We start from the raw sequence: 56207 nt of genomic DNA on the forward strand, positions 1-56207 counted from the left end.
TCGCGCCGCCTCTACGTGCGAAGACGCACGATGACCGGACCGGAGAGCGAGGGATCACAAGTGCGCCGCGCCGTCTGTCCCGGGTCGTTCGACCCGATCACCAACGGACACCTCGACATCATCGCCCGCGCTTCCCGTCTGTATGACGAGGTCTATGTCGCGGTGATGATCAACAAGTCCAAGAAGGGCCTGTTCGAGATCGACGAGCGGATCGAGCTGATCCGCGAGGTCACCGCCGAGTACGGCAACGTGATCGTCGAGTCCTTCCACGGTCTCCTCGTCGACTACTGCAAGCAGCGCGACATCCCGGCCATCGTGAAGGGCCTGCGCGCGGTCAGCGACTTCGACTACGAGCTCCAGATGGCCCAGATGAACATCGGCCTCACAGGAGTCGAGACGCTGTTCGTACCGACCAACCCGACCTACAGCTTCCTGTCCTCCTCGCTCGTCAAGGAGGTCGCGGCCTGGGGCGGCGACGTCTCCCACCTGGTGCCGCCTTCCGTCCTCGAGGCCCTCAACGCGCGTCTGCGCAAGGACTGAACGGGCTACAGTCGTCCCGTCCGTCTCCAACACAGCTGTAGAGAGTGGCGAGCACAGGTGGACGTCCAGAAGAAGCTCGACGAGATCGTCTCCGCGGTCTCCGGCGCCCGGTCCATGCCCATGTCGGCGTCGTGCGTGGTCAACCGCGCCGAGCTGCTCGCGATGCTCGAACAGGTGCGCCAGGCCCTGCCCGGCTCCCTCGCGCAGGCGCAGGAGCTGATCGGCGACCGTGAGCAGATGGTCGAGCAGGCCCGGCAGGAGGCCGAGCGGATCATCGGGAACGCGCACGCCGAACGCGGCTCGCTGATCTCCGACACCGAGATCGCCCGGCGCTCCCAGGCCGAGGCCGATCGGATCCTCGCCGAGGCCCGCACGGAGGCCGAGGAGGTCCGCGCCGAGGCCGACGACTACGTCGACTCCAAGCTCGCCAACTTCGAGGTCGTCCTCACCAAGACTCTCGGCTCGGTCGGCCGGGGCCGCGAGAAGCTGCTCGGCACCGGGCCCGGCCTGGACGAGAACGGCTACGAGGACGAGGACGCCCCCGAGCGCAGCCAGGACCCCGAGACCCTGCGCCACAACGCGGACGCCTACGTCGACGCCAAACTGGGCGCCTTCGAGGCGGTCCTCGCCAAGACCCTGGAGGCCGTCGGCCGCGGCCGGCAGAAGCTGCACGGCCGGATCGCCACGGACGACCTCGGCGCGCTCGCCGACGACACCACGACGTTCCAGCACTCCAGCGACGCCGACTACCTCGCCGACCTGGCGGCCCTCGCCGAGACCCCGGCCGAGCGCCCGGCCCAGTCCCAGCCTGCCCAGCCACCGCAGCCGTCGTACGAGCCGCAGCCGGCCTACGGCTACCAGCAGCAGCCGGACCCGTACGCGGGCTTCCCGCAGCAGCCCGACTACGCCCAGCAGGACCCGTACGGCTACCAGCAGGCCGATCCCTACGCCTTCCAGGGCTACGAGGTCCAGCAGGCCGCCTACGAGCCCCAGCAGCCTCAGCAGCAGCCCCAGTCCCAGCAGGGCTACGCTCTCGACGAGACGAGCCTCTTCGACACGAGCATGATCAGTGCGGAGCAGCTGCGCGCCTACGAGCAGGGCCGGGGCCTGTAGGGCCGGTCCGACAGGTCGTAAGGCCGGGTACCGGATTGGGTCCTGAGCGAAAGGTCCAGTATCCTGGCTCTTCGGTCGCGCGTACGTCCGCGATCAACGCTGCCCGGGAACACCGACGGGTGACGTCCCTCCGAGTTTGAAGATCGAAAGCAGGAATGGCTCCCAACGCCCGCCTCGACCACCGCAACCCCCTCGTGTTCGACACGCACGAGCTGGGTCGGCGTCCTGGCGCGCTGCAGCGCCTGACCCGCGAGATCGACGCTCCCGCGGATCTCGGTATCCAGGGAGTCATCGGAGTGCCGGAAGGCGCCCCGCTGGAGCTCGAACTCCGACTCGAGTCGGTCATGGAAGGGGTGCTCGTCACAGGCACCGCCCGTGCACAGGCCGAGGGGGAGTGCGTAAGGTGTCTGGAGCCGGTCGGGCTGGAGCTCGAAGCGGACTTCCAGGAACTGTTCTCGTACCCTGACGCCGACGACCGGGGCCGCGTGATCGCGGAACCGGGCGACGACGCCGAGGACGACGAGGACAGGTTCTTCCTCGAGGACGGACTTTTCGACCTCGAACCTCTGCTGCGCGATGCGGTGGTGCTCGCACTGCCGATGCAGCCGGTGTGCCAGGACGACTGCCCCGGTCTGTGCTCCGAGTGTGGAGCGCGGCTCGTGGACGACCCGGACCACCACCACGACGCCGTCGACATCCGTTGGGCGGCTTTGCAGGGACTCGCCGGTTCACTCGAAGACGGCGAGAAGGACGAGATGAGCGGCGCCGAAGCGGGCGTCGACGAGAAGCAGGAGAAGTAGCCGTGGCTGTTCCGAAGCGGAAGATGTCGCGCAGCAACACGCGCCACCGCCGGTCGCAGTGGAAGGCTGCGGTCCCCACCCTGGTTGCGTGCGAGCGCTGCCACGAGCCCAAGCAGCAGCACATTGCGTGCCCGTCTTGCGGCACCTACAACAAGCGCCAGGTCCTCGAAGTCTGAGCGGGCTGGTGAGAGGCACTGTGTCCAGTCCCAAGAAGGCGGAAGACGCCAAGGCGGACGCACCCGCCAAGAAGAAGGCGGACAACACGGCCTCGTCCCACACGCTTCTGGAAGGGCGGCTCGGCTACCAGGTCGAGTCCGCCCTTCTGGTGCGTGCGCTGACCCACCGTTCCTACGCGTACGAGAACGGCGGTCTGCCGACGAACGAGCGGCTGGAGTTCCTCGGGGACTCCGTGCTCGGCCTCGTCGTCACGGACACGCTGTACCGCATCCACCCCGACCTGCCCGAGGGCCAGCTGGCCAAGCTGCGGGCCGCGGTGGTCAACTCGCGTGCGCTGGCGGAAGTGGGCCGCGGCCTCGACCTGGGCGCCTTCATCCGGCTCGGCCGGGGTGAAGAGGGCACGGGCGGCCGGGACAAGGCGTCCATCCTTGCCGACACCCTTGAAGCGGTGATCGGCGCGGTCTATCTCGATCGGGGCCTCGATGCGGCGTCCGAGCTGGTGCACCGGCTCTTCGACCCGCTGATCGAGAAGTCCTCGAACCTCGGAGCCGGCCTGGACTGGAAGACCAGTCTCCAGGAGCTCACCGCGATCGAGGGGCTCGGCGTGCCCGAGTACCTGGTCACGGAGACCGGCCCCGACCACGAGAAGACCTTCACTGCTGCCGCCCGCGTCGGAGGCGTCTCGTACGGCACCGGCACCGGCCGCAGCAAGAAGGAGGCGGAGCAGCAGGCCGCCGAGTCCGCCTGGCGGTCCATCCGGGCCGCGGCGGACGAGCGCGCCAAGGAGGCCACGAAGGACGACACGTCGTCCGCCACCGCCTGACCTACAAGAGCACAACACCGAGCGCCCGTCCGAAGCCTGTCTCCGGGCGGGCGCTCGGTTCATCCACCGGTCCGTACGGGGGGTCCAGATGCCAGAGTTGCCCGAGGTCGAGGTCGTCCGGCGGGGTCTTGCGCGGTGGGTCGCCCATCGCACCGTCGCCGACGTCGAGGTGCTGCACCCGCGCGCCGTGCGCCGGCACATCGCGGGCGCCGACGACTTCGCGCACCGCCTCAAGGGCCACCACATCGGCACCCCCAGCCGGCGCGGCAAGTACCTGTGGCTGCCGCTGGAGGAGACGAACCAGTCCGTCCTGGCCCACCTCGGCATGAGCGGCCAGCTGCTGGTGCAGCCGCACGAGACGCCGGACGAGAAGCATCTGCGCATCCGCGTCCGCTTCGCCGACTCCCTGGGCACCGAGCTGCGCTTCGTGGACCAGCGCACCTTCGGCGGCCTCTCGCTGCACGACAACACCCCCGAGGGCCTGCCCGACGTCATCGCGCACATCGCCCGCGACCCCCTCGACCCGCTGTTCGACGACGAGGCCTTCCATCTGGCCCTGCGGCGCAAGCGGACCACCATCAAGCGGGCCCTGCTGGACCAGTCGCTGATCAGCGGGGTCGGGAACATCTACGCGGACGAGGCCCTGTGGCGCGCCCGCATCCACTACGAGCGCCCCACGGCCAACTTCACCCGCCCGGTCACGACGGAACTGCTGGGCCACGTCCGCGACGTGATGAATGCGGCCCTCTCCGTCGGCGGCACCAGCTTCGACAGCCTGTACGTCAACGTCAACGGCGAGTCGGGCTACTTCGACCGGTCCCTGGACGCGTACGGCCGTGAGGGCCTGCCCTGCAAACGGTGCGGCACCCCCATGCGCCGCCGCCCCTGGATGAACCGGTCCAGCTACTTCTGCCCGAAGTGCCAGCGGCCACCGCGGAAGGGCTGACCCGAGCCCCCGTGGCGCTGCCCGGGGACGGCGACGAGGACTGAATTCCCGGTCGGGCTACGACGGCTGCCGGGTGTCGTACGCCTCGCGGGCCGCGAGGACGTCGTCCATCGAGCCCTCCACACAGTGGATGAGGGCGAGCAGCCGCTCGGCGACCCGGCGGCCCAGGGGCGTGAGGTAGTAGTCCACGCGGGGCGGGTTGGTCGGCTGGGCCTCGCGGTGCACCAGGCCGTCGCGCTCCAGCGCATGCAGGGTCTGGGACAGCATCTTCTCGCTCACGCCGTCGACGCGGCGGCGCAGCTCGTTGAAGCGCAGCGAGCCCTCGTACAGCGCGCCGAGCGTCAGGCCGCCCCAACGGCCCGTGACGTGCTCCAGCGTGCCGCGCGACGGGCACGCCTTGGCGAACACGTTGTACGCGAGGTCGTCCTGATCCTGGGTCATGCCGGTCATGCCGCAAGGGTACGCGAGCGCAGCGCTAACCACCAGGTTGCACTATCCAGAAGTTAGTGCTTTCCTATGGTCACTGCTTATGAGCTGCCCGTTCGGGCTGTTCGAGTGCTTGGCTTGCCTAAGAGGAGCAATCATCGTGACCACCCCCGTTGTGTCCATCGCTTACCACTCCGGCTACGGCCACACCGCTGTGCTCGCCGAGGCCGTCCGCGCCGGCGCCGCGGAAGCCGGTGCCGAGGTGCACCTGATCAAGGTGGACGAGATCACCGACGAGCAGTGGGAGACCCTGGACCGTTCCGACGCGATCGTCTTCGGTTCGCCCACCTACATGGGCACCGCCTCCGGCGCCTTCCACGTCTTCGCCGAGGCGTCCTCCAAGCGCTGGTTCGGCCAGGACTGGAAGGACAAGCTGGGGGCCGGCTTCACCAACTCCGGCTCCAAGAGCGGGGACAAGCTGCACACCCTGCAGTTCTTCCAGATCCTCGCCGCCCAGCACGGCATGAACTGGGTCAACCTCGGTCTGCACCCCGGCTGGAACAACAGCGAGGGCTCCGAGCACGACCTCAACCGCCTCGGCGTCTTCGCGGGCGCGGCCGCCCAGACCAACGTGGACGAGGGCCCGGAGGGCGTGCACAAGGCAGACGTGGCCACGGCGGAGCACCTGGGCCGCCGGGTGGCGGAGACGGCGAAGGTGTTCGCACTGGGCCGCGCCGCCGCGTAAGGCGCTCAGCGCCCGACGGGCTGTCTCGGCAACCGAAGAAGTGAAGGGCCGGGTCCGTGACCTGCGGCCGTGTCATCTGCCTGCCTCACCGCGCGGTTTGCTGAACGTGGGGGTGCGGTACCCGGGCAACGACCGTACGGTGTGACACGTGGCCGGAGGGCCGAAGACCGCAAGAAACGGTATTCGGCCCTCCGGCTGGGTGCAGCGGCTGTGCCGGTCATGACGACGGGTGGCGGAGGGTGCGAGCCTCCGCGTCGCAGCACAGCCTCCAGGGTGGATTAGCGGTGGCCGAGCGGGCGGTCGTAATCCCGGTCCCAGCCGTGGTGCCAGCCACGGTCCCGGTCCCGGTCGTGGCCCCAGCCGCGGTCGCGGTCCCAACCGTGGTGCCAGCCACGGTCGCGGTCCCAGCCGTGGTGCCAGCCACGGTCCCGGTCCCGGTCGTGGCCCCAGCCACGGTCACGGTCCCAGCCCCGGTCGCCGAAGTGGCCGTCGTGGTCACCCCTGTGGCTGTCCGAGTAGACCCTCCCGTTGTCGCGGTCATGGCCGACTCCGGCGGCCAGGGCCGGCATGGCGGCCGCGCCGACGAGCGCGCCCGAAGCCACACAGGTGGCGATCAGGCGGGCCGCCGTACGAGAAACAGACATGAATCTGTCACCTCACGTTCGTGCACACCGACCCTGGTCGGGCCGGGCGTGCTTTCCGAAGTTCCCGGCTCGGTGCCGAGGCCCCACACTGTGGCCCTCCACGGCGACACCGAGCCAGGGACAGGATTCGCGTTACAAAGTGCAGATATATCCGTAACTCTCCCTTGTATGGGCCATTGACACCGGGGAGGGGCCTGGGCGCCACCTCTGTCCCGGCTTGGAATCACGCCGAGAGCAGGAAAAAGAGCAACTGACGGCCCGTGACACCCTTGGCTGTCTTCGCTGCCCCAACTCCTTCGAACGGCCCAATGGCTTCGGTAACGACGGGGGACCTCTGTTCGGGGGACCCGCTGCGAGGCGGGCCGTGTCGATCCGGTCGAGCGGTGGCAGGGCGTGGTCGTGACAGCGCGGACCCGCCGGTGCGCCGGTGCTCGTCGCACGGGACGCTCGCACCCGGACCGGTTGATCAGGCGTCGAAGTCGCACTCCGACACGTGGGCGGCAGAGGCGAGGATCATCTCGTCGCCCTCGTCGCCCTCGTCGCCCTCGTCGCCCTCGTCGCCCTCGTCGCCCTCGTCGCCCTCGTCGCCCTCGTCGCCCTCGTCGCCCTCGTCGCCCTCGACGCCCTCGACGCCCTCGACGCCCTCGACGGGGCGCCCCTCATCCGCGCTCAGGCCTGTGACCTGGGAATCTCTCAGTAGCCGAAGTCCTGCGTCCACCAAGGGCCGTCCGACCCGATGTGCACGCCGACTCCGAGGGTCTTGAAGTCGCAGTTCAGGATGTTGGCCCGGTGGCCGGGGCTGTTCATCCAGGCCTGCATCACGGCCGCCGCGTCCGCCTGGCCGCGGGCTATGTTCTCGCCGCCGAGGCCGGTGATGCCTGCCTTCGCTGCCCGGTCCCACGGGGTCGCCCCGTCCGGGTCGGTGTGGTCGAAGAAGTTGCGCGCGGCCATGTCGTCGCTGAACGCCTCGGCCAGCCTGGTCAGCGAGGAGTTCGCCGCCAGCGCGCTGCAGCCGACCTTCGCCCGCTCCTCGTTGACGAGCTTCAGCACCTCCGCCTCGGCGGCGGCCTGGGCCGACACCGTCACCGGCGCGGAGGACGCGGTCGGTGCCTTGGGCGCCTTGGGTGCCTTGGGCGACGGGGTGTGCTTCGGCTTGGCGGCCGGCTTCGGCTTCTTCGTCGGGGTGGCCGAGGCCGAGGCGGACTCGGAGGCGGAGGCCGACGCCGACGGGGTCGGCGACGACGAGGGCTCCGTGTCACGGCTCGAGGGCGAGCCACCGACCGGGCTGTCCGCGCTGCCCGAGGTGCCACCCTGCTCGGTGGTGGTGTTGCTGGGGGAGTCCGCGGCCTGCACCCGGTCGCCGCCGGTGGTGTGCGAGCCGCCGCCGAGCTGGTAGTGCTGCAGGCCCGGCACCGCACCGGTGGTCACCGCGACCGTACCGAGGGCAACGGCGGCGGAGATCCCGAGCAGACCCGTGCGCACCGGCTTCGCGACCTTCTTGCGGTGCCGGTGGCCATGGGACGGACCGCCGGCCGGGCTGAACCCACTGCTGCCGGAGGCGTCCCACGACGGCTCGCCGTCCATCGCGTACAGGTAGGCCGTGCTCCTGGCGTTGGCCTCGGCGTACGCCTCCGGGTTCAGGTACGGCGCGATGCCCATGGGGGCGCGGTGGCCCGCGTACGAGTTCAGCGGGTCTTCGTCGCCCGTGACGGGGCGGGTCGTGTGGGTGACCCCCGTGGCGCGGCCCGGGGCGGCGCGGCCGGCGGCGGAGCGTCGGTGGCGTCCCATGTCCTTGCCCTCTCTCGTCTCGCGGGGTCGACCCGGCGCGCGGCGCCTCGGTGGCGATTGACCTCCGGTCAACCCAACTCACTCGATCCAGTGAGTTTCATATGAGATGCATTGGGTCGGGACGGTACCCCATACGGGTGAGGGGGGAAGTGTTCCGAGTGACTTTGGTCCATTAGGTTGCACGCATGAGCGAGGATGTTCGACTGGTTGCCTGGGTCCGTGGGCGCGTCCAAGGTGTGGGTTTTCGCTGGTTCACGCGGGCCAAGGCGCTGGAGATCGGCGGTCTGAGTGGTTTTGCTCTCAATTTGGGCGACGGCCGCGTCCAGGTGGTTGCGGAAGGGCCGCGCTCGGGTTGCGAGGGTCTGCTGGACTGGCTGGGGGGCGGCGACACGCCCGGGTATGTGGACGGTGTCACCGAGATCTGGGACACACCCCGCGGGGGCTACGACGGCTTCGCCATCCGCTGACCCGATTCTGTAAAGCCCCGCAGGCCGACCCGCGGCGATCTGCCCCGGGCACATGCCCGGAGCAGAAATGGGCTGGTGGTTGCCAAGAAGGGCGAGGCATGGCAGGCTCCACCGATACAGCTGATCGTCACGCCCTGAGGGCCCCGCAGGAGCAGCAGCGCCGCCGTTCGTAGGCCGCGCGCCCCGGGTTTGCCCGCCAATACAGGGTGTGATCGTGTTGACCGTCAAACTTTTTGGTGAGACGCTGAAAGCCCCGCGCACCTTAGCTGTTTGGCATGTAAGAACGGCAGAGCAACACTCGAGTGTGTCAAGCACCGCGGGTGCGATCCCTCACGACCCACACCGCATCGGTCGGTCACTCAGTGTGGAGGACCATCCATCATGGCAAAGGCGCTTCTCGGTTACGTCGGCGGCTCCGACCCTCGACTCCTCGCCGAGATGCGACGGCTGCAGCAGCGTGTCCAGGACCTGGAGTCCGAGCTCGTACGGATCCAGGCGGAGAACGACGCGCTGACGGCTGCCGCCTCTCAGGACAGGATCATGGAGAGCATCGACGCACACCAGGCGGAGCCTGCGCTCACCTGATCGCTGCATCAGCTCCACAACAGCAGTCGCAGCGGTTGGGCTGCCCGTAATCAACCGCACAGTTGTCAGACGACTGAGACCCAGCCGTCAGAGTTGCAAGGGACGCTTCGGCGTCCCTTCTTTCTTTCCCCCGCATCCTTTCACTGTCTTTAACGTCTGGTGTGCCCTGCATGTTCAACGGCGAAACCGTGGGGTTGCGAGTGTTCGTGGAGTGAGATAGCGGCGGAAGGTAGAGTCCAGCGGCGTGCACCTCAAGGCCCTGACCCTCCGCGGGTTCAAGTCGTTCGCCTCGGCGACCACGCTCCGGTTCGAACCGGGTATCACGTGTGTCGTCGGCCCGAACGGCTCGGGCAAGTCCAACGTCGTGGACGCGCTCAGCTGGGTCATGGGCGAGCAGGGCGCCAAGTCGCTGCGCGGCGGCAAGATGGAGGACGTCATCTTCGCCGGCACCACCGGCCGCCCGCCGCTGGGCCGCGCCGAGGTGTCCCTGACCATCGACAACTCCGACGGGGCGCTGCCCATCGAGTACGCAGAGGTCACCATCACGCGGATCATGTTCCGCAACGGCGGCAGCGAGTACCAGATCAACGGCGACACCTGCCGTCTCCTGGACATCCAGGATCTGCTGTCCGACTCCGGCATCGGCCGCGAGATGCACGTCATCGTCGGCCAGGGCCAGCTCGACTCCGTCCTGCACGCGGACCCGATGGGCCGCCGCGCCTTCATCGAGGAGGCCGCGGGTGTGCTGAAGCACCGCAAGCGCAAGGAGAAGGCGCTGCGGAAGCTGGACGCGATGCAGGCCAACCTCGCGCGCGTGCAGGACCTCACCGACGAGCTGCGCCGCCAGCTCAAGCCGCTCGGCCGCCAGGCCGCGGTCGCCCGCCGGGCCGCCGTCATCCAGGCCGACCTGCGCGATGCGCGCCTGCGCCTGCTCGCCGACGACCTCGTACGACTGCGCGAGGCCCTCAAGACCGAGATCGCCGACGAGGCGGCCCTCAAGGAGCGCAGGGAAGCCGCCGAGCAGGAGCTGAAGAAGGCGCTCCAGCGGGAGGCCCTGCTGGAGGACGAGGTGCGGCAGCTCGCGCCGCGCCTCCAGGGCGCCCAGCAGACCTGGTACGAACTGTCCCAGCTGGCCGAGCGGGTGCGCGGCACGATCTCGCTGGCCGACGCCCGGGTGAAGAGCGCCACCTCCGCACCTCCTGAGGAGCGGCGCGGCCGCGACCCCGAGGACATGGAGCGCGAGGCCGCCCGCATCCGTGAGCAGGAGGCCGAGCTGGAGGCGGCCCTGGAGGCGGCCGAGCGGGCCCTGGAGGACACGGTCGCGCACCGCGCCGAGCTGGAGCGTGAACTGGCCGTCGAGGAGCGGCGCCTGAAGGACGTGGCCCGCGCGATCGCCGACCGCCGCGAGGGTCTGGCCCGGCTCAACGGCCAGGTCAACGCTGCCCGTTCGCGAGCCGCCGCCGCCCAGTCAGAGATCGACCGCCTGGCCGCCGCCCGCGACGAGGCACAGGAACGTGCCGTCGCCGCCCAGGAGGAGTACGAGGCCCTCAGGGCCGAGGTCGACGGCCTCGACGCCGGCGACGCGGACCTGGCCGAGCAGCACGAGGCGGCGAAGCGGCAGCTCGCCGAGGCCGAGTCCGCGTTGAGCGCGGCCCGCGAGGCGGCGACCGCGGCCGAACGCAGGCGCGCCGCGACCCAGGCCCGTCACGAGGCGCTGGCGCTGGGACTCCGGCGCAAGGACGGCACCGGCATACTGCTGGGAGCCCGGGACCGCCTCACCGGACTCCTGGGCCCGGCCGCGGAACTGCTGACGGTGACCCCGGGCCACGAGATTCCCCTGGCCGCAGCCTTCGGTGCGGCGGCCGACGCCATCGCCGTGACGACACCGGCATCCGCGGCCGAGGCGATCCGGCTCCTGCGCAAGCAGGACGGCGGCCGTGCGGCGCTGCTGCTGGCGGGGGCGCCGGAGGAAACCGGCGGCGGGACAGCGCCCCAGAGGGGCGCGGCGGACTACGCGACCAGCCACGACGAACCCGCGGCCGACCAACTGCCCACCACGGCGCCTCCTGCGGCGGATCTCGTCCGAGGCCCCGCCGAACTCATGCCCGCCGTGCGCCGCCTGCTGCGCGGCATCGTCGTCGTGGGCACGCTCGAAGACGCCGAGGACCTTGTTTACGCCCACCCCGAGCTGACCGCCGTCACCGCCGAGGGCGACCTGCTCGGCGCGCACTTCGCGCACGGCGGGTCGGCCGGAGCGCCCAGTCTGCTGGAGGTACAGGCCTCCGTGGACGAGGCCGCCGCGGAGCTGGAGGAGCTCGCGGTGCGGTGCGAGGAACTCAGCGAGGCGCAGCACGCGGCGGCCGCGCGGCGCACCGAGGCCGCCGCGCTGGTGGAGGAGCTGGGGGAGCGGCGCCGGGCCGCCGACCGGGAGAAGTCGGCCGTGGCTCAGCAGCTGGGGCGGCTCGCGGGGCAGGCGCGCGGTGCCGCCGGGGAGGCCGAGCGGTCCACGGCAGCGGCGGCTCGCTCGCAGGAGGCGCTCGACAAGGCCGTACAGGACGCCGAGGAGCTGGCCGAACGGCTGGCCGTGGCCGAGGAGATGCCGGTCGAGGAGGAGCCGGACACCTCGGTGCGGGACCGGCTCGCGGCCGACGGCGCCAACGCCCGGCAGACCGAGATGGAGGCCCGGCTCCAGGTCCGTACGCACGAGGAGCGGGTGAAGGGGCTCGCCGGGCGGGCCGACTCGCTGGACCGCGCCGCCCGCGCGGAGCGCGAGGCACGCGTGCGTGCCGAGCAGCGGCGGGCGCGGCTGCGGCACGAGGCGGCGGTGGCGGAGGCTGTCGCCTCCGGTGCACGCCAGCTGCTCGCGCATGTCGAGGTGTCCCTGGCCCGCGCCGAGCAGGAGCGGGCCGCGGCCGAGGCAGCCAAGGCCGCGCGGGAGCGGGAGCTGACCGCCGCGCGCACCGCCGGCCGCGACCTCAAGGCCGAGCTCGACAAGCTCACCGACTCCGTCCACCGCGGCGAGGTGCTCGGCGCCGAGAAGCGGCTGCGGATCGAGCAGTTGGAGACCCGGGCGCTGGAGGAACTGGGTGTGGAGCCCGCGGGGCTCATGTCCGAGTACGGCCCCCATCAGCTCGTACCGCCGTCCCCGCCCGCCGAGGGCGAGGAGCTGCCGGAGGACCCCGAGCACCCGCGCAACCAGCCGAGGCCGTTCGTGCGCGGTGAGCAGGAGAAGCGGCTCAAGGCCGCCGAGCGCGCCTACCAGCAGCTCGGCAAGGTGAACCCGCTCGCCCTGGAGGAATTCGCCGCGCTGGAGGAGCGCCACAAGTTCCTCAGTGAGCAGCTCGAAGACCTGAAGAAGACCCGAGCCGACCTGCTCCAGGTGGTGAAGGAGGTCGACGAGCGCGTCGAGCAGGTCTTCACCGAGGCCTACCGGGACACCGCCCGCGAGTTCGAGGGCGTCTTCAGCCGGCTGTTCCCGGGCGGCGAGGGACGGCTGATCCTGACCGACCCCGACAACATGCTCACCACGGGCGTCGACGTCGAGGCCCGCCCGCCGGGCAAGAAGGTCAAGCGGCTGTCCCTGCTCTCCGGCGGCGAGCGGTCGTTGACCGCGGTGGCGATGCTGGTGTCGATCTTCAAGGCCCGGCCGAGCCCGTTCTACGTCATGGACGAGGTCGAGGCCGCCCTGGACGACACCAACCTCCAGCGGCTGATCCGGATCATGCAGGAGCTGCAGGAGTCCTCGCAGCTGATCGTGATCACGCACCAGAAGCGCACGATGGAGGTCGCCGACGCGCTCTACGGCGTGTCCATGCAGGGCGACGGCGTGTCGAAGGTCATCTCTCAGCGCCTCCGTTAGGCAAACCCTCAAGATCAACTGACCCTGTGTTCACTTATTGAACACAGAACCCTTGGGCCTATCTCAAAACTCACAGCAGTCGAACTATTGACTTCGAAACTTGAAGGCATAGTCTCTGCAACGTTGCTTTTACCTTCAGGTGTCACCACCTGAGAGGGCTCACCCCCACCCGGCAGCGTTGCCGTGGCCCGAGGAGTTTTTTCGTGACCAGCACAGCGCAGGCACCTCAGCAAGGAGCCAGGACGGCTCAGCCCGAGCATCTCGGGCATGTCATCTTCATCGCGGCGGCGGCCGCGATGGGCGGCTTCCTGTTCGGCTACGACAGCTCCGTGATCAACGGTGCCGTCGAGGCCATCCGCGACCGCTACGACATCGGCTCCGCGGCCCTTGCCCAGGTCATCGCCATCGCCCTGATCGGCTGTGCCATCGGCGCCGCGACCGCCGGCCGCATGGCCGACCGGATCGGCCGCATCCGCGTGATGCAGATCGCCGCCCTGCTGTTCACGGTCAGCGCCGTCGGCTCGGCCCTGCCCTTCTCGCTGTGGGACTTCGCCCTCTGGCGCGTCGTCGGCGGCTTCGCCATCGGCATGGCCTCGGTCATCGGCCCCGCCTACATAGCCGAGGTCGCCCCGCCGGCGTACCGCGGCCGCCTCGGCTCCTTCCAGCAGGCCGCGATCGTCATCGGCATCGCCATCTCGCAGCTGGTCAACTGGGGCCTGCTCAACGCCGCCGGCGGCGACCAGCGCGGCAAGCTGATGGGCCTGGAGGCCTGGCAGGTCATGCTCGGTGTCATGGTGGTCCCGGCCGCGCTGTACGGCCTGCTCTCCTTCGCGATCCCCGAGTCCCCGCGCTTCCTGATCTCCGTCGGCAAGCGTGACCGCGCCCGCGAGATCCTCGCCGAGGTCGAGGGTCACAACCGTGACCTGGACGCCCGTGTCGCCGAGATCGAGCAGGCGATGAACAGCGAGCACAAGTCCACCTTCAAGGACCTGCTCGGGGGTGGCTTCTTCTTCAAGCCGATCGTCTGGATCGGTATCGGCCTCTCCGTGTTCCAGCAGTTCGTCGGCATCAACGTCGCGTTCTACTACTCCTCGACGCTGTGGCAGTCGGTCGGTGTCGACCCGACGGACTCGTTCTTCTACTCCTTCACGACGTCGATCATCAACATCGTCGGCACCGTGATCGCGATGATCTTCGTGGACCGCATCGGCCGCAGGCCGCTCGCGCTCATCGGCTCGGTCGGCATGGCCGTCGGCCTCGCGCTCGAGGCCTGGGCGTTCTCCCACCACCTGGTCGACGGCAAGCTGCCCGCGACCCAGGGCTGGATCGCCCTGGTCGCCGCCCACCTGTTCGTCCTCTTCTTCGCCCTGTCCTGGGGTGTGGTCGTCTGGGTCATGCTCGGCGAGATGTTCCCGAACAAGATCCGCGCCGCCGCCCTGGGCGTGGCCGCCGCCGCGCAGTGGATCGCCAACTGGGCCATCACCGCGAGCTTCCCGTCGCTGGCCGACTGGAACCTGTCCGGCACCTACGTGATCTACACGGTCTTCGCCGCGCTCTCCATCCCGTTCGTCCTGAAGTTCGTCAAGGAGACGAAGGGCAAGGCGCTGGAGGAGATGGGCTAGGCCCCACAATCCCGAGGAGACGGGCCAAGTCCCCGCTGCCCGGCTCCTCGTACCGTCCGTCGCCCCCGCTCGGCCACTGCCCGAGCGGGGGCGACGGTGTGTCGTACGGGCGTGGTCACCGGATGAGGATGCGGGCTCCGAGCCGCTGGGCACGCAGTGTCGCCGCCTCGATGTTGTTCGGGCGGCCCTCGATCCACGACGGATGCAACCCGATCACCCCGGCGATCATGTCCAGGTGGGTGCGCAACAGGGCGACCTCCTCCAGGAACAGGGGCAGCTCCTCGGTCGGGACCTCCATCCAGTCGCCGTTCAGCAGGGGGAGGTAACGGGCGCCCAGCGAGCGCACCACGTCCGATCCCCACACCTCCCAGCGCCAGGACTCGAAGCCGGCCGAGTCGTCGCACCTCTCGGGCACGTCGAGCACGTCGAACTCCCCGTTCGGACCCCGGGCGACCACGTCCACGCCAAGCGTCATGGGTCCAGTGGATCACCGCCGGACCAGGCCGGCCCACCAGTTGTCGCATCAGCTCAGCCCCCCAGCGCCGGAAGCACCCGCTCCGCGAACAACCGCAGGCTGCGCCAGCCCTCCACCACCGGCATCCCGCCCGCCAGCGGATGCAGGACGAGACTGTCCAGACCCTGCGCCACGCACTGCTCCGGCGTGAGGATCCGGTACACGCCCTCGGCGCGCAGCTCCTCGACCGTCGTGGCCGCCGACCGCACCGCCGAGCGGATGTCGCCGGACTGCCAGGAGGCATAGGTGCGGGCCTCGTGCAGGAAGTGCTCGCCGTACTCGGACCACGCCCGGTCCGGATCCTCGGCGAGGTGCAGCAGCGGGGTCTCGGCCGCCGGCATCATCGTCCAGCCCTCGGTGCCGAACACGGTGAGCTGTTCCTTGTAGTACGCCTCCAGCTCCGGCAGATGAGCGCTCGGGAAGAACGGCAGGCCGAGCCGGGCGGCCCGGCGGGCGGCGGCCTTCGAGGAACCGCCGACCAGCAGCAGGGGGTGCGGATCGGTGTACGGGCGCGGGGTGAGCCGTACCGTACGGCCCCGGTACGTGAACTCCTCGCCGGTCCACGCCTTCAGCAGGGTCTCCAGCAACTCGTCCTGCAGCCGGCCGCGCCGCTTCCAGTCCACGTCGAACAGCGCGTATTCCTCGGGCCGATAGCCGATGCCGGCCACCGTCACCAGCCGACCGCCGCTGAGCAGATCCAGTACGGCCATCTCCTCGGCCAGCCGCAGCGGATCGTGCAGCGGGCCGATCACCGCCGACACCGTCACCGCGATGTTCCGGGTCGCCCCGAACACCGCGCCCGCGAAGGCGAACGGCGACGGCAGCCAATTGTTGTCGGCGCCGTGGTGCTCCTCGGTCTGCACCGTGCTGATCCCGTGCTCGTCCGCGTACGAGGCCATCTCCAGGGCGGCCCGGTAGCGGGCGGCGAGGGAGGCGGGGGCGGCGCCGGGAGCGACGAGGTTGAAACGCACGACCGTGACGGGCATGGGAAGTCCCCCTCCGGTACTACTCGGTGGAGAGGGACGGTAACTGACGAGGCGTCAGACGGCCAGGGGCTCGGCCTTCTCGGTCTCCTCCGCCGCCTGCGGGGTGACCACCGCCGGCTTCGGCAGGGCCAGGTACAGCAGGCCGGAGATCACGATCGTGGCGACCCAGCCGAGGCCGTACTCGCCGATGACGTTGTTCTTGGCCAGCGGGCCGGTGAACCAGTCCGAGGTGGTGAACATCAGGCCCGCCATCAGGCCGATCGCCCAGGCGGCCACGGCGGCCGGGGAGAAGCCGCCCCGGTACCAGTAGGCGCTGGTGCGGGCGGTGTCGGTGATGGCCGCGCCGTAGTACTCGGTCCGGCGGATCATGTCCGCGCCGAACACGCCGACCCACGCGGAGAAGGCCACCGCGAGCAGGGAGAGGAAGGCGATGAAGGAACCCAGGAAGCTGGTCGCCACCAGCATCAGCACCCCGCCGAAGACCAGCGAGATCACGGCGTTGACCGAGACCGCCCAGTGCCTGGGCACCTTGATGCCGAGGGTCTGCGCGGTGAAGCCGGCCGAGTACATCGACATGGAGTTGATCAGCAGCATGCCGATCAGTGCGATCAGCAGGTACGGCACCGCGATCCACGTCGGCAGGATCTCGCCGAGGAAGGAGACCGGGTCGGAGGCCGAGGCCAGGTCCGGGGTGGAGACCGCCATCACCGCGCCCATCAGCACCATCGGCAGCACGACGATGCCGGCGCCGCCCACTGCCGTGCCCACGATCGCCTTCGACGACGCCGTACGCGGCAGGTAGCGGGTGAAGTCGGGTGCCGACGGGATCCAGCTGACGCCACCCGCCGCGATCATGCCGATACCGGTGATCACCGCGGCCGTGGAACCGGCGCTGTGGTCCATCACCTTCGACCAGTCGGTGTTCACGGCCAGGTACACCAGCACCAGCACCGAGAAGACGCCGAAGAAGTAGGTCGCGTACTTGTTGCACCTCTGGACGGCGTTGATGCCCAGCCCCGAGATCGCGAAGGTCGCGACCACGAACGCCAGCAGCATCACCATGTCCAGCACGCTGTTGGCCTTGATGCCGAACACGATGTCCAGGATGGTGAGCATCGCGTAGGCGCCGGTCACCGCGTTGATCGTCTCCCAGCCCCAGCGGGCGACCCAGATCAGCGAACCGGGCAGCAGATTGCCGCGCTGCCCGAACACCGCGCGCGACAGCGCCATGCCGGGTGCCCCGCCGCGCTTGCCCGCGATGCCGATCAGCCCGACCAGGCCGTACGACACGACCGGCGCGGCCACCGCGACGACGAGCGCCTGCCAGATGTTCAGGTGGTACGCCACCACCAGGCTCGCGCCCATGGTGAGCAGCAGCACGCTGATGTTGGCGCCGACCCAGGTCGGGAACAGCTCCCGGGTTCTCGCGGTGCGCTCGTGGTCGGGTACCTGCTCGATGCCGCGGGTCTCGAGAGCGCCTTCGGTCTCGGCTGTCCTGCTCATGAAAGACGGTGCCCTAAGGGTGGGGACGGGGGACGTGGGGACTCTACGCGCGTTGACCGAGTCGATGCCATCGTACTTTGATACGAGTCATGCCTTAAAGGGGTCTTTGTCCCTCAGAGGAAGCGACAAGCAGGGTTCCGCCGTAACCCATGGCTGATACTGGACGGGTTATGGAAACCGTCATCCTTGCTGTAGTCATCGCCGTGGTCGTGCTCGGCGCGCTCGGCGGGCTCATCGTCGGCAGTCGGCGCAGGAAGCCGCTGCCCCCGCCGCCGCCCGCCGCGCCCGACATCACCGCGCCCCCGGCCGAGCCGCACGTCGGCGACGAGGCCGAGACGCCGCGCGACGAACCGCGCCGGACGATCGAGGAGGTGGATCTCCCCGGCGGTTCGGCACCGGTCGCCGTGGAGGAGCCCCCCACTGTCGAGGCTCCCGAGATCGAGATCCCGGAGCCCACCGCCGGGCGGCTGGTCCGCCTGCGCGCCCGCCTGTCCCGCTCGCAGAACGCCCTCGGCAAGGGCCTGCTCACGCTGCTGTCCCGCGAGCACCTCGACGAGGACACCTGGGAGGAGGTCGAGGACACGCTGCTCACCGCCGACGTCGGCGTGCAGCCCACGCAGGAGCTGGTCGAGCGGCTGCGCGAGCGCGTGAAGGTGCTCGGTACCCGCACCACGGAGGAGCTGCGCGGCCTGCTGCGCGAAGAGCTGCTCAAGCTCGTCGGCACCGACGTCGACCGCACGGTCAAGACCGAGCCCGAGGACCGCAAGCCCGGCATCGTGATGGTCGTCGGCGTCAACGGCACCGGCAAGACCACCACCACCGGCAAGCTCGCCCGCGTCCTGGTCGCCGACGGCCGTACCGTCGTCCTCGGCGCGGCCGACACCTTCCGTGCCGCGGCCGCCGACCAGCTGCAGACCTGGGGTGAGCGCGTCGGCGCCTACACCGTGCGCGGGCCGGAGGCCGGTGACCCCGCCTCCGTCGCCTTCGACGCGGTCAAGGAAGGCAAGGAGATGGGGGTCGACGTCGTCCTCATCGACACCGCCGGCCGCCTGCACACCAAGACCGGCCTCATGGACGAGCTGGGCAAGGTCAAGCGCGTGGTCGAGAAGCACGCGCCGCTGGACGAGGTGCTGCTCGTCCTCGACGCCACCACCGGCCAGAACGGTCTGGTGCAGGCCCGGGTGTTCGCCGAGGTCGTGGACATCACCGGCATCGTGCTGACCAAGCTGGACGGCACGGCCAAGGGCGGCATCGTGGTCGCGGTCCAGCGCGAGCTGGGCGTGCCGGTCAAGCTGATCGGCCTCGGCGAGGGCGCGGACGACCTGGCGCCGTTCGAGCCCGAGGCGTTCGTGGATGCCCTTATCGGTGAGTAGGTAACGCCCAATTTCGGGAGCCGACAGCACCTAGGAACGTTCCTGGGTGCCGGTCGGGCCGCGAGAAGCCCCGCCCCCAAGGTGCAGTTGGGGACGGGGCTTCGCCATGTGCGCCGCGGATTCGACCGTCAGGCCCGCGCCCGCGACCGGTGCGCCACATACGCCAGCGTGCCCAGCAGCAGCCGTGCCGCCGGTGGCCGGGTCGCCGAGTCCAGGGCCGGTGGGCGCAGCCAGCGCACCGGGCCGAGGCCGCCCCGGTCGGAGGGCGGGGCGGTGATGTACGTGCCCGGGCCGAGGCCCCGCAGGTCCAGGGCGGACGGGTCGTCCCAGCCCATGCGGTAGAGCAGCTGGGGGAGCTCGGCGGCGGCGCCGGGGGCGACGAGGAAGTGCGCGCGGCCGTCCGGGGTCGCGGTGACCGGGCCGAGCGGGAGGCCCATGCGTTCGAGACGGACCAGGGCGCGGCGCCCGGCGGGCTCGGCGACCTCGACGACGTCGAACGCGCGGCCGACGGGCAGCATCACGGACGCGCCCGGGAACTCGGCCCATGCCTTGGACGCCTCGTCGAGCGTGGCCCCGGCCGGCACCTGCGGTGCGAAGTCGAGCGGGTGCGCGCCCGGCGCCGCGCACTCCGGGTGCCCGCAGGAGCAGGTGCCCGCCGCGGCCCGCGCGCCCGGCACCACGTCCCAGCCCCACAGTCCGGTGAACTCGGCGACGGCGGTGCACTCCGACGAGCGGCCGCGTCGACGCGTGCCGGAGCGGATCTCGCGAATGCCGCCGATCGTGAAGCCCATGCCCCCTCCAACGGGTCCAGCGCGCCGGTGGTTACGACACGGAGTGAGACGGAAGCGGAACGTGACGCTACGGCTCCGCCTTCCCTCACCCCTGTGAGGCCAAGGCGGCGCTTTGCGGCGTTGCGGGTGGTGCATGGGAGTTTGCGCGCCCCTGTGCGCATCACTCCGCCCACTTCCGGCCGTCCTATGTCAAGTGAATCGTGAGGAGGCCATCGTGAGTTCATTCGAAGGGGTGGCGAATGGTGGCGTTTCAGGGATCGCCATGGCTGGACGGGTGATCGTAGGATTACTGTGAGTGTGCGAGTCCTGGGGGCATATGCATCCGTGGGTATGCCGGAGGCGAGTCGTCAGCTCGTTCGAAGGGTGAGAACCGGCGGACGAGAGGCCGTATTTACCGGCATTCTGATAGGGCTTGGCGCATTCGGCGACAAGTGGTCTCAGGGATGGGGGCGTTCCAGTGGGCGGCAACGGCGGTAGCGGGACGAACGCTGACAAGCGCCCCAACGAGCTGCTCGGTTCGTGGTTCGTGCGCAGTGGCTGGTCCAAGGGCGAGCTGGCCCGTCAGGTGAACCGCAGAGCACGCCAGTTGGGTGCCAACCACATCTCCACGGACACCTCACGGGTGCGCCGCTGGCTCGACGGGGAGAACCCGCGCGAGCCGATCCCGCGGATCCTCTCCGAGCTGTTCTCGGAGCGCTTCGGCTGTGTCGTGTCCATCGAGGACCTCGGTCTGCGCCCCGCCCGGCAGTCACCCTCCGCGTCCGGGGTCGACCTGCCCTGGACGGGTCCGCAGGCGGTGGCCCTGCTCAGCGAGTTCTCGCGCAGCGACCTGATGCTGGCGCGGCGCGGCTTCCTCGGGACCTCGCTGGCCCTGTCCGCGGGCCCGTCCCTCATCGAGCCCATGCAGCGCTGGCTCGTGCCGGCCCCTTCCTCGCCGGTCCCGTCCGAGGTCGAGTTCGAGCCCGTCTTCGAGTCCCGCAGGCCCGGCCGGCTGTCCAAGCCCGAGCTGGACCTGCTGGAGTCCACCACCCGGATGTTCCGCCAGTGGGACGCCCAGTGCGGCGGCGGCCTGCGCCGCAAGGCGGTCGTGGGCCAGCTGCACGAGGTCACCGACCTCCTCCAGGAACCCCAGCCCGAGGCCACCACCCGCAAGCTCTTCAAGGTCGCCGCCGAGCTGGCCGAGCTGGCCGGCTGGATGTCGTACGACGTCGGGCTCCAGCCCACCGCGCAGAAGTACTTCGTCCTCGCCCTGCACGCCGCCAAGGAGGCCGGCGACAAGCCGCTCGGCTCGTACATCCTCTCCAGCATGAGCCGCCAGATGATCCATCTCGGCCGGCCCGACGACGCCCTGGAGCTGATCCACCTCGCCCAGTACGGCAGCCGCGACTGCGCGAGCCCGCGCACCCAGGCCATGCTGTATGCGATGGAGGCCCGCGCGTACGCCAACATGGGCCAGCCCGGCAAGTGCAAGCGGGCGGTCCGGATGGCCGAGGACACCTTCGCCGAGGCCGAAGAGTGGGACGAGCCCGACCCCGACTGGATCCGCTTCTTCTCCGAGGCCGAGCTGTACGGGGAGAACTCCCACTCCTTCCGCGACCTCGCCTACGTCGCCGGACGCAGCCCCACCTATGCCTCGCTGGCCGAGCCGCTGATGCGGCAGGCGGTGGACCTGTTCGCCAAGGACAGCGAGCACCAGCGGTCGTACGCGCTGAACCTGATCGGCATGGCCACCGTGCACCTGCTCCGGCGCGAGCCGGAGCGCAGCACGGAGTACGCCTCGCAGGCCATGGACATCGCCAAGAAGGTCCGCTCGGAGCGTGTGAACACTCGTATTCGAAAGACGATCGACACGGCCGTGCGCGACTTCGGTGATCTCAGCGCCGTCGTCGACCTCACCGACCAGCTCGCCGTCGACCTCCCGGAGACCGCCGAGGCGGTCTGACACCGCAGGACACGCATGCCCCGGCCGCGGCCGGTCCTCCCGAACTGCCCGACTCGGCTCCCCCATGCCAGGTCATCGGAAGGCCCGCCGCGGCCGGCCCTTTTCCGCCGGAGAGATCCTCCGGGGAAGGTTGCGCCACGATAACGATCCCGCGGCCGTACATCTCGCGCTTCATCTACGCGTAACACGCCAGGCGCCTTCGTCACCCCGGCGAAACAACGAGGGGCTTCCATCGAAACCGCGCTGCGCCAATCTCATGGCGCATAACCGGCCCACCCCTCACTGACCGGACCGCTCAGGCACCGCCCGCACGGGGCCGTACCAACCGACGAGGAGACGCCGATGGCACCAGCCATCACGCTTGCCGCGGAGGCACCCAAGCTGTCATCCGCGAACACAGGCTTCATGCTCATCTGTTCCGCCCTGGTGCTTCTCATGACCCCGGGCCTGGCCTTCTTCTACGGAGGCATGGTCCGCGTCAAGAGCACCCTCAACATGCTGATGATGAGCTTCATCAGCATGGGGATCGTCACCATCCTCTGGGTGCTCTACGGCTTCTCCCTCGCCTTCGGCACGCACAACAGCCTCATCGGCTGGAACTCCGACTGGTTCGGCCTCAGCAACATCGGACTGACGGAGCTGTGGGACGGCTACAGCATCCCGATCTTCGTCTTCATGGTCTTCCAGATGATGTTCGCGATCATCACCCCGGCCCTGATAAGCGGCGCCCTCGCGGACCGCGTCAAGTTCTCGGCCTGGTCGCTCTTCATCGCCCTGTGGCTCACGCTCGTCTACGTGCCCGTCGCCCACTGGGTCTGGGGCGCCGACGGCTGGGCCTACAAGCTCGGCGTGATCGACTTCGCCGGTGGTACGGCGGTCCACATCAACGCCGGTGCCGGAGCCCTCGGCGTGATCCTGGTCATCGGCAAGCGCGTCGGCTTCAAGAAGGACCCAATGCGCCCGCACAGCCTCCCGCTGGTCATGCTCGGTGCCGGTCTGCTGTGGTTCGGCTGGTTCGGCTTCAACGCCGGCTCGTGGCTCGGCAACGACGACGGCGTCGGCGCGCTGATGTTCGTCAACACGCAGGTCGCGACGGCCGCCGCCATGCTGGCCTGGCTCGCCTACGAGAAGATCCGGCACGGCGCGTTCACCACGCTGGGTGCCGCCTCCGGTGCGGTCGCCGGTCTGGTCGCGATCACCCCGTCCGGTGGCGCGGTCTCCCCGCTCGGCGCGATCGCCGTCGGCGCCATCGCCGGTGTCGCCTGCGCCGCGGCCGTCGGTCTGAAGTTCAAGTTCGGCTACGACGACTCGCTCGACGTCGTCGGCGTCCACATGGTCGGCGGCATCATCGGCTCCCTGCTGATCGGCTTCTTCGCCACCGGCAAGGGCCAGTCCACCGCGACCGGTGTCTTCTACGGCGACCACAGCTGGACCCAGCTGTGGAAGCAGTGCGCCGGTGTCGGCGCGGTCCTCGCCTACTCCCTGATCGTCTCCGCGGTCCTCGCCTTCCTCCTCGACAAGACCATCGGGATGCGGGTCACCGAGGACGAGGAGATCTCGGGCATCGACCAGGCGGAGCACGCCGAGACCGCATACGACTTCAGTGGCGCCGGTGGCGGTGTCATCGGATCCGCCGCCCACGCCCCGGCCGTGGCCGCCGCGCAGACCAAGAAGGTGGACGCATGAAGCTCATCACCGCCGTCGTCAAGCCGCACCGGCTGGACGAGATCAAGGAGGCCCTGCAGGCCTTCGGCGTCCACGGGCTGACGGTCACCGAGGCAAGCGGTTACGGTCGTCAGCGGGGCCACACCGAGGTCTATCGCGGTGCCGAGTACACCGTCGACCTGGTCCCGAAGATCCGCATCGAGGTGCTGGCCGAGGACGACGACGCCGAGCAGCTGATCGAGGTCGTCGTCAAGGCGGCCCGCACCGGCAAGATCGGTGACGGAAAGGTCTGGTCCCTGCCGGTCGAGACGGCCGTACGAGTCCGTACCGGCGAGCGCGGCCCGGACGCGCTCTGACACGACAGAAGGACAGGAGTCGCTGGGTGACGGGTACGGATGTGCGGAACGAAGCGGATGACTCGGGACCCAGCGGCTACGCGGCGGCCCGGCTGCGCCTCCTCACCGAGGGGGCGCGGTCCGGGCCGCCGCGCCGTGCCGCTCTCGCCGAACTGACCGACGACTGGCTCGCCGGACTCTTCACGGCGGCGGCCGGAGAAGGAGCGGGAGCGGAGCGGCTTCCTCAGAAGGGCGGCGGTGGGCGACGGGAGGGCATGAAGGGCGTCTCGCTCGTCGCCGTCGGCGGCTACGGCCGCGGTGAGCTGTCCCCGCGCAGCGATCTCGACCTTCTGCTGCTGCACGACGGGAGCGATCCCGGCGCGGTCGCCGCTCTGGCCGACCGTCTCTGGTACCCCGTCTGGGACCTGGGCCTCGCCCTCGACCACTCCGTGCGCACCCCCGCGGAGGCCCGCAAGACGGCCGGAGAGGATTTGAAAGTCCAACTCGGCCTCCTGGACGCCCGTCATCTCACCGGCGACCTCGGCCTCACCGCCGGACTGCGCACGGCCGTCCTCGCCGACTGGCGCAACCAGGCGCCCAAGCGTCTCCCCGAGCTCCAGGAACTCTGCGCCGACCGCGCCGAACGCCAGGGTGAGCTGCAGTACCTCCTGGAGCCCGACCTCAAGGAGGCCCGCGGCGGCCTCCGCGACGCCACCGCCCTGCGCGCCGTGGCCGCCTCCTGGCTGGCCGACGCCCCGCGCGAGGGCCTCGCCGACGCACGCCGGAGCCTGCTCGACGTCCGGGACGCCCTGCACCTGGCCACCGGCCGGGCCACCGACCGGCTCGCACTGCAGGAGCAGGACCAGGTCGCGGCCGAGCTGGGCCTGCTGGACGCGGACACCCTGCTGCGGCAGGTCTATGAATCGGCGCGCGTGATCTCGTACGCCAGTGACGTCACCTGGCGCGAGGTGGGGCGCGTGCTGCGCTCGCGCGCCGTCCGCCCGCGTCTGCGCGCCATGCTGGGCGGCGGCAAGCCGGTCACCGAGCGTTCCCCGCTGGCCGAGGGGGTGGTGGAGCAGGACGGCGAGGTGGTGCTCGCCCGGACCGCACGCCCCGAACGCGACCCCGTGCTCCCCCTGCGGGCCGCGGCCGCCGCCGCGCAGGCCGGGCTCCCGCTCTCCCTGCACGCCGTACGACGCATGGCCGCCACCGCGCGCCCCCTGCCCACGCCCTGGCCCGCCGAGGCCCGCGAACAGCTGGTGACCCTGCTCGGCTCCGGCCGCCCGACCGTGGACGTCTGGGAGGCCCTGGAGGCGGAGGGCCTGATCAGCCGCATCCTGCCGGACTGGGAACGGGTCCGCTGCCGCCCGCAGCGCAACGCCGTCCACATCTGGACCGTGGACCGGCACCTGATCGAGACGGCGGTCTGCGCCTCCGAGCTGACCCGTCGGGTCAGCCGCCCCGACCTGCTCCTCGTCTCCGCCCTGCTGCACGACATCGGCAAGGGCTGGCCCGGCGACCACTCCGTGGCCGGCGAGATCATCGCCAAGGACGTGGCCGCCCGGATCGGCTTCGACCGCGCGGACGTGGCGGTGCTGTCGACCCTCGTACGGCACCACCTCCTGCTCATCGAAACGGCCACCCGGCGCGACCTGGAGGACCCCGCGACCGTCCGCTCGGTCGCCGAGGCCGTCGGCACCCAGAGCACGCTGGAACTCCTGCACGCCCTCACCGAGGCGGACGCCCTGGCCACCGGCCCGGCCGCCTGGTCGTCCTGGCGCGGCTCCCTCGTCGCCGACCTGGTGCGGCGTGTCTCCGCCGTCCTCGCCGGGGACGCCCCCGAGGAACCCGAGCCCGCCGCGCCCACGGCCGAGCAGGAACGCCTCGCCATCGAGGCCTTCCGCACCGGCAGCCCGGTCCTCGCCCTGCGCGCACAGAAGGAGCCGGTGCCCGAGGAGGAGGCCTCCGGCCCGCCCGAGCCGCTCGGTGTGGAGCTGCTCATCGCCGTACCGGACCAGCCCGCCGTGCTGCCCGCGGTCGCCGGTGTCCTCGCCGTGCACCGCCTGACCGTCCGCACGGCCGAGCTGAGCGCCCTGAGCCTGCCCGACGACGTCGACGACGGCTCGGTCCTGCTGCTGAACTGGCGGGTCGCGGCCGAGTACGGCTCCCTGCCGCAGGCCGCCCGGCTGCGCGCCGACCTCGTCCGCGCCCTCGACGGCTCCCTCGACATCGCGGGCCGCCTCGCCGAGCGGGACGCGGCCTATCCGCGCCGCCGCGGCTGGGTGGCCCCGCCGCCCCGGGTGACGGTGGCCCCGGCGGCCTCCCGCCACGCCACGGTGATCGAGGTGCGGACCCAGGACGCCCCCGGACTGCTGTACCGGATCGGGATGGCCCTGGAGAAGGCCGGGGTGCGGGTGCGCAGCATGCACGTCAGCACCCTGGGCGCCAACGCCGTCGACGCGTTCTACGTCACCACCGGAGCGGGCGCACCCCTGCCGGGACCGGACGCGAACTCGCTCGCCCGGGTGCTCGAGGAGACCCTGCGGGGATGACCCTTCCCCGATGAGTTCATCGCCGGGATACCCTGGAGGGCGATTCCCAGCAGCCATCACCGACCCCGAGGACCGCGAGCGCCGTGTTCGACACTCTCTCCGATCGCCTGTCAGCGACTTTCAAGAACCTGCGCGGCAAGGGACGGCTCTCCGAGGCGGACATCGACGCCACCGCGCGCGAGATCCGGATCGCGCTCCTCGAAGCGGACGTGGCCCTGCCCGTCGTGCGCACGTTCATCAAGAACGTCAAGGAGCGCGCGCTCGGCGCCGAGGTCTCCAAGGCACTGAACCCGGCCCAGCAGGTTCTGAAGATCGTCAACGACGAACTCGTCACCATCCTCGGTGGCGAGACCCGGCGTCTGCGCTTCGCCAAGCAGCCCCCGACCGTGATCATGCTGGCTGGTCTGCAGGGCGCCGGTAAGACCACCCTCGCGGGCAAGCTCGGCAAGTGGCTCAAGGAGCAGGGCCACTCGCCGCTGCTCGTCGCCGCCGACCTCCAGCGCCCCAACGCCGTCAACCAGCTGAGCGTCGTCGCCGAGCGCGCCGGTGTCGCCGTCTACGCCCCGGAGCCGGGCAACGGCGTCGGCGACCCGGTCAAGGTCGCCAAGGACTCCATCGAGCACGCGCGGACGAAGGTCCACGACATCGTGATCGTGGACACCGCCGGCCGTCTCGGTATCGACCAGGAGATGATGCAGCAGGCCGCGGACATCCGCGACGCCGTCTCCCCGGACGAGATCCTGTTCGTCGTCGACGCGATGATCGGTCAGGACGCCGTCAACACCGCCGAGGCCTTCCGCGACGGCGTCGGCTTCGACGGCGTGGTGCTCTCCAAGCTCGACGGTGACGCCCGCGGTGGTGCCGCCCTGTCGATCCGCCAGGTCACCGGCAAGCCGATCATGTTCGCGTCGAACGGTGAGAAGCTCGAGGACTTCGACGCGTTCCACCCGGACCGCATGGCCTCCCGCATCCTCGACCTGGGTGACCTGCTCACCCTGATCGAGCAGGCGGAGAAGACGTTCAGCCAGGAAGAGGCCGCCAAGATGGCCTCCAAGCTGGCGTCGAAGAAGGGCCAGGACTTCACCCTGGACGACTTCCTGGCCCAGATGGAGCAGGTCAGGAAGATGGGCTCCATCTCCAAGCTGCTCGGCATGCTCCCGGGCATGGGCCAGATCAAGGACCAGATCAACAACCTGGACGAGCGGGACGTCGACCGCACGGCCGCGATCATCAAGTCGATGACCCCGGGCGAGCGCCAGGACCCGACGATCATCAACGGCTCGCGCCGCGCCCGTATCGCCAAGGGTTCCGGTGTCGAGGTCAGCGCGGTGAAGGGTCTCGTGGAGCGGTTCTTCGAGGCCCGCAAGATGATGTCCCGCATGGCCCAGGGCGGCGGCATGCCCGGCATGCCGGGGATCCCGGGCATGGGCGGCGGCGCCGGCCGGCAGAAGAAGCAGCCGAAGCAGGCCAAGGGCAAGCAGCGCTCCGGCAACCCGATGAAGCGCAAGCAGCAGGAGCTGGAGGCGGCCCAGCGCCGCGAGGCCGCCGCTCAGGGTGGCGGCGCCTTCGGGCTGCCGCAGCAGGGCGGTCAGGACTTCGAGCTCCCGGACGAGTTCAAGAAGTTCATGGGCTGAGTGCCGTAGTACGTCCCTGGGGGCGCCCCTCTCCGGAGGGGCGCCCCCAGTCGTATCTGCATGTGCCGGTGCCAGATCGTTGGCGTAACGTCCCGATATGACCAACCCTGCGCCGCCGCGCAAGTCGCCCGACCAGCCCTGGCGTACCGAGGGTGCTCCCGAGGAGCCGTCGAAGCAGCCGCCCGGCGGGCCGAGGCTGCGCGGCGGCTGGTGGCGGCTGATCCTCACCGCGCTGGTCGTGTACCTGATCGCCAACCTGGTGCTGTCCTTCTTCGACCGGGCCAACGAGCCGACGATCTCCTACACCGAGTTCAGCAAGCAGGTGAACGACGGCAACGTCAGCAAGATCTACGCCAAGGGCGACGCGATCCAGGGCGAGCTCAAGAAGGAGCAGGACAACCCGAGCGGCGGCGGGAAGTACACCGACTTCAACACCCAGCGGCCGTCCTTCGCCGACGACCAGCTGTGGGCGAACCTCACCAAGCACGACGTCACCGTCACGGCCGAGCCCGTCGTCCAGCACCGCAGCTTTCTCGCCAACCTGCTGATCTCGCTGGCGCCCATGCTGCTGCTGATCGCGGTGTGGGTGTTCGTCGCGCGGCGGATGAGAGCCGGGATGGGCGGCGCGGGCGGCATGCTCGGCCGCAAGGCACCGCCGAAACCGGTGGAGCTGGTACCGGGGGAGAAGCGCACCACCTTCGCCGACGTCGCCGGCATCGACGAGGTCGAGGGCGAGCTGAACGACGTCGTGGACTTCCTGAAGAACCCCGACGCCTACCGCCGTATGGGTGCCAGGATGCCGCGCGGTGTGCTGCTCGCCGGCCCGCCCGGCACCGGCAAGACCCTGCTCGCGCGGGCGGTCGCGGGGGAGGCGGGCGTGCCCTTCTTCTCCGCCTCCGCCTCCGAGTTCATCGAGATGATCGTCGGCGTGGGCGCCTCCCGGGTGCGGGAGCTGTTCGCCGAGGCCCGCAAGGTCGCCCCGTCCATCATCTTCATCGACGAGATCGACACCATCGGCCGGGCCCGCGCCGGCGGCTCCGGGGTGGGCGGGCACGACGAGCGCGAGCAGACCCTGAACCAGATCCTCACCGAGATGGACGGCTTCTCCGGCTCGGAGGGCGTCATCGTCATCGCGGCCACCAACCGCGCCGACATCCTCGACCCCGCGCTCACCCGCCCCGGCCGCTTCGACCGGGTGGTCCAGGTCTCGCCCCCGGACCGCGGCGGCCGCGAGGCCATCCTGGGGATCCACACCCGTGACATCCCCCTCGCCCAGGGCGTCGACCTCGCCCAGGTGGCCCGTACGACCCCGGGCATGACGGGCGCGGAACTGGCCAACCTCGCCAACGAGGCCGCCCTGCTCGCCGTGAAGCGCAAACAGCAGCAGGTGACGCAGACCGACCTCTCGGAGGCGCTGGAGAAGGTCCAGCTGGGCGCCGAACGCCCGCTGGTGATGCCCGAGGAGGAACGCCGACGCACCGCCTACCACGAGAGCGGCCACGCCCTGCTGGGCATGCTCCAGCCCGGCGCCGACCCGGTCCGCAAGATCACCATCGTGCCGCGCGGCCGTGCGCTCGGCGTCACGCTGTCCACACCGGAGGCGGACCGGTATGCGTACACCGAGGACTACCTGCGCGGCCGGATCATCGGCGCGCTCGGCGGCATGGCGGCCGAGCAGGTCGTCTACGGCGTGGTCACCACCGGCTCCGAGAGCGATCTGGAACAGGTCACCAACGTCGCGCGCGGAATGGTCTCCCGCTGGGGCATGAGCCGGGAGGTCGGCCGGCTCTCCGCCCTGCCCAACGACGCCCAGCAGGCCTACGGCCTCGCCGCGGCCCCGCAGACCCTCGACGTGATCGACACCGAGATGCGCCGGATCGTCGACGAGTGCTACGAGGAGGCGTGCCGCAAACTCCGCGACCACCGCGGTCAGTTGGACGCCCTGGCCCGGGCCCTGCTGGAGAACGAGACGCTGGAGGAGGCGGACGCCTACCGGATCGCCGGCATCACACGCCTCACCAAGGACATCGACAACTAGGACCCGTCGACCCGTCCGGCGGGCTCTATCGCACGCGGGCGATCAGGTAACGGAAGACGTTCGGCATCCACACGGTGCCGTCCGGGCGCCGGTACGGATGCAGCGCCTCCGTCAGCTCCTTGTCCACCTGCTTGCGGTCGGTCGCCGCGACCGCCGCGTCGAACAGGCCCGTCGACAGCAGACCGCGTACGGCGCTGTCGAGGTCGGCGTACCCGAACGGGCAGGCCACCCGCCCCGAGCCGTCCGGCTTCAGACCGGCCCGCTGGGCGACCTCCTCCAGGTCGTCGCGCAGGGCCGGGCGCCAGCTGCCCGCGCTGCGCAGGGGATCGGCCAGCTTCGTCGCCACCCGCAGCACTGAGGAGGTCGCGCAGCGCTCCGGCGGGCCCCAGCCGGCCAGCACCACGGCCGCGCCGTGCCCGGCCAGTGGCAGCGCGGCCGCCAGCAGCTCGCCGAGCCCCTCGGAGTCGCCCGCCAGACAGCCGATCGGCTCGAAGGCGGTCACCAGGGTGTACGCGGGCGTCTCCGCCTCGGCCGCGTCCTCGGGAGCACCCTCGACGAGTCGCGTGCGGGCACGCGCGCGCGTGCCGCGCGGATCGTCCGGCAGCAGGCGCTCGCGTGCGAGGGCGAGTCGCTCGGGGGAGGAGTCGACACCGGTGACCGCGGCCCCTCTGGAGGCCGCCATCAGCAGGGCGAGCCCGGAACCGCAGCGCAGGCCCAGCAGCCGCGTGGCAGGCCCCACTTCAAGTCGCTCGTAGACGGTCTCGTAGAGCGGCACCAGCATCCGCTCCTGGATCTCGGACCAGTCACGCGCGCGTGCGCACAGGTTCACCCGGGGCGGTACGGAGCCCGGATGAGACAGGTGTTCCCGCACGAGCGTAGGTGTCATAGGTAAGCGCCCCATTCCGCCGACAGTTCGCCGCAGTGCCCGATTGCGTGGCCCCCGTGCCGTGCGCTCGCACTATCCACGTATGCCAGGTAACTCCCGGCTCGCGGTGCCGTCCAGGGGTCGTGGGTCCCTGCTTGGGGGCCGGTGTCGAGTGTGGCGAGATTTCACATCCACGCAATCTGGGTGACCGTACGGTGTCCACCCGCCCGGGACGGGCCGGGGGCTGAGGGCGCTCACGGACCGGGTAACGTCACGGGCGTCGCGGACGCTGACTGAGGTGAAGGCCTCGTGCGAGAGCGACCGAAACACGCCTTGCGCATCCGCCGCCCACCGTCGTCCCGCCGCTACACGGTGGGGCGTACGTCAGACTACGCACCGGCTTGGTATGAGCTGTGCGGCTTCTCCGCAGATCAGCGCACCCGCCCTCGTCAGGACGCATCAGTGCCAACTGACGGGTAAGTGCAAATTATTTGGGATGGCCCGGAATAGGAACACAGCGGCACCCCCGCTCGTTGTCATTACGTGAGCACGACACAGACACCACCTGTTCTCGCCGCAGAGCTGGCGCAGGCGTGGGCCGACATTCAGCGGTACCACCCCGAGCTGCCGGACCTTGCCGCGCCAGAGTCCCTGATCGGGGAGTCGTCGTCCGCGTGCGGTCACGAACTCTCCTTCGAGCGACTGCTCCATGAGGCAGTCCATGGCATCGCCGCCGCCCGCGGCGTGCGCGACACCTCCCGGGCCGGCCGCTACCACAACCGCAGATTCCTCGCGATCGCCGAGGAGCTGGGCCTGGACCACCCCGAGGAACCGCACCCCAGCAGCGGCTTCTCCCTGGTCACGCTCAACCCCGAGGCCAAGCGCCGCTACCGCCCGACCATCGAGCGGCTCCAGCGCGCACTGAAGGCCCACACGGTGGCCACCTCCGCCGACACCTCCCGTACCTTCCGCGGCCCGGCAGCCCGGCACGGCTCCTCGGGCGGCGGCGTCCGCGTGAAGGCCGTCTGCGACTGCGGGCGCAACGTACGGGTGGTCCCGTCGGTCCTGGCCCAGGCTCCCATCGTGTGCGGCGGCTGCGGCAAGCCGTTCCGCATCCCGGAGGTCGTGGGGGCGGCGGCGAGCTGAGACTGCGACTGCTCGTGGCAGCCGCACTCCACTCACCCACGGCAACTTCACAACACCGGGCGGCGCACCCGACGTGACCTCACCTCCACGCCGGGTGCCGCTGACCCGTGCCCAGCCGCACCCCACCACCCTCGGCCGGAAGTGACCCGCGGGGTATGGCACAATGGCTAGCTGTACTCGACAGCCGCACAGGACCCCTCTCTCCTCCGGCTGACGCGTCCATCGGGCATTCGGGTACCGCAACCCCACGCGGCAGCTCGCCGTGCCCAACCACGTCAATTCCAGGAGAACCCACTCCCGTGGCAGTCAAGATCAAGCTGAAGCGTCTGGGCAAGATCCGTTCGCCTCACTACCGCATCGTCGTCGCCGACTCCCGCACCCGCCGTGACGGCCGTGCGATCGAGGAGATCGGCAAGTACCACCCGACCTACAACCCGTCGGTCATCGAGGTGGACGCCGACCGCGTGGCGTACTGGCTGGGTGTCGGCGCGCAGCCGACCGAGCCCGTCCTCGCCATCCTGAAGAAGACCGGCGACTGGCAGAAGTTCAAGGGCGAGCCGGCTCCCGCGCCGCTGCTCGTCGCCGAGCCGAAGCCGGCCCGTCCGTCGTTCGAGGCTCTCGGCGGTGACGACGAGGGTAAGGGTGAGGCGATCACCCAGAAGAAGAAGGCTGAGAAGAAGGACGAGGCGGCTGCCGAGTCCGAGTCGACCGAGGCCTGAGCAGCATGCTCGAAGAGGCGCTTGAGCACCTCGTGAAGGGCATCGTCGACAACCCTGACGATGTGCAGGTCGCCTCGCGCAACCTGCGCCGCGGGCGCGTGCTGGAGGTCCGGGTCCACCCCGACGACCTCGGCAAGGTGATCGGCCGCAACGGTCGTACCGCGCGCGCTCTGCGTACCGTCGTGGGCGCCATCGGCGGCCGCGGTGTCCGCGTCGACCTCGTCGACGTGGACCACGTCCGCTGACGCTTCATCGCAACCGGCTCGGGCCGGGGAGGGCCACTGGGCCGTCCCCGGCCCGCAGTCGTATGACAGGAGATCTGTACACGTGCAGCTGGTAGTCGCGCGGATCGGCCGCGCCCACGGCATCAAGGGCGAGGTCACCGTCGAGGTACGTACCGACGAGCCGGAGCTCCGGCTCGCCCCGGGTGCCGTTCTGGCCACCGACCCGGCCTCCACCGGGCCCCTCACCATCGCCACCGGCCGCGTCCACAGCGGCCGCCTGCTCCTGCGCTTCGAGGGCGTCAGCGACCGCAGCGCCGCCGAGGCGCTGCGCAACACGCTGCTGATCGCCGAGATCGACCCCGAGGAACTCCCCGAGGGCGAGGACGAGTACTACGACCACCAGCTCATCGACCTCGACGTGGTCACCGAGGACGGCTCGGAGGTCGGCCGGATCACCGAGATCTCCCACCTCCCCTCCCAGGACCTCTTCATCGTGGAGCGCCCGGACGGCAGCGAGGTGCTGATCCCCTTCGTGGAGGAGATCGTCACCGAGATCGACCTGGAGGAGCAGAAGGCGGTCATCGCGCCTCCGCCGGGTCTGATCGACGACCGCGCGGTGATCGACTCGACCCGGGACGAGTCCTGATGCGCCTCGACGTCGTCACGATCTTCCCCGAGTACCTGGAGCCGCTGAACGTCTCCCTGGTCGGCAAGGCACGCGCGCGCGGACAGCTGAACGTGCACGTGCACGACCTGCGGTCCTGGACGTACGACCGGCACAACACCGTCGACGACACGCCGTACGGCGGCGGCCCCGGCATGGTCATGAAGACCGACCCCTGGGGCGACGCCCTGGACACGGTCCTCGCCGACGGCTACGAGACCGGCGCCGAGGCCCCCGCGCTGATCGTGCCCACCCCGAGCGGCCGCCCCTTCACGCAGGAACTCGCGGTCGAACTCTCCGAGCGCCCCTGGCTGATCTTCACCCCGGCCCGCTACGAGGGCATCGACCGGCGCGTCATGGACGAGTACGCCACCCGGATGCCCGTCTACGAGGTCTCCATCGGCGACTACGTGCTCGCCGGCGGCGAGGCGGCCGTCCTGGTCGTCACGGAGGCCGTGGCCCGGCTGCTGCCCGGAGTCCTCGGCAACGCCGAGTCCCACCGGGACGACTCCTTCGCGCCCGGCGCGATGGCCAACCTCCTGGAAGGCCCCGTCTACACCAAGCCGCCCGTCTGGCGCGGCCGGGACATCCCGGAGGTGCTGCTCAGCGGCCACCACGGCAAGATCGCCCGTTGGCGCCGCGACGAGGCCCTGACGCGTACGACGGCCAACCGGCCCGACCTGATCGAGCGCTGCGACCCCAAGGCCTTCGACAAGAAGGACCGCGAGATGCTCTCCATCCTGGGCTGGGAACCCGACCCGGACGGGAAGCCGTACGGCCGATTTTGGCGCCGGGCCGAGGGCGTGGAAGAATAGACCGCTGTTGTGCGTCCGTCCGGCGTGCGCCCCTGCCGCAGGGGGACACGACGCCCGTTCCGACCCGCACACGGCTTCATGCAAACACCTAGCTCCCGTTGATGACCTGTGGCATCAGCGAAGAAAGCAGACGAAATGTCTCACCTGCTCGACTCCGTCGACGCCGCGTCGCTGCGCAGCGACGTCCCGGCCTTCCGCCCGGGCGACACCGTCAACGTCCACGTCCGCGTCATCGAGGGCAACCGCTCCCGTGTGCAGCAGTTCAAGGGCGTTGTGATCCGTCGCCAGGGCTCCGGTGTCCGCGAGACCTTCACGGTCCGCAAGGTCTCGTTCTCCGTCGGCGTCGAGCGCACCTTCCCGGTGCACACCCCGATCGTCGAGAAGATCGAGCTGGTCACCCGGGGTGACGTGCGTCGCGCCAAGCTGTACTACCTCCGTGACCTGCGCGGCAAGGCCGCGAAGATCAAGGAGAAGCGCGAGAACTGAGCGCTTTCCCGGCGTCACAGCGGGGCCGGATAACATCTGGCTCCGATGGACACCGAAGCACAGCCGACGCAACGCGACCGCTCCTCCCACCCCGGTGCTCCGGGGACGGAGGGCCGGTCGCGTTTCGCGTTGGTGTCGCGGCTCGCCGAGTGGCTGCCGGGCGGCAGGATCACCCTCACCCTCTTCGCCTGCCTGGCGTTTTTGCTGCTCCTCAACGCTTTCGTGGCACAACCGTTCCAGATTCCGAGCGGATCCATGGAACAGGGATTGAGGATCGGCGACCGCGTTCTCGTAAATAAGTTGGCGTACCGTTTCGGTGCCGAGCCACGCCGCGGTGACGTGGTTGTCTTCGACGGGACCGGGTATTTCGGGGACGCCGACTACATCAAGCGCGTTGTAGGGGTGGGGGGAGACCATGTGGTCTGCTGCGACAAGGAGGGGAGGCTCCAGGTGAACGGTCGGCCGGTCGACGAGAAGGCGTTCCTCTATCCCGGGGACACCCCGTCCTCCGTCCCCTTCGACGTCGTCGTGCCCGCGGGCCGCCTGTTCGTCCTCGGGGACCACCGCAGCGACTCCAGCGACTCCCGCGACCACCTCGGCTCGCCCGGCGGCGGCATGATCCCCGTCGGCGACGTCATCGGCCGGGCCGACTGGATCGCCTGGCCGTACGACCACTGGACGCACCTGACACGGCCGTCCGCCTACGCGCGCGTGCCCGCTCCGGACGGTGCGCATGGGTAACCGCGGAAAACCGCGCGGGCTGCCCAGCACGCCCGCCGACAACCTGCTGCCCACCGGCTCGCGGCGCACCTCTGCGCCCAGCGGTGGCCGCACGCGCGCGGAGCGGCGCAAGCTCCAGCGCAAGGTGAAGCGCAAGCGCAGGCGGTCGGCTGTTCGGGAGATCCCCCTTCTGGTCGGTGTCGCCGTCCTCATAGCGCTGGTCCTGAAGACCTTCCTCGTCCAGGCGTTCGTGATCCCGTCGGGCTCCATGGAGCAGACGATCCGGATCGGCGACCGCGTCCTGGTCGACAAGTTCACCCCGTGGTTCGGCTCCAGGCCGCAGCGCGGGGACGTCGTCGTCTTCCACGACCCGGGCGGCTGGCTGGCCGACGAGCAGACCGCCAAGAAGAACGACCCGGTCGTCGTCAAGCAGCTCAAGGAGGGCCTCACCTTCATCGGCCTGCTGCCCTCCGACAACGAGAAGGACCTGATCAAACGGGTCATCGGGGTCGGCGGCGACCACGTCAAGTGCTGTGACGCGCAGGGCCGGGTCACCGTCAACGGCGTTCCGCTGACCGAAGCGGACTACCTGTACCCGGGCAACTCGCCCTCCTCCGCTCCCTTCGACATCACCGTGCCCAAGGGCCGTCTGTGGGTGATGGGCGACCACCGGGACAACTCCGCGGACTCCCGCGCCCACCAGAACACCCCGTACGGCGGTACGGTCTCCGAGGACTCCGTGGTCGGCCGTGCCATGGTCATCGGCTGGCCCGTCGGGCACTGGACCAGCCTCGATGAACCTAAAACCTTCGCAAGCGTTTCCAACTCCGTGTCGGGGTCGTCCGCGGCCCCTCCGCCGTCGCATAGGGTTGCCTCCGACGATCCGAACGCATTGACCCAACTCCCGACCCCTGCGGAACTCCCGCTCGTTATGGGAGTGGTGGGCCTGCACCGTGGATGGCGCAGGCGGCGGCACAGAGTAAGGAGTTGGCGTGGGGGATGTGGCGGTTGGCGCACGGTCGGGACACGACGGCGAGGAGCACCGCGGTCACCCTGTGGACGGGAACGTCCCGGCTCCGGACGGGTCCGTGACCCCCGGGACTTCCGAGTTCTCGGCGGCCGACGACGGCGCGCCCGAGGATCGGCAGCCTCAGACCGGGAGTGACGGCACGGACGAGGCCGCACGCCCGCCGAAGAAGCCGCGCTCCTTCTGGAAGGAGCTGCCGATCCTGATCGGCATCGCGCTGGTCCTGGCGCTGCTGATCAAGACGTTCCTGGTGCAGGCGTTCTCGATCCCGTCCGACTCGATGCAGAACACCCTCCAGCAGGGTGACCGCGTCCTGGTCGACAAGCTCACCCCGTGGTTCGGCTCCGAGCCCGAGCGCGGCGAGGTCGTCGTCTTCCACGACCCGGACAACTGGCTGGCGGGTGAGCCGGCGCCCAACCCGAACGCGGTGCAGAAGGTGCTCAGCTGGATCGGCCTGATGCCGTCCGCGGAGGAGAAGGACCTGATCAAGCGCGTGATCGGGGTCGGCGGCGACACCATCCAGTGCAAGGGCACCGGCCCGCTGACGGTCAACGGCAAGGCGCTGAACGAGCCGTACGTCTACCCCGGCAACACGCCGTGCAGCCAGGACGACCAGGGCGGCCAGTTCAAGGTGACGGTCCCCAAGGGCTACATCTGGGTGATGGGCGACCACCGCCAGAACTCCCGCGACTCCCGTTACAACCAGTCCGACAAGAACCACGGCATGGTCCCCGTCGACAAGGTCGTCGGCCGCGCCATCGTCAAGGCCTGGCCGATCAACCGCTGGGGCACCCTGCCGGTCCCGGACACCTTCGACCAGGGCCTGGACCAGAAGTCCTCTGCCTCGGCGTCGCTGTCGGTGGCGCCCGGGGGTGTCGCGGTGGCCGCGGTCCTGCCGGTGGCGGTGTGGCGGCGCAGGCGGGCGGACCGTCCGGAGTCCAAGAAGCAGTAAGAAGCGGTAAGCAGTGGCCCAGGCCACGAAAGAGGGGCTGCCCCTGCTCGGTACTGCCGGGTAGGGTGCGGGTCCATGGGTGGCGAGAGCACGACGCGTACGGCCCCGCGCAGCGCGGGCGCAGGCACGGCACAGGCCGGCGGCAGCCGGATCGGGAGCCGGCTGTCCGGGGTGGCCATGGCGCTGGGCCTGGTGCTGTTCCTGGCGGGCTTCGGCTGGGCCGCGCTGTTCTACCGGCCGTACACCGTGCCCACCAGCTCGATGAGCCCGACGATCGCCATCGGCGACCGGGTGCTGGCCCAGCGCGTCGACGGCAACGACGTCCGGCGCGGTGACGTGGTCGTCTTCCGCGACAAGAGCTGGGTCACCAACGCCAACGTGGTCAAGCGGGTCGTCGCGGTCGGCGGCGACACCGTCTCCTGCTGCACGAACGGCAAGCTCACCGTCAACGGCAAGCAGATCCACGAGCCCTACCTGCCCGCGGGCAGCCTGGCCGAGAACCAGAACTTCCCGACCGTGACCGTCCCCAAGGGCCGGCTCTTCCTCCTCGGCGACGAACGCCAGGGCTCCCTGGACTCCACCGCCCACCTCACCGACGCCGCCAAGGGCACGGTGTCCCGGGACGCCGTCGCCGCCCGCGTCGACGCGGTCGTCTGGCCCATGAAGGGCATGCTCAAGCGCCCCACCGGTTTCGAGGCCCTGGGCGCCCTCTCCCAGCCGGGCCCGCTCCGGACCATCGAATTCATGATCGTCGCCGGCGCCGTTCTGGTACTCGGCGGCGGTGCCTACGGCCCGATCGCCAAGCGGCTGGGCCGCTCCCGCAGCCGTACCGGCGCGGAGCCCGCCGGTGCCCGCTGAGACCACGCGGACGGGCGGGGACACCTACGAGGGCGGTCTGCGCAAGGTCGCCCGAGTGGTGCTGCTCGACCCCCAGGACCGCATCCTCCTGCTGCACGGCCATGAGCCGGAGGACCCGGCCGACGACTGGTGGTTCACCCCCGGCGGCGGCCTGGAGGGCGCCGAGACACGCGAGGAGGCGGCGCTCAGGGAACTCGCCGAGGAGACCGGCATCACCGACGTCGAACTCGGTCCCGTGCTGTGGCGCCGGCAGTGCTCGTTCCCGTTCGCGGGCCGCCGCTGGGACCAGGACGAGTGGTACTACCTGGCCCGTACGACCCAGACGGAGACCGAAGCCCAGGGCCTGACGGATCTTGAGCGGCGCAGCGTCGCCGGAGCGCGCTGGTGGACGTGTCAGGAACTGACCCGGGCACATGAGACGGTGTATCCGACCAGACTCGCCGAGCTGCTGCGCACGCTGCTCGACGAAGGTCCCCCGGCCAGGCCCGTGACCCTAGACACGGAAATCGTCTGAAGGCTCGTCGGACTGGCGCACAATGGTGGGATCGCACGGCTGAAGGGGAACATGCCATGAGCGCCGAGGACCTCGAGAAGTACGAGACCGAGATGGAGCTGAAGCTCTACCGGGAGTACCGAGACGTCGTCGGTCTGTTCAAATACGTGATCGAGACCGAGCGGCGCTTCTACCTCACCAACGACTACGAGATGCAGGTGCACTCGGTCCAGGGTGAGGTGTTCTTCGAGGTGTCGATGGCGGACGCCTGGGTCTGGGACATGTATAGGCCGGCCCGTTTCGTGAAACAGGTCCGCGTCCTCACGTTCAAGGACGTGAACATTGAGGAGCTGAACAAGAGCGACCTGGAGCTCCCGGGCGGGTGACGGAGTTTTCCACAACCGCTGAGTAGTCCACCAAGATCCACTTCCCCGGGCACGATGCGTGACGGTTGGCGCCGGAGGTGGTGCCGACATGAGCAAGGCACGCAGTGGACTCGGCAGGTACGGCGAGGATCTGGCCGCGCGGCGGCTGGCCGAGGCCGGGATGACGATCCTGGAGCGCAACTGGCGTTGCGGACGGTCCGGCGAGATCGACATCGTGGCCCGGGACGGGAGCACGCTGGTCGTCTGCGAGGTGAAGACGCGCAGGGGCGGCGCATTCCAGCACCCGATGGCCGCCGTCACGGCCGAGAAGGCACAACGGCTGCTGACCCTGGCCGAACGCTGGATCCAGACCCACGGAGGAGCCCCACCCGGAGGCGTCCGCATCGACCTGATCGGCGTCCTCCTGCCCCGCCGGGGCGCCCCGTCCGTCGAGCACGCGCGGGGGGTGGCCTGAGATGGCGTTCGCCCGTACGTGCTCCGTGGCCCTGGTCGGCGTCGAGGGCGTGGTCGTCGAGGTCCAGGCCGACCTGGAACCAGGAGTGGCCGCCTTCACCCTGGTGGGCCTCCCGGACAAGAGCCTGACGGAGAGCAGGGACCGGGTTCGGGCGGCGGTGGTGAACTCGGGCGGCGAGTGGCCGCAGAAGAAGCTCACCGTCGGACTGAGCCCGGCGTCGGTGCCCAAGGCCGGCTCCGGATTCGACCTGGCCGTCGCCTGCGCGGTGCTCGGCGCCGCCGAGCGCATCGACCCCCGGGTCCTCGCCGACATCGTCATGATCGGAGAACTCGGACTGGACGGCCGGGTGCGGCCGGTGCGGGGCATCCTGCCCGCGGTCCTCGCGGCCGCCGACGCGGGCTACGAACAGGTGGTCGTGCCGGAGTGCGCCGCCGCCGAGGCCTCGCTCGTGCCCGGCGTGTCGGTGCTCGGCATCCGGAGCCTTCGGCAGCTGATCGCCGTGCTGACCGACGAGCCCGTACCCGAGGAACAGCCGGACGACCAGGGGCGCCCGGATCCCCTGCTGGCCGGCCTCCGGGTGCCGGGCACGGGCGCCGCCACCGGTGTGCACAGCGTCGGTGCCGCACAGCACGAACAGGACCACGACCTGGCCGACGTCGTGGGCCAGACCTCGGCGCGCACGGCCGTGGAGGTGGCCGCCGCCGGAGGACACCATCTGTTCCTGGAGGGCCCGCCGGGCGCGGGCAAGACCATGCTGGCCGAGCGCCTGCCCGCGGTGCTTCCCCGGCTCACCCGGGAGGAGTCGCTGGAGGTCACCGCGGTCCACTCGGTGGCCGGGCTGCTGCCTCCGGGCAAGCCGCTCGTCGACGTCGCCCCCTACTGCGCCCCGCACCACTCGGCCACGATGCAGTCACTGGTCGGCGGTGGCCCGGGCGTCGCACGGCCCGGCGCGGTCTCCCTCGCCCACCGGGGCGTGCTGTTCCTCGACGAGGCTCCCGAGTTCCACAGTCAGACGCTGGACGCGCTGCGGCAGCCCCTGGAGTCCGGACACGTGGTGATCGCGCGCAGCGCGGGCGTGGTCCGGTTCCCGGCGAGGTTCCTCATGGTCCTGGCGGCCAACCCCTGCCCCTGCGGACGCTTCTCGCAGCGGGACTCCCTGTGCGACTGCCCGCCGTCGGTGATCCGCCGCTACCAGGCCCGGCTGTCCGGCCCACTACTGGACCGGGTCGACCTGCGGGTCGAGGTCGACCCGGTCACCCGCGCCCAGCTCATCGAACCCGGCGCCCGCGGCGACTCCAGTGCGATCGTCGCCGACCGGGTCAGGGCGGCTCGGGAGCGGGCGGCCGTCCGGCTCGCCGGAACCCCCTGGCGCACCAACAGCGAGGTGCCCGGACGGGAGCTGCGCAGCCGCTTCCATGCCGCCTCCGGCGCGATGGACGAGGCCGAACGCAGCCTCGAGCGGGGTGTGCTCACCGTCCGTGGGATCGACCGGGTGCTGCGCGTCGCCTGGACCGTCGCGGACCTCGTCGGACACGACCGCCCGGACGCCGCCGACGTCTGCCTCGCCCTGCAACTGCGCACCGGAGTGCCGCGGGGCGTGCCCATGGCCCTCGGGGCCCTGACATGACCGCAGGACCCGACCGGGACGGGGAGCTGCTGGACCGGGTCTTTCTCGCTCGGGTCATGGAGCCCGGGGACGAAGTCGGTGGGCGGTGGTTGCGGGAGTTCGGGGTGAGGGAGGTGGTGCGGCGGTTGCGGGATGGCGGCGAGCCGTTGCCGGGGGTGAGCCGGACTCGGTGGGGCGGGCTGGCCGGGCGGGCCCGGCGGGCCGAGCCGGAGCGGGATCTGCAGGTGGCGCGGGCCGCCGGGGTGCGGTTCGTCTGTCCGGGGGACGCGGAGTGGCCGGGGCAGCTCGATGACCTCGGGGACGGGCGGCCCACGGGACTGTGGGTGCGGGGGCGGGCCGGCCTGCGGATGTGGGCGCTCAGGTCCGTGGCCGTCGTGGGAGCGCGCGCCTGCACCGAGTACGGCGCGCATACCGCGGCCACCCTGGCCTCAGGTCTGGCCGAGCGGGGCTGGGTCGTCGTGTCGGGCGGTGCGTACGGGATCGACGGAGCCGCCCACCGCGGCACCCTCGCCGCCGGCGGAGCCACTGTCGCCGTCCTGGCCTGCGGCGTCGACCGGCCCTACCCCCGCGGCCACGCCGCCCTGATCAACAGGATCGCGGAACAGGGGTTGGTGGTGGGGGAGTTGCCGCCGGGCGATCACCCGACTCCGAGCCGGTTCATCCTGCGGAACAGAGTGATCGCGGCGCTCACCAGGGGCACCGTCGTCGTGGAGGCCGCCTGCCGCAGCGGTTCGCTGGTCACGGCCCGGGCCGCGGCCCGCCTCGGGAGGTTCACCATGGGTGTGCCCGGGCCCGTCACCAGCGGACTCTCCGCCGGGGTGCACGAACTGCTGCGCGGTGAGGCCGTCCTGGTGACCGACGCCGCGGACGTCGTCGAACTCGTGGGCGACATCGGCGAGCTGGCTCCGCCCCGGAGAGGCCCCGTACTCCCGCGTGACCTGCTGGAACCGGCAGCCAGGGCCGTCCTCGCCGCCCTGCCCGGGAGCCGGGCAGCCGCCGTCGGGGAGATCGCGTGCGGCGCGCGCACCACGCCGGACGACGCGATCGCGAGGCTGTACGAACTCCGAGCACTTGGATACGTCGAACGACACGGCGACGGCTGGAAGTTGACACGCCAGGCGATGATCTCGGCCCGGAGCTGTCACGGTCCGTGTTGACCGGGAGGGTTCGGCCGTCCGGGGGAATCCCCTACGCCCTTGGGATTTCCCGGAGTTGACCCCTTTGCCCGGTCACGCAGAGCGAGCTGCGGAGCGCGGTGGTGCGGGCGACGGAAGAGGCCCGCGCAGGGGTGGACCCTCTTTGTTCGCGCACCGCGACTCCCCAGTCACGCTACGCTCACGAAAGCCCGGGCGCAGACCGCGCCAACTCGACATCAGACAGACAGCTCACCCAGGTACGGCAGAACGGCACAAGGCGACGAATGCCCCAGCACACCTCCGGGTCCGACCGGACGGCGATCCCCGCAGCCGCCCGCGACGGTGGCAGCGTGCGACCGCCCGCTCCCTCGACGCTCGACGAGCTGTGGCGGTCGTACAAGGAGACGGGGGACGACCGGCTGCGGGAGCAGCTGATCCTGCACTACTCGCCGCTGGTCAAGTACGTGGCGGGCCGGGTGAGCGTCGGTCTGCCGCCCAACGTGGAGCAGGCCGACTTCGTCTCCTCCGGGGTGTTCGGGCTGATCGACGCGATCGAGAAGTTCGACATCGACCGGGAGATCAAGTTCGAGACGTACGCGATCACCCGGATCCGGGGCGCGATGATCGACGAACTGCGGGCGCTGGACTGGATCCCCCGGTCCGTCCGGCAGAAGGCGCGCAACGTCGAGCGGGCCTACGCCACCCTGGAAGCGCGGCTGCGGCGGACGCCGACGGAAGGGGAGGTCGCCACCGAGCTGGGCATGGAGGTCGACGAACTCCATGCGGTGTTCAGCCAGTTGTCGCTGGCCAACGTGGTCGCCCTGGAGGAGCTGCTGCATGTCGGCGGTGAGGGCGGGGACCGGCTCAGCCTCATGGACACGCTGGAGGACACAGCCGCCGACAATCCGGTGGAGGTGGCCGAGGACCGGGAGCTGCGGCGGTTCCTGGCGCGGGCGATCAACACGCTGCCGGAGCGGGAGAAGACCGTCGTCACGCTCTACTACTACGAGGGGCTCACCCTCGCCGAGATCGGCAATGTGCTCGGGGTCACCGAGAGCCGGGTCAGTCAGATCCACACCAAGTCGGTGCTGCAGCTGCGGGCCAAGCTGGCGAGCTTCGGGCGCTGAGTCCTCCCTTCCGGGGTGGGGTGTCCGTAAAGTGGTTGACGTGCCAAGGATTCGAGCGGCCTCCGTGGCCGAGCACCGGTCGATGCAGCGAGCCGCCCTGCTGGACGCGGCTCGGTCCCTGCTGTCCGAGGGCGGGACGGAGGCGCTGACCTTCCCGGCCCTCGCCGAGCGGACGGGGCTGGCGCGGTCGTCCGTGTACGAGTACTTCCGCTCGCGGGCCGCCGTGGTCGAGGAGCTGTGCGAGGTCGACTTCCCCGTGTGGGCGGCGGAGGTCGCGGCGGCGATGGAGCGGGCGTCGTCGGCCGAGGACAAGGTCGAGGCGTATGTGCGGCAGCAGCTCGCGCTGGTCGGGGACCGGCGGCACCGGGCTGTGGTGGCGATCTCGGCGAGTGAGCTGGATGCGGGGGCACGGGAGAAGATCCGGGCCGCGCACGGCGGGCTGGTCGCGATGGTCGTCGAGGCGTTGGGGGAGATGGGGCACGGGCAGCCTCGACTGGCGGCGATGCTGCTGCAGGGGGTCGTGGACGCGGCCGTGCGGCGGATCGAGCTCGGCGCCGCCGAGGATCCCTCCGTGGTGACGGACGCTGCGGTGGCCATGGCGCTGCGGGGTGTGAAGGGCTGAGGTCCGCTGTCGCCGGCCGGGGGTGGGTTTCGCTTGCCCGCGCCGGCGGAGTGCCGCCGCGCCCACCTTCCTCCAAGCTCTCGGCTTCGCTCGAGCAGAGGCTCCCCGTCCCCCAGCGGCACGACTGCCCGCAGTTACGGACGGTGCGTGAGCGGCCGAGCAGTGCTGCAACTCCCCAGGGACGCGGGACTGTATCGATATGCGGCTCCGCCGCGTGGGCGCGACCTGCCCTCACGGCCCACGGCTACGCAGGCACTCCCAGCACCGGCAGCAGCCTCGACGGCCCCCTGTGCAGAAGCCAAGGCGGCAGCAAGGACAACGGGTCCAGGTACGTCTCGTCTCTCAGCAGGCCCCAGTGCACGCACGTACCCGAGCAGTGCGACCCCGTTGCCTCGACCGTGCCCACCACCTCGGCCGCGCCCACCGTGTCCCCCCTACGCACCGAGGGGCTGACCGGCTCGTACGTCGTGCGTAGGTTCGTGCCCGTCAGTTGGACGGACACCACGCCACGCCCGGCCACGCGGCCGGCGAAGGTCACCCGGCCGGGCGCCACCGCTCGTACCGGGGCGCCGGGGGATGCGGCCAGGTCCACGCCCCGGTGGCCGGGGCCGTAGACCGTCGCCGGGGGCTGCCAGCCCCGTAGCACCAGTGGGCGTACGCCCACCGGCCACGCGCGGGCGATGGCCGGAACCCGCTCCTCCCGGGCAGGTGGGGGCAGGGAGGCCCAGGCCGGGGGAGCCGGCGCCGTCGCCGCCGAGGCCAGCAGCAATCCCGCCCACACGCCCATGCATCGCATCACTCGTCGCATGTGAAGACCCTCCCGCACCCCCTCCGATCATGGCCTGGATCTGTGGACTACTCCTCGGTTGTGGACAGCCGCGTCACCCGGTGCCCCCACGGTCCCGTACACTTCTTCTGGCGATCCGGGTCACCGGGTCGACTTCGCACGCCCCGACATCTGGTGATCACAAGCCGGTGTCAGCGCTCCTCGGTCCTTTGTGGCACGGCGCAGGTGGGCGTCAGGCGCGGGAGCCGTCCGGCATCCGCGGCACAACCGAGAACTTCAAGGAGATACGGCCATGGCCGTCGTCACGATGCGGGAGCTGCTGGAGAGCGGCGTCCACTTCGGTCACCAGACCCGTCGCTGGAACCCGAAGATGAAGCGCTTCATCTTCACCGAGCGCAACGGCATCTACATCATCGACCTGCTCCAGTCGCTGTCGTACATCGACCGCGCCTACGAGTTCGTCAAGGAGACCGTCGCCCACGGCGGCACGGTCATGTTCGTCGGCACGAAGAAGCAGGCGCAGGAGGCCATCGCCGAGCAGGCCACCCGCGTCGGCATGCCCTACGTCAACCAGCGCTGGCTGGGCGGCATGCTCACCAACTTCTCGACCGTCTACAAGCGTCTGCAGCGCCTCAAGGAGCTCGAGCAGATCGACTTCGAGGACGTCGCCGCCTCCGGTCTGACCAAGAAGGAGCTTCTCGTGCTCTCGCGCGAGAAGGCCAAGCTGGAGAAGACCCTCGGTGGTATCCGCGAGATGCAGAAGGTGCCCAGCGCCGTCTGGATCGTGGACACCAAGAAGGAGCACATCGCCGTTGGTGAGGCCCGGAAGCTGAACATTCCGGTCGTCGCGATCCTCGACACCAACTGCGACCCCGACGAGGTCGACTACAAGATCCCGGGCAACGACGACGCGATCCGCTCCGTCACCCTGCTCACCCGTGTGATCGCCGACGCCGTCGCCGAGGGCCTCATCGCCCGTTCCGGCGTCGCCACCGGTGACAAGGGCGAGAAGGCCGCGGGCGAGCCGCTCGCCGAGTGGGAGCGCGACCTGCTCGAGGGTGAGAAGAAGGACGAGGCGCCGGCTGCCGAGGCCGCTCCGGCCGCCGAGGCTCCGGCCGCCGAGGCTCCGGCCGCCGAGGCTCCGGCCGCCGAGGCCGCTCCGGTCGAGGAGAAGGCCGCCGAGGGCGAGCAGGCCTGACGTCAGCGTTGACGGCGGGGGCGGTACGGCATCGAGAAGCGCCTCCGGCGCGGTGAAGTCCGCCCCCGCTGTTCACCTGTAGGTCGGCGCGCAGTTCGCGATCCGCGTTCACATGTGGACCGCAGACCGTACCGATCTCCGATCTTCCAAGACTTCGAGAAAGACTCACAGACTCATGGCGAACTACACCGCCGCCGACGTCAAGAAGCTCCGTGAGCTCACCGGCGCCGGCATGATGGACTGCAAGAAGGCGCTGGACGAGGCCGAGGGCAACGTCGAGAAGGCCGTCGAGGCGCTGCGCATCAAGGGCCAGAAGGGCGTCGCCAAGCGCGAGGGCCGCTCCGCCGAGAACGGCGCCGTGGTCTCCATCATCGCCGACGACAACTCCTCCGGCGTCCTCGTCGAGCTGAAGTGCGAGACGGACTTCGTCGCCAAGGGCGACAAGTTCCAGGCCGTCGCCACGGCGATCGCCGAGCACGTCGCCAAGACCTCCCCGGCCGACCTCGAGGCCCTGCTCGCCTCCGAGATCGAGGCCGGCAAGACCGTCCAGGCGTTCGTGGACGAGGCCAACGCCAACCTCGGCGAGAAGATCGTCCTGGACCGCTTCGCGCAGTTCGCCGACGGCTTCGTGCTCGCCTACATGCACCGCACCATGCCCGACCTGCCCCCGCAGATCGGTGTCCTGGTCGAGCTGGACAAGCCGAACGCCGAGGTCGCCAAGGGCATCGCCCAGCACATCGCCGCCTTCGCGCCGAAGTACCTCTCCAAGGACGACGTCCCGGCCGAGGTCGTCGAGTCCGAGCGCCGCGTCGCCGAGGAGACCACCCGCGCCGAGGGCAAGCCCGAGGCCGCCCTGCCGAAGATCGTCGAGGGTCGCCTCAACGGCTTCTTCAAGGACGCCACGCTGCTGGGCCAGCCGTACGCGCTGGACAACAAGAAGTCGGTCCAGAAGGTGCTGGACGAGGCCGGTGTCACCCTGAAGCGCTTCACGCGCATCAAGGTCGGCATCTGAGTCCGTACCGCGATCGGCGCGCGACCCGAGGAGAATTCTCGATAGGGTCGACAGCAGTCGTCCGCGCACACCGCCACACCCAGGCACGTGGCGGACGGCAGCAGATCTGACGAGGAGGCCATTGCCGCGCATGGGAGCGAAAAGCGACCCCACCGGCAATGGCCTTCTTCGTATGTGCAACACGTGAAAGAGGCGGGATCTCCATGACCACCAAGGCCCAGAAGAGCGACGACGGCAAAGTACGCGGCCGGTTTCTGCTGAAGCTGTCCGGAGAGGCCTTCTCCGGTGGCGGGGGCCTGGGCGTGGACCCGGACGTAGTGCACAAGATCGCCCGTGAGATCGCCGCCGTCGTCCGGGACGGCGCCGAGATCGCGGTCGTCATCGGCGGCGGCAACTTCTTCCGGGGCGCCGAACTGCAGCAGCGCGGCATGGACCGCGCCCGTTCCGACTACATGGGCATGCTCGGCACCGTGATGAACTGCCTCGCCCTCCAGGACTTCCTGGAGAAGGAGGGCATCGACAGCCGGGTGCAGACCGCCATCACGATGGGCCAGGTCGCCGAGCCGTACATCCCGCTGCGCGCCGTGCGCCACCTGGAGAAGGGCCGCGTGGTCATCTTCGGCGCCGGTATGGGCATGCCGTACTTCTCCACCGACACCACCGCCGCCCAGCGTGCCCTGGAGATCGACGCCGAGGCGCTGCTCATGGGCAAGAACGGTGTGGACGGGGTCTACGACTCCGACCCCAAGACCAACCCCGACGCCGTCAAGTTCGACGCCCTCGGCTACGGCGAGGTCATCACCCGCGACCTCAAGGTCGCCGACGCCACCGCCATCACGCTGTGCCGCGACAACAAGCTGCCGATCCTCGTGTTCGAGCTGCTCGCGGAGGGCAATATCGCGCGGGCCGTCAAGGGTGAGAAGATCGGCACGCTGGTGGGTGAGCAGGGCAGCCGGGCCTGACCGGCATACCCCCGTCACCCGGGGTACGACACCTGTCCGGGGGACGGACGGGACGCACCCTGGCCGGGGGATGGACAATGTCCTGCCGGTCGGGAACCGTGCAGGAAGAAGACGCGACGCAGCCGGCCGCCGCCCCGAAGAGGAACCGCAGCCGGGCCTTACTCAAGACACGCAGGAGCAAGTGGTGATCGAAGAGACCCTCCTCGAGGCCGAGGAGAAGATGGAGAAGGCCGTCGTGGTCGCCAAGGAGGACTTCGCCGCGATCCGCACGGGCCGTGCGCACCCGGCGATGTTCAACAAGATCGTGGCCGACTACTACGGCGCGCTGACGCCGATCAACCAGCTGGCCTCGTTCTCCGTGCCGGAGCCGCGCATGGCGGTCGTGACCCCGTTCGACAAGAGCGCCCTGCGCAACATCGAGCAGGCGATCCGTGACTCCGACCTGGGCGTCAACCCGAGCAACGACGGCAACATCATCCGTGTGGTGTTCCCGGAGCTCACCGAGGAGCGCCGCCGCGACTACATCAAGGTCGCCAAGGCCAAGGCCGAGGACTCCCGGGTCTCCATCCGCTCCGTGCGCCGCAAGGCCAAGGACGCCCTCGACAAGGCGGTCAAGGACGGCGACATCGGCGAGGACGAGGGCCGCCGTGCGGAGAAGGAGCTGGACGACACCACCCACAAGTACGTGGCTCAGGTGGACGAGCTCCTGAAGCACAAGGAAGCGGAGCTGCTCGAAGTCTGATGAGCGACTCTTCCTGGGGGGCACCGCCGACGGCGGGGCAGGCCGGGTACTGGGGGCCCACCGAGGGTGGGCCTGTCCAGGGGGCTGCCCCGGCGGGTCCCGCGTACGATGCGCCTGAGGCGCAGCACACTCGCCCCATGCCCATCGTGCCCGACGTACCCGCGTATGGCGGAGACCAGGACGACGACCGAGGGGCCGCTCGCCTGAACGGCCCCTCGTTCCGAGACGAGACGTTCCAAGACAGCGCGTTTCAAGGCAACACGTTCCACGGCAACACGTTCGAACACGACACGCAGAATCCGGAGCCCATGCCCGACGCCCCGCAGCCGGCGCCCGCGCCGCAGAAGAAGAGCGCGGGCCGTGACCTGAGCGCGGCCATAGGGGTCGGCGTCGGGCTCGGTGTGGTGATCATCGCGTCCTTGTTCATCTACAAGGCCGTGTTCGTCGGTGTGGTCGCGGTCGCCGTGGTCGTGGGTCTGTGGGAGCTGACCAGCAGGCTGCAGGAGCGCAAGGCGATCAAGGCGCCGCTCGTGCCGCTCGCGCTCGGCGGTGCGGCGATGGTGGTCGCCGGGTATGTGCGGGGTGCCGAGGGCGCCTGGGTCGCCATGGCTCTGACGGCGCTGGCCGTCCTGGTCTGGCGTATGACCGAGCCGCCGGAGGGCTATCTCAAGGACGTCACGGCCGGCGTCTTCGCCGCGTTCTACGTGCCGTTCCTGGCGACCTTCGTCGCCATGATGCTCACCGCCGACGACGGCTCCTGGCGGGTTCTGACCTTCCTGCTCCTGACGGTCGTCAGCGACACCGGCGCGTACGCGGTCGGCTGGCGCTTCGGCAAGCACAGGCTCGCCCCGCGCATCAGCCCCGGCAAGACCCGTGAGGGCCTGCTCGGCGCGGTGCTGTTCGCCATGGTCGCGGGCGCGCTGTGCATGCAGTTCCTGATCGACGGCGGCAGCTGGTGGCAGGGCCTGCTGCTGGGCCTCGCGGTCGCGGCCAGCGCCACCCTGGGCGACCTCGGCGAGTCCATGATCAAGCGTGACCTGGGCATCAAGGACATGGGCACCTTGCTCCCCGGGCACGGCGGCATCATGGACCGCCTGGACTCCCTGCTGCCGACCGCTCCGGTGGTGTGGCTGCTGATGGTGGTGTTCGTCGGCTCCGCGTGAGTCCTGCTCGCCATGGCTTCCGGGCCTCGTCCTGAACGCAGGACGGGGCCCGTCGTCGTACCCGGCTGCAACGGTCGGAGGAGGGATCGGTCGGCGGGGGATGGCCGTACGCACGCCCGAGTGGGACGATTCCGCATATAAGGGATCGGATGCAAGGGAAAGGGAAAGGAGGGCGTCATGTCCGCCTTCCACGAGGAGATCGACGTCGACCGGAGCCCCGGTGATGTCTGGGCCTACCTCAGCGACCCCTCCCATCTGCCCGAGTGGCAGGCGAGCGCGGTCTCGGTCGAGCAGCTGGACGAGGGTCCGTTCGGTCTCGGCTCCCGCATCCGGGTCACCCGGCACGTCGGCCGCCGGGAGATCCCGATGACCATGGAGGTCACCGAGTTCGAACCGCCGCACACCTGGGGCATGCGCGGCATCGACGGACCCGTCCGGGGCAGCGTCCACGGCGAGGTTGTCCCGCTCGCCGATGACCGTACCCGCGTGACCATGGACCTCGACTTCGAGGGCCGGGGGATCGGCAAGGTCCTGCTGCCCCTGGTCGTGAGGCCGCAGCTGCGCAAGGAGCTCTCGCACAACGAGCGGCTGCTCAAGAAGCGGCTGGAGCACACGGCCGCCTAGGTGTCGTCGGCGCTCCAGTCCGGCAGCGGCAGGCCCTCGGCCGTGGTGATCTCCAGGACCGTGCAGCCCATGAGGCGTACGGCGGCGAAGAGACGGTCGCGGGCCGTCGCAAGGTCTCCGGGCAGGAAGGAGACGCGGATCTGGTGCGGACGCGAGCGGTCGTAGGTGAGGTGCCAGTCCGTGTCGGCGGTCGCGAAGTGGTCCTGGCCGTGTGCACCGTCGTCGGACTGCCACCATCCCCGGTCCGCGGTCGGCGCCAGCACGTCCCGGAGTATCCGCAGCCGTTCGGCGTACGGCCGTGGGCCCTCGGACAGCCGCAGACACCGGTGCAGCCGGGGCCGGAAGGCGTTGAACCAGGGCGCCAGGTCGGGCTCCAAGTCCGGCAGGACGGCGGAGCGCACCCGCCCCGTCACCCACCCCTCGACGAATCCGGCCGCACCCGGCGCGAACTCCTCCCGCCCGATACTCCGGCCCCGCACCACCACCGGCCACTCCTCCGGGTCCCCCTCGGTGCGCCAGCACAGCCGGTCGGCGTCCATCGTGGCGCCCCAGACCAGCAGACCGTCGTGCCGCTCAAGGCGGTTGTACGGGCTCGTGCCGAAGGGTGTGCGCAGGTACAGGTAGTCGCAGAACTCACCCCATCCGTACGTCTCGACCAGCTGCCTGTAGTCACCGGGCAACCGCACCCCGAGCCGTGCCTCCACCTCGGCCCAGTCCCCGCGGGCGTCGACCGGGTCGGCCGGCGGGGACACGGCCCGGACCAGGGCGTCCAGATCCGTCACGGCAGATCGACCCGGCGCAGCGCCGTCGCGGCCGGCTCCCCGGCACGGCGGGCGTACGCCATCCGCTCCCGCACCTCGCGCAGCGTCCGCGGCCGGTAGCCCGGCCCACCGCAGCAGCTCTTGTGGAAACCGACGCCCGCGTTCAACAGCACGGTGAGCGTCCGCCAGGCGGCTCTGTCCCGCTTCGGGGGTGCCGCGAAGGCCGAGCCCGCGTACATCAGCGCACCCGCACAGCGCGGGCAGGTCCGCTCCCGCCACGGGTCGTAGGACTGCTTGTACGACACCCGGCAGGACAGACAGACGTACGAGGTCTTGGCGGCAGGCATGCGGCCAGACTAGGGAGCCCCATGACCCCGGCCAAGCGGGTTTCCGGCACTCGGCCCCGAGGGAGGCCGCGGTCGTCGCCGGAGGGGCACGTCAGTGGTCCGTACGACGCCGGGTGCCTTCCCGCTTGCAGATGACGTTCCACCCCGTCGCGGCCCCCATCACCGAGCCCGTCGCCAAGCTGGGCGGTAATCCTGTGGCTGGGGGCCCTGCCGGCCGCTGCACTTCGGCTGGGCGGCGGCCCGGGGCGGTCGCCGGGCCCCGAGTGAGCCGCTCGGCCAGACGCCGACGGAGCCTGGCGGCCGCGGATGCGTGACGCACTGGATCGCGACGCGCCCCACGGACCGCCAGACCCGGTGACGCTCGGCGGCGCACGTGCAGGCCGCCCTCGATGCCGGGAGGTCAGCCGAAGTGGTACACGGCGACGGTCACGGAACCGCCTTCAGCGCTGATCGTGTACTCGCCGGGGCCCGTGTAGGGCACGCAGCCGTCGGCGAGGATGTCGTCGTCGTTGATGCCGGTGTCGTCCTCTCCCACGAAGGCGCACACCTCCGCGACCGGGTGGGGGACGTACCGGTGCTCGGCGCCACCGAACAGCGGATAGCGGGGCAGGGTGGGGGTGTTGATGTCCCGGTCCGGGTGTTCCCACAGGGCGGTCTGCTGCCCCCACGGCGCCCTGACGTCGACTTCACCGTAGGGCTCGGGCAGATCGTTGTCGTCGCTCTCCCGGGGGTTGGAGAACGTGATCGAGTACGTGATGGGCCCGCCGGGCACATCGGCCTGGGCCGCGCCGGCGCTCACCACGCCGACCAGCATCAGGGCTGTCGAGGCAAGGACCGCCAGTCGGCGCACAGAATTGGGACGCACCCAAATCCCCTTCCACTCTTGGTAGTTGAATGACTACGTTGAGTAGCCTATGGGGGATGCGGAGCCCCTCGACCACCCCCATGGGTAAACCCCCCGCAGGGATGGGACCGAAGCCCACAAGCTCATCGAGCGGGCGTGCACACAGCTCATTCCGTCAGGCGATGCTCCTGTGCGCGGCCTTTCAGGTGGTGCTCGCCCTACAGGAGTGCCCCGCCGCCGGACCGAAGTGCGCGCGGTGACGGGCTGCTCTAGCGTCGTACGGGGGAGGGGAGATGCTGCCGAGCCGAGGGTTGCCGGGGCGGGACCCGATCGCGCACCGCCGCGTCCACTGCTCGGCGCCTTGAATCTGTGAGACCCGACCAACCCCGGAGAGTAGGTGGCACCATGTGCGCGTCGTCCCGCGCAGCCGGTCTCCTCACCGGTCTAGCCCTCGCACTCGGCGTGGTCTTCGCCGCCCCCGCCGCCCATGCGGACATCCCGGCTTGCACAAACCTGGTCCAGGGAGCGGGCATCGAAGTCTCGGATGCCGTCAGAACGGCGTGTACCCAAGGTGTGCACAATGACCTACAGGGCTGCGTGATGGGCCTGACCGAGGCCGGCGTGCCGGGCGGCGCCGCGAACGGTGCCTGCCGGCTGGCGGCCACCCCCCCGTAAAGGCCTCCCGGCCGACGAACGCCACCGCGGCCCAACGACGTCGTGGGTTCAAAACCCCATCACCCCGACGCGGTTTTCAGCTGGAACAGGCGACGACCTGTCCGACGACGGAGAAGCGCTGCTCACACTCCGGGCAGGTCGCCTCGCCGAAGGCATAAGTCAAGGCGCGCGCGACCTCCTCATGGCCGTCGGCCAGGGCAAGGTCGTAGAGGCGCCGGCCGAGACCCTCCAGGGCGCGGGAATCGGCCGGATGGAGAGGGAAGGTCTCGACGTCGTCGGAGAGGGCGTAGTCCTCCGCCGTGCTGAAGAAACCTCGCTCCCCGAAAACCACCCACAGCGGCGCGCACCCGTCGGGATCGGGGCACTCGAGCTCGTATTCCTCGCTGACGACGCCCCAGATCAAGTCCTCCGCCCAGTGGATGTCGCCCTCCAGGTTCAGGACCGCCTCAACCAGATGGCAGTAGTCGGTTCGTTCGGCGGCGACCTCCCGCCACCGGTTTGCGGCGCCCAGTAGGCGTGCGACTTCAGGTGCGTACTGGTGCCGCAGGTTCCGGGTCTCGTATCGCTGGTCGGACTGGACGAGAAGGGCGCCGGCCAGGTGGAGGGCCGAAGCTGCCATGTCGGCTTTGTCGGCCTGCGCCATGTCGGCCAGTGTGCGCAGCACCAGCGGATGGGCGACGTCCGGAGAGCCGTTGTGGTAGAGCTCCGTCCAGAGGTCGCTCCAGGCCTGACTGTCCCGGCCCGTGGCGGCACGTTCCAGCAGGGCCCTCAGGCGGTCGGAGTCGGCGTCGTCTGCGCGGGGAACGGGAGAACTCGTCGTCATCTCCAGTATCCAAGCAGAGGGCCGCAAGCACGCTTTCGCCGATCAGCTGGGCCGTCTCTGGGCCGTCCGAGGCCGCTCGACGGCGGCCAACGGTCGTCGTTGGTCGTGGGCGCGCAGGCCCACCGCTCCTGATCAGGGAAAGCGCACCTCACCAAGATCCCCGACACCCTCGGCCGTCGGTCTGAGCCCCTGCGCGAGTTCGTTCAGCACCACCTCGTGTGCGTACAACACCGGCCACCTCCCGGTGCTTTCAGGCCGACGGTATGCTCACCAGAGCCCCGACGATTCCCCGGGCTGTTCGGTGCGAAGGCTTGAAGCCGGCGGACTGGTCTAGGTGGAACGCGGAACCCGGAGTCGTCGGAGTCCACCCCTCACGCAGGGCAAGCCGAACAGCTGCGGCCACACCGGACGGCCGTACAGGCTCAGCCTCGCGCCCCATCCAGTTGCCCGAATGCGGCTGATCGGTGGTGACCAAGAGCGTCGCTCCCGGGGTGTCCGCATGCTCGACCGCGAACGTGCACGGCGACCAGGCCAAGCCCTGGAAGTAGGTCGGCCTGCCTCGCAGCCGCCAGCGGTAGGCCGTGCCGTCAACGACGATCCGTCGTGCTCCCTTGCGGACCAGCGCCATGGCTCTGGCTCCCCCTTCAACGGCGAAGAAATCGGAGCCTGTTGCTCCCTGACCACGCGATGCTTAGGTATGGCCCCTGAACCTTTGACGTTCGACCCGATCAGCTGGTGGAGCCCTGACCCCGAGAAGGAGGTACGACTAGACGAGGGAAGACTCTCGGGGAATTGGGGCGCGGAGCGGGCAGTAGGGCCGCACTGCGCCAAGCCGGAGAACCCGCAGCTCGAACCCGTGATCGTCCAACCTCGCTCCGAGGTCCATGTCATGGCTTCCGTTCGGCTGCATGGTGGGGTTCCTCCCTCTCAGCGCAGTTGCTCGGCCAGTCCGACGATGATGCCCTCCGGGCCGCGGAGGTAGCAGAGCAGATAGCTGTCCTCGAACCGGGCGATCTCGCCGACGAGTTCGGCGCCGTGAGGGCGCAGGCGGGCAACGGTGTCCTCGATGTCGTCGACGGCGAACATGACGCGGTGCGTGCCCACAATGTTGTGCGGCCGGTTGCGCGGCCCGGCGCTGATCACCGCGGGGCTGCGGTACTTCGCCAGCTCGAGCCGGCTGTGACCGTCTGGGGTCCGGAGCATCGCGATGTCACAGCGGACGCCGTCGAGTCCGGTGCACTGGTCGGCGAAGAGGCCCTCGACCTCCGCCCTGCCCTCCAGCTCCATACCGAGTTCCACGAAGAACGCGATGGCGGCATCCATGTCCTCGACGACGATGCCGACGTTGTCCATACGCTGAATCGCCATGCTGGTTTCTCCCTCTTCCTCGTGCGGCCGGTGGTGGCCGCTGATGTCCCTGGGACGGAGCCGGTGGCACGTTCTCGACATCCGCGGACCGCCGAACTCCGAAAAATCTGGATCGCGCCTCAGGCGAGATTCATCCGCATGTGCCAACCCACCGCCAGCACGATGAGAATGGCTCCCACCAAGGCCCACACCGTGGTTGCTGCGCTGTGCGAGGTACAGATCAGAGCAAGCATGCTCAGCCAGATACCCGGCAGGAGCGGCGGTAGCCAGACGTTGGCGCCGCCCTGTCGAATACGTGTCGAAGGCACCGCTCTGTCGCGCTCGGCGTCCTAAAGCGGTGTTCGGATCCCGCGAACTACCTCGCACTGGCTAAATGTCGAGATCCGGAGATCCGTAGCCGGAGAAGCTTGATCGCGAAGGGCGGTTCACCGGCCCTTGAGCAAGGCGTGTGTGCCGCGGATCCACCTGCAGGCGGGCGACGTTTATGAAGCGGAGTCGCGCAGTCTCCATGCAGTCCCGCGCCTCGGCCCAAAGATCCTCACTGGTGGCCGTCCGCTGCACGAACTGATCGCCATATTCCCAGAAGACTTCGTCGATCGCTGCCGCAGCAGCCACAACGGCCGGTGTGCCGACCATCCAGACAGTGCCTAAGGCAACGTTCCAGGGAATCCAATCCACCGTCTCGCCTTCACGCCAAGCTCGCCGCAGTGCC

At 70.1% G+C, this 56207-nt stretch carries 58 protein-coding genes and 1 pseudogene (2 of these 59 only partly in view); 42 read left to right on the forward strand and 17 right to left on the reverse strand.

Annotation, left to right across the window (positions count from 1 at the left end; genetic code table 11):
• The 7 genes and pseudogenes from rsmD to mutM all read left to right on the forward strand — a co-directional run.
• Positions 1 to 34, forward strand: a pseudogene (rsmD, locus tag ACIF83_RS33820) (16S rRNA (guanine(966)-N(2))-methyltransferase RsmD); its annotated part reaches 557 nt to the left of the window's first position; the annotation flags it as partial.
• Between the two features lie 26 nt (positions 35 to 60).
• On the forward strand, positions 61 to 540 hold the full coding sequence (gene coaD / locus ACIF83_RS33825) for a pantetheine-phosphate adenylyltransferase (protein ID WP_393480782.1): 480 nt from the start codon (positions 61 to 63) through the stop codon (positions 538 to 540).
• Between the two features lie 57 nt (positions 541 to 597).
• Positions 598 to 1653: an ATP synthase F0 subunit B gene (locus ACIF83_RS33830; protein WP_399732611.1), complete on the forward strand. Its 1056-nt coding sequence runs from the start codon at positions 598 to 600 to the stop codon at positions 1651 to 1653.
• A gap of 155 nt (positions 1654 to 1808) precedes the next feature.
• Complete coding sequence (locus ACIF83_RS33835) at positions 1809 to 2453, forward strand: YceD family protein (protein ID WP_398139759.1); 645 nt, start codon at positions 1809 to 1811, stop codon at positions 2451 to 2453.
• A 2-nt stretch (positions 2454 to 2455) separates the two neighbouring features.
• Positions 2456 to 2629 (forward strand): 50S ribosomal protein L32, encoded by a 174-nt coding sequence (rpmF, locus tag ACIF83_RS33840; RefSeq protein ID WP_003951102.1) that lies wholly within the window; start codon positions 2456 to 2458, stop codon positions 2627 to 2629.
• A gap of 8 nt (positions 2630 to 2637) precedes the next feature.
• Positions 2638 to 3453 (forward strand): ribonuclease III, encoded by an 816-nt coding sequence (gene rnc, locus ACIF83_RS33845; protein ID WP_399732614.1) that lies wholly within the window; start codon positions 2638 to 2640, stop codon positions 3451 to 3453.
• Positions 3454 to 3541: 88 nt separating this feature from the next.
• Positions 3542 to 4399 carry a bifunctional DNA-formamidopyrimidine glycosylase/DNA-(apurinic or apyrimidinic site) lyase gene (gene mutM, locus ACIF83_RS33850; RefSeq protein ID WP_393480419.1) on the forward strand — a complete coding sequence of 286 codons (858 nt, stop codon included), beginning with the start codon at positions 3542 to 3544 and terminating at the stop codon, positions 4397 to 4399.
• Positions 4400 to 4456: 57 nt separating this feature from the next.
• On the opposite strand, the gene ACIF83_RS33855 is transcribed toward mutM, so the two are convergent.
• Positions 4457 to 4849, reverse strand: coding sequence for a winged helix-turn-helix transcriptional regulator (locus tag ACIF83_RS33855; RefSeq protein ID WP_393480416.1), 393 nt, complete (start codon positions 4847 to 4849; stop codon positions 4457 to 4459).
• Positions 4850 to 4985: 136 nt separating this feature from the next.
• On the opposite strand from ACIF83_RS33855, the gene ACIF83_RS33860 reads away from it, so the two are divergent.
• Entirely contained in the window at positions 4986 to 5570 is a 585-nt protein-coding gene (locus tag ACIF83_RS33860; RefSeq protein WP_393480413.1) for a flavodoxin family protein, read from the forward strand.
• A 278-nt stretch (positions 5571 to 5848) separates the two neighbouring features.
• Here ACIF83_RS33860 and ACIF83_RS33865 read toward each other — a convergent pair whose 3' ends face one another.
• From ACIF83_RS33865 to ACIF83_RS33875, 3 genes are all read right to left on the reverse strand, one after another.
• A complete protein-coding gene (locus ACIF83_RS33865) occupies positions 5849 to 6214 on the reverse strand; it encodes a hypothetical protein (protein WP_398139756.1) in 366 nt (121 codons plus the stop codon).
• A 466-nt stretch (positions 6215 to 6680) separates the two neighbouring features.
• Positions 6681 to 6932 carry a hypothetical protein gene (locus tag ACIF83_RS33870; protein ID WP_399732619.1) on the reverse strand — a complete coding sequence of 84 codons (252 nt, stop codon included), beginning with the start codon at positions 6930 to 6932 and terminating at the stop codon, positions 6681 to 6683.
• Positions 6908 to 8002: a CAP domain-containing protein gene (locus ACIF83_RS33875; protein ID WP_399732622.1), complete on the reverse strand. Its 1095-nt coding sequence runs from the start codon at positions 8000 to 8002 to the stop codon at positions 6908 to 6910. Before ACIF83_RS33875 ends, ACIF83_RS33870 begins: the two co-directional genes overlap by 25 nt.
• 185 nt (positions 8003 to 8187) lie before the next feature.
• Between ACIF83_RS33875 and ACIF83_RS33880 the strand changes: the two genes are divergently transcribed.
• The 4 genes from ACIF83_RS33880 to ACIF83_RS33895 all read left to right on the forward strand — a co-directional run bounded on the left by ACIF83_RS33880 (position 8188) and on the right by ACIF83_RS33895 (position 14535).
• Positions 8188 to 8469 carry an acylphosphatase gene (locus ACIF83_RS33880; protein ID WP_393480403.1) on the forward strand — a complete coding sequence of 94 codons (282 nt, stop codon included), beginning with the start codon at positions 8188 to 8190 and terminating at the stop codon, positions 8467 to 8469.
• 381 nt (positions 8470 to 8850) lie between these two features.
• Positions 8851 to 9054 (forward strand): hypothetical protein, encoded by a 204-nt coding sequence (locus ACIF83_RS33885; RefSeq protein WP_023546484.1) that lies wholly within the window; start codon positions 8851 to 8853, stop codon positions 9052 to 9054.
• Positions 9055 to 9298: 244 nt separating this feature from the next.
• Complete coding sequence (gene smc, locus ACIF83_RS33890) at positions 9299 to 12913, forward strand: chromosome segregation protein SMC (RefSeq protein ID WP_398139753.1); 3615 nt, start codon at positions 9299 to 9301, stop codon at positions 12911 to 12913.
• A gap of 203 nt (positions 12914 to 13116) precedes the next feature.
• The gene (locus ACIF83_RS33895; RefSeq protein ID WP_393480397.1) at positions 13117 to 14535 is read left to right on the forward strand and encodes a sugar porter family MFS transporter; all 1419 of its coding nucleotides are present in this window, start codon (positions 13117 to 13119) and stop codon (positions 14533 to 14535) included.
• A gap of 115 nt (positions 14536 to 14650) precedes the next feature.
• Here ACIF83_RS33895 and ACIF83_RS33900 read toward each other — a convergent pair whose 3' ends face one another.
• The 3 genes from ACIF83_RS33900 to ACIF83_RS33910 are packed head-to-tail and all read right to left on the reverse strand — an operon-like array spanning position 14651 to position 17538.
• Positions 14651 to 15010 (reverse strand): hypothetical protein, encoded by a 360-nt coding sequence (locus tag ACIF83_RS33900; protein ID WP_399732627.1) that lies wholly within the window; start codon positions 15008 to 15010, stop codon positions 14651 to 14653.
• A gap of 53 nt (positions 15011 to 15063) precedes the next feature.
• Complete coding sequence (locus ACIF83_RS33905; protein ID WP_393480392.1) at positions 15064 to 16035, reverse strand: LLM class flavin-dependent oxidoreductase; 972 nt, start codon at positions 16033 to 16035, stop codon at positions 15064 to 15066.
• A 54-nt stretch (positions 16036 to 16089) separates the two neighbouring features.
• Positions 16090 to 17538 carry a cytosine permease gene (locus ACIF83_RS33910; protein ID WP_399732630.1) on the reverse strand — a complete coding sequence of 483 codons (1449 nt, stop codon included), beginning with the start codon at positions 17536 to 17538 and terminating at the stop codon, positions 16090 to 16092.
• A gap of 170 nt (positions 17539 to 17708) precedes the next feature.
• On the opposite strand from ACIF83_RS33910, the gene ftsY reads away from it, so the two are divergent.
• Entirely contained in the window at positions 17709 to 18911 is a 1203-nt protein-coding gene (gene ftsY, locus ACIF83_RS33915) for a signal recognition particle-docking protein FtsY (protein ID WP_393480387.1), read from the forward strand.
• Between the two features lie 128 nt (positions 18912 to 19039).
• Here the strand turns inward: ftsY and ACIF83_RS33920 are convergent, their stop codons facing one another.
• The gene (locus ACIF83_RS33920; protein ID WP_393480384.1) at positions 19040 to 19702 is read right to left on the reverse strand and encodes a bifunctional DNA primase/polymerase; all 663 of its coding nucleotides are present in this window, start codon (positions 19700 to 19702) and stop codon (positions 19040 to 19042) included.
• Between the two features lie 457 nt (positions 19703 to 20159).
• On the opposite strand from ACIF83_RS33920, the gene ACIF83_RS33925 reads away from it, so the two are divergent.
• The 6 genes from ACIF83_RS33925 (at position 20160) to ftsH (ending at position 29868) form a co-directional block, all read left to right on the forward strand.
• Positions 20160 to 21644, forward strand: a complete 1485-nt coding sequence (locus ACIF83_RS33925) for a hypothetical protein (protein WP_399732634.1) — start codon at positions 20160 to 20162, stop codon at positions 21642 to 21644.
• A 342-nt stretch (positions 21645 to 21986) separates the two neighbouring features.
• Complete coding sequence (locus tag ACIF83_RS33930; protein WP_393480380.1) at positions 21987 to 23330, forward strand: ammonium transporter; 1344 nt, start codon at positions 21987 to 21989, stop codon at positions 23328 to 23330.
• Entirely contained in the window at positions 23327 to 23665 is a 339-nt protein-coding gene (locus ACIF83_RS33935; RefSeq protein WP_039656487.1) for a P-II family nitrogen regulator, read from the forward strand. The genes ACIF83_RS33930 and ACIF83_RS33935 overlap by 4 nt, the downstream gene beginning before the upstream one ends.
• A 26-nt stretch (positions 23666 to 23691) precedes the next feature.
• The gene (locus ACIF83_RS33940) at positions 23692 to 26196 is read left to right on the forward strand and encodes a [protein-PII] uridylyltransferase (protein ID WP_393480376.1); all 2505 of its coding nucleotides are present in this window, start codon (positions 23692 to 23694) and stop codon (positions 26194 to 26196) included.
• Positions 26197 to 26279: 83 nt separating this feature from the next.
• The gene (gene ffh, locus ACIF83_RS33945) at positions 26280 to 27830 is read left to right on the forward strand and encodes a signal recognition particle protein (RefSeq protein ID WP_386576489.1); all 1551 of its coding nucleotides are present in this window, start codon (positions 26280 to 26282) and stop codon (positions 27828 to 27830) included.
• Between the two features lie 97 nt (positions 27831 to 27927).
• Positions 27928 to 29868 carry an ATP-dependent zinc metalloprotease FtsH gene (gene ftsH / locus ACIF83_RS33950; RefSeq protein WP_399732640.1) on the forward strand — a complete coding sequence of 647 codons (1941 nt, stop codon included), beginning with the start codon at positions 27928 to 27930 and terminating at the stop codon, positions 29866 to 29868.
• Positions 29869 to 29893: 25 nt separating this feature from the next.
• Here ftsH and ACIF83_RS33955 read toward each other — a convergent pair whose 3' ends face one another.
• Positions 29894 to 30754, reverse strand: coding sequence for a class I SAM-dependent methyltransferase (locus tag ACIF83_RS33955; RefSeq protein WP_393480369.1), 861 nt, complete (start codon positions 30752 to 30754; stop codon positions 29894 to 29896).
• A gap of 522 nt (positions 30755 to 31276) precedes the next feature.
• Here ACIF83_RS33955 and ACIF83_RS33960 point away from each other — a divergent pair.
• The 17 genes from ACIF83_RS33960 to ACIF83_RS34040 all read left to right on the forward strand — a co-directional run bounded on the left by ACIF83_RS33960 (position 31277) and on the right by ACIF83_RS34040 (position 44189).
• Entirely contained in the window at positions 31277 to 31879 is a 603-nt protein-coding gene (locus ACIF83_RS33960; protein ID WP_094220509.1) for a hypothetical protein, read from the forward strand.
• A 299-nt stretch (positions 31880 to 32178) separates the two neighbouring features.
• Positions 32179 to 32598, forward strand: coding sequence for a 30S ribosomal protein S16 (rpsP, locus tag ACIF83_RS33965; RefSeq protein WP_023546467.1), 420 nt, complete (start codon positions 32179 to 32181; stop codon positions 32596 to 32598).
• Positions 32599 to 32603: 5 nt separating this feature from the next.
• Positions 32604 to 32843: an RNA-binding protein gene (locus ACIF83_RS33970; RefSeq protein WP_003973401.1), complete on the forward strand. Its 240-nt coding sequence runs from the start codon at positions 32604 to 32606 to the stop codon at positions 32841 to 32843.
• Between the two features lie 82 nt (positions 32844 to 32925).
• The gene (gene rimM / locus ACIF83_RS33975) at positions 32926 to 33468 is read left to right on the forward strand and encodes a ribosome maturation factor RimM (protein WP_399732645.1); all 543 of its coding nucleotides are present in this window, start codon (positions 32926 to 32928) and stop codon (positions 33466 to 33468) included.
• Entirely contained in the window at positions 33468 to 34301 is an 834-nt protein-coding gene (trmD, locus tag ACIF83_RS33980; protein WP_393480364.1) for a tRNA (guanosine(37)-N1)-methyltransferase TrmD, read from the forward strand. Before rimM ends, trmD begins: the two co-directional genes overlap by 1 nt.
• A gap of 135 nt (positions 34302 to 34436) precedes the next feature.
• On the forward strand, positions 34437 to 34787 hold the full coding sequence (rplS, locus tag ACIF83_RS33985) for a 50S ribosomal protein L19 (RefSeq protein WP_393480362.1): 351 nt from the start codon (positions 34437 to 34439) through the stop codon (positions 34785 to 34787).
• Between the two features lie 45 nt (positions 34788 to 34832).
• On the forward strand, positions 34833 to 35528 hold the full coding sequence (gene lepB / locus ACIF83_RS33990; protein WP_393480359.1) for a signal peptidase I: 696 nt from the start codon (positions 34833 to 34835) through the stop codon (positions 35526 to 35528).
• On the forward strand, positions 35521 to 36672 hold the full coding sequence (lepB, locus tag ACIF83_RS33995) for a signal peptidase I (RefSeq protein WP_399732650.1): 1152 nt from the start codon (positions 35521 to 35523) through the stop codon (positions 36670 to 36672). The genes lepB (ACIF83_RS33990) and lepB (ACIF83_RS33995) overlap by 8 nt, the downstream gene beginning before the upstream one ends.
• Positions 36596 to 37486 (forward strand): signal peptidase I, encoded by an 891-nt coding sequence (lepB, locus tag ACIF83_RS34000; RefSeq protein WP_393480353.1) that lies wholly within the window; start codon positions 36596 to 36598, stop codon positions 37484 to 37486. Before lepB (ACIF83_RS33995) ends, lepB (ACIF83_RS34000) begins: the two co-directional genes overlap by 77 nt.
• Before the next feature lie 75 nt (positions 37487 to 37561).
• A complete protein-coding gene (gene lepB, locus ACIF83_RS34005; protein WP_393480350.1) occupies positions 37562 to 38344 on the forward strand; it encodes a signal peptidase I in 783 nt (260 codons plus the stop codon).
• The gene (locus ACIF83_RS34010; protein WP_393480347.1) at positions 38334 to 38858 is read left to right on the forward strand and encodes an NUDIX hydrolase; all 525 of its coding nucleotides are present in this window, start codon (positions 38334 to 38336) and stop codon (positions 38856 to 38858) included. Before lepB (ACIF83_RS34005) ends, ACIF83_RS34010 begins: the two co-directional genes overlap by 11 nt.
• Positions 38859 to 38914: 56 nt before the next feature.
• Complete coding sequence (locus ACIF83_RS34015) at positions 38915 to 39223, forward strand: DUF2469 domain-containing protein (protein WP_003965949.1); 309 nt, start codon at positions 38915 to 38917, stop codon at positions 39221 to 39223.
• 88 nt (positions 39224 to 39311) lie between these two features.
• Complete coding sequence (locus ACIF83_RS34020; protein ID WP_398139746.1) at positions 39312 to 39677, forward strand: YraN family protein; 366 nt, start codon at positions 39312 to 39314, stop codon at positions 39675 to 39677.
• A gap of 1 nt (position 39678) precedes the next feature.
• A complete protein-coding gene (locus ACIF83_RS34025) occupies positions 39679 to 41304 on the forward strand; it encodes a YifB family Mg chelatase-like AAA ATPase (protein WP_399732655.1) in 1626 nt (541 codons plus the stop codon).
• On the forward strand, positions 41301 to 42461 hold the full coding sequence (dprA, locus tag ACIF83_RS34030) for a DNA-processing protein DprA (RefSeq protein ID WP_399732658.1): 1161 nt from the start codon (positions 41301 to 41303) through the stop codon (positions 42459 to 42461). The genes ACIF83_RS34025 and dprA overlap by 4 nt, the downstream gene beginning before the upstream one ends.
• 263 nt (positions 42462 to 42724) lie before the next feature.
• A complete protein-coding gene (gene whiG / locus ACIF83_RS34035) occupies positions 42725 to 43567 on the forward strand; it encodes an RNA polymerase sigma factor WhiG (protein ID WP_145883421.1) in 843 nt (280 codons plus the stop codon).
• A gap of 64 nt (positions 43568 to 43631) precedes the next feature.
• Entirely contained in the window at positions 43632 to 44189 is a 558-nt protein-coding gene (locus ACIF83_RS34040; RefSeq protein WP_386576660.1) for a TetR/AcrR family transcriptional regulator, read from the forward strand.
• Between the two features lie 244 nt (positions 44190 to 44433).
• Here ACIF83_RS34040 and ACIF83_RS34045 read toward each other — a convergent pair whose 3' ends face one another.
• Complete coding sequence (locus ACIF83_RS34045) at positions 44434 to 44997, reverse strand: murein hydrolase activator EnvC family protein (protein WP_393480336.1); 564 nt, start codon at positions 44995 to 44997, stop codon at positions 44434 to 44436.
• Between the two features lie 271 nt (positions 44998 to 45268).
• On the opposite strand from ACIF83_RS34045, the gene rpsB reads away from it, so the two are divergent.
• The 6 genes from rpsB (at position 45269) to ACIF83_RS34075 (ending at position 50677) form a co-directional block, all read left to right on the forward strand.
• A complete protein-coding gene (gene rpsB / locus ACIF83_RS34050; RefSeq protein WP_399732663.1) occupies positions 45269 to 46174 on the forward strand; it encodes a 30S ribosomal protein S2 in 906 nt (301 codons plus the stop codon).
• A gap of 175 nt (positions 46175 to 46349) precedes the next feature.
• Positions 46350 to 47186 (forward strand): translation elongation factor Ts, encoded by an 837-nt coding sequence (tsf, locus tag ACIF83_RS34055; RefSeq protein ID WP_145883419.1) that lies wholly within the window; start codon positions 46350 to 46352, stop codon positions 47184 to 47186.
• A 203-nt stretch (positions 47187 to 47389) separates the two neighbouring features.
• Positions 47390 to 48148 (forward strand): UMP kinase, encoded by a 759-nt coding sequence (pyrH, locus tag ACIF83_RS34060; protein ID WP_393480330.1) that lies wholly within the window; start codon positions 47390 to 47392, stop codon positions 48146 to 48148.
• Positions 48149 to 48332: 184 nt separating this feature from the next.
• Positions 48333 to 48890 carry a ribosome recycling factor gene (gene frr / locus ACIF83_RS34065; protein WP_097257182.1) on the forward strand — a complete coding sequence of 186 codons (558 nt, stop codon included), beginning with the start codon at positions 48333 to 48335 and terminating at the stop codon, positions 48888 to 48890.
• Complete coding sequence (locus ACIF83_RS34070; RefSeq protein WP_393480327.1) at positions 48890 to 50053, forward strand: phosphatidate cytidylyltransferase; 1164 nt, start codon at positions 48890 to 48892, stop codon at positions 50051 to 50053. The genes frr and ACIF83_RS34070 overlap by 1 nt, the downstream gene beginning before the upstream one ends.
• 177 nt (positions 50054 to 50230) lie before the next feature.
• Positions 50231 to 50677 (forward strand): SRPBCC family protein, encoded by a 447-nt coding sequence (locus tag ACIF83_RS34075; protein ID WP_399732668.1) that lies wholly within the window; start codon positions 50231 to 50233, stop codon positions 50675 to 50677.
• Here ACIF83_RS34075 and ACIF83_RS34080 read toward each other — a convergent pair.
• The 7 genes from ACIF83_RS34080 to ACIF83_RS34110 form a co-directional block, all read right to left on the reverse strand.
• Positions 50674 to 51459 carry an SMI1/KNR4 family protein gene (locus tag ACIF83_RS34080; protein WP_399732671.1) on the reverse strand — a complete coding sequence of 262 codons (786 nt, stop codon included), beginning with the start codon at positions 51457 to 51459 and terminating at the stop codon, positions 50674 to 50676. The two genes, ACIF83_RS34075 and ACIF83_RS34080, sit on opposite strands and share 4 nt — an antisense overlap.
• Positions 51456 to 51785: a deoxyxylulose-5-phosphate synthase gene (locus ACIF83_RS34085; RefSeq protein WP_399732674.1), complete on the reverse strand. Its 330-nt coding sequence runs from the start codon at positions 51783 to 51785 to the stop codon at positions 51456 to 51458. Before ACIF83_RS34085 ends, ACIF83_RS34080 begins: the two co-directional genes overlap by 4 nt.
• Positions 51786 to 52185: 400 nt before the next feature.
• The gene (locus ACIF83_RS34090) at positions 52186 to 52650 is read right to left on the reverse strand and encodes a hypothetical protein (RefSeq protein ID WP_393480317.1); all 465 of its coding nucleotides are present in this window, start codon (positions 52648 to 52650) and stop codon (positions 52186 to 52188) included.
• Positions 52651 to 53380: 730 nt separating this feature from the next.
• Complete coding sequence (locus ACIF83_RS34095; RefSeq protein WP_399732677.1) at positions 53381 to 54127, reverse strand: hypothetical protein; 747 nt, start codon at positions 54125 to 54127, stop codon at positions 53381 to 53383.
• A gap of 250 nt (positions 54128 to 54377) precedes the next feature.
• A complete protein-coding gene (locus ACIF83_RS34100; RefSeq protein WP_399732680.1) occupies positions 54378 to 54755 on the reverse strand; it encodes a hypothetical protein in 378 nt (125 codons plus the stop codon).
• A gap of 299 nt (positions 54756 to 55054) precedes the next feature.
• Entirely contained in the window at positions 55055 to 55495 is a 441-nt protein-coding gene (locus tag ACIF83_RS34105; protein WP_393480310.1) for a VOC family protein, read from the reverse strand.
• A gap of 369 nt (positions 55496 to 55864) precedes the next feature.
• Positions 55865 to 56207, reverse strand: the 3' portion of a protein-coding gene (locus ACIF83_RS34110) for a hypothetical protein (RefSeq protein WP_393480308.1). The gene runs 152 nt beyond the window's last position; only the last 343 of its 495 coding nucleotides appear in the window; its start codon lies beyond the right edge, outside the window — the gene reads right to left on this strand; it ends in the stop codon at positions 55865 to 55867.

The sequence above is a fragment of the Streptomyces sp. NPDC085866 genome (genome assembly GCF_044541035.1).
Classification (GTDB): Bacteria; Actinomycetota; Actinomycetes; order Streptomycetales; family Streptomycetaceae; genus Streptomyces.

Coding starts and splice junctions, on each gene's coding strand:
- ACIF83_RS34070 (WP_393480327.1), top strand. CDS start 48,890: ATGAGCGACTCTTCCTGGGGGGCACCGCCGACGGCGGGGCAGGCCGGG.
- ACIF83_RS34100 (WP_399732680.1), bottom strand. CDS start 54,755: ATGGCGCTGGTCCGCAAGGGAGCACGACGGATCGTCGTTGACGGCACG.
- ACIF83_RS33910 (WP_399732630.1), bottom strand. CDS start 17,538: ATGAGCAGGACAGCCGAGACCGAAGGCGCTCTCGAGACCCGCGGCATC.
- dprA (WP_399732658.1), top strand. CDS start 41,301: ATGACCGCAGGACCCGACCGGGACGGGGAGCTGCTGGACCGGGTCTTT.
- lepB (WP_393480350.1), top strand. CDS start 37,562: ATGGGTGGCGAGAGCACGACGCGTACGGCCCCGCGCAGCGCGGGCGCA.
- whiG (WP_145883421.1), top strand. CDS start 42,725: ATGCCCCAGCACACCTCCGGGTCCGACCGGACGGCGATCCCCGCAGCC.
- ACIF83_RS34025 (WP_399732655.1), top strand. CDS start 39,679: ATGGCGTTCGCCCGTACGTGCTCCGTGGCCCTGGTCGGCGTCGAGGGC.
- ACIF83_RS33920 (WP_393480384.1), bottom strand. CDS start 19,702: ATGGGCTTCACGATCGGCGGCATTCGCGAGATCCGCTCCGGCACGCGT.
- lepB (WP_393480359.1), top strand. CDS start 34,833: ATGGACACCGAAGCACAGCCGACGCAACGCGACCGCTCCTCCCACCCC.
- ACIF83_RS33935 (WP_039656487.1), top strand. CDS start 23,327: ATGAAGCTCATCACCGCCGTCGTCAAGCCGCACCGGCTGGACGAGATC.
- rpsB (WP_399732663.1), top strand. CDS start 45,269: ATGGCCGTCGTCACGATGCGGGAGCTGCTGGAGAGCGGCGTCCACTTC.
- ACIF83_RS33905 (WP_393480392.1), bottom strand. CDS start 16,035: ATGCCCGTCACGGTCGTGCGTTTCAACCTCGTCGCTCCCGGCGCCGCC.
- ACIF83_RS33955 (WP_393480369.1), bottom strand. CDS start 30,754: ATGACACCTACGCTCGTGCGGGAACACCTGTCTCATCCGGGCTCCGTA.
- ftsH (WP_399732640.1), top strand. CDS start 27,928: ATGACCAACCCTGCGCCGCCGCGCAAGTCGCCCGACCAGCCCTGGCGT.
- ACIF83_RS33970 (WP_003973401.1), top strand. CDS start 32,604: ATGCTCGAAGAGGCGCTTGAGCACCTCGTGAAGGGCATCGTCGACAAC.
- ACIF83_RS33930 (WP_393480380.1), top strand. CDS start 21,987: ATGGCACCAGCCATCACGCTTGCCGCGGAGGCACCCAAGCTGTCATCC.
- ACIF83_RS33885 (WP_023546484.1), top strand. CDS start 8,851: ATGGCAAAGGCGCTTCTCGGTTACGTCGGCGGCTCCGACCCTCGACTC.
- ACIF83_RS33875 (WP_399732622.1), bottom strand. CDS start 8,002: ATGGGACGCCACCGACGCTCCGCCGCCGGCCGCGCCGCCCCGGGCCGC.
- ACIF83_RS34085 (WP_399732674.1), bottom strand. CDS start 51,785: ATGCCTGCCGCCAAGACCTCGTACGTCTGTCTGTCCTGCCGGGTGTCG.
- mutM (WP_393480419.1), top strand. CDS start 3,542: ATGCCAGAGTTGCCCGAGGTCGAGGTCGTCCGGCGGGGTCTTGCGCGG.
- ACIF83_RS34105 (WP_393480310.1), bottom strand. CDS start 55,495: ATGGCGATTCAGCGTATGGACAACGTCGGCATCGTCGTCGAGGACATG.
- ACIF83_RS33855 (WP_393480416.1), bottom strand. CDS start 4,849: ATGACCGGCATGACCCAGGATCAGGACGACCTCGCGTACAACGTGTTC.
- ACIF83_RS34015 (WP_003965949.1), top strand. CDS start 38,915: ATGAGCGCCGAGGACCTCGAGAAGTACGAGACCGAGATGGAGCTGAAG.
- rplS (WP_393480362.1), top strand. CDS start 34,437: ATGTCTCACCTGCTCGACTCCGTCGACGCCGCGTCGCTGCGCAGCGAC.
- ftsY (WP_393480387.1), top strand. CDS start 17,709: ATGGAAACCGTCATCCTTGCTGTAGTCATCGCCGTGGTCGTGCTCGGC.
- ACIF83_RS34020 (WP_398139746.1), top strand. CDS start 39,312: ATGAGCAAGGCACGCAGTGGACTCGGCAGGTACGGCGAGGATCTGGCC.
- ACIF83_RS34095 (WP_399732677.1), bottom strand. CDS start 54,127: ATGACGACGAGTTCTCCCGTTCCCCGCGCAGACGACGCCGACTCCGAC.
- ACIF83_RS33865 (WP_398139756.1), bottom strand. CDS start 6,214: ATGTCTGTTTCTCGTACGGCGGCCCGCCTGATCGCCACCTGTGTGGCT.
- lepB (WP_399732650.1), top strand. CDS start 35,521: ATGGGTAACCGCGGAAAACCGCGCGGGCTGCCCAGCACGCCCGCCGAC.
- ACIF83_RS33835 (WP_398139759.1), top strand. CDS start 1,809: ATGGCTCCCAACGCCCGCCTCGACCACCGCAACCCCCTCGTGTTCGAC.
- trmD (WP_393480364.1), top strand. CDS start 33,468: ATGCGCCTCGACGTCGTCACGATCTTCCCCGAGTACCTGGAGCCGCTG.
- ACIF83_RS33880 (WP_393480403.1), top strand. CDS start 8,188: ATGAGCGAGGATGTTCGACTGGTTGCCTGGGTCCGTGGGCGCGTCCAA.
- tsf (WP_145883419.1), top strand. CDS start 46,350: ATGGCGAACTACACCGCCGCCGACGTCAAGAAGCTCCGTGAGCTCACC.
- ACIF83_RS34045 (WP_393480336.1), bottom strand. CDS start 44,997: ATGCGACGAGTGATGCGATGCATGGGCGTGTGGGCGGGATTGCTGCTG.
- ACIF83_RS33900 (WP_399732627.1), bottom strand. CDS start 15,010: ATGACGCTTGGCGTGGACGTGGTCGCCCGGGGTCCGAACGGGGAGTTC.
- ACIF83_RS34075 (WP_399732668.1), top strand. CDS start 50,231: ATGTCCGCCTTCCACGAGGAGATCGACGTCGACCGGAGCCCCGGTGAT.
- pyrH (WP_393480330.1), top strand. CDS start 47,390: ATGACCACCAAGGCCCAGAAGAGCGACGACGGCAAAGTACGCGGCCGG.